The sequence below is a fragment of the Mesorhizobium sp. WSM4311 genome, assembly GCF_002295115.1.
In the GTDB taxonomy this organism is placed as follows: Bacteria; Pseudomonadota; Alphaproteobacteria; order Rhizobiales; family Rhizobiaceae; genus Mesorhizobium.
This window is the reverse complement of record NZ_NSFV01000005.1, coordinates 222292-279962: the sequence shown is the minus strand read 5'-3', so window position 1 is coordinate 279962 and position 57671 is coordinate 222292. Positions and strand designations below refer to the sequence as shown.

General features: G+C 65.0%; 48 protein-coding genes and 1 pseudogene (2 of these 49 only partly in view). 31 read left to right on the top strand and 18 right to left on the bottom strand.

Annotated elements, in window-relative coordinates; translation table 11 throughout:
* On the bottom strand, positions 1-263 hold the 5' portion of the coding sequence (locus tag CK226_RS15475; RefSeq protein ID WP_095775618.1) for a cysteine hydrolase. It extends 385 nt beyond the left edge of the window; only the first 263 of its 648 coding nucleotides appear in the window; its start codon is at positions 261-263; its stop codon lies beyond the left edge, outside the window.
* Positions 260-592: a hypothetical protein gene (locus CK226_RS15470; protein WP_095789034.1), complete on the bottom strand. Its 333-nt coding sequence runs from the start codon at positions 590-592 to the stop codon at positions 260-262. Before CK226_RS15470 ends, CK226_RS15475 begins: the two co-directional genes overlap by 4 nt.
* 112 nt (positions 593-704) lie before the next feature.
* Here CK226_RS15470 and CK226_RS15465 point away from each other — a divergent pair, with 112 nt between their 5' ends.
* The 7 genes and pseudogenes from CK226_RS15465 to CK226_RS15430 all read left to right on the top strand — a co-directional run bounded on the left by CK226_RS15465 (position 705) and on the right by CK226_RS15430 (position 8467).
* Positions 705-1163, top strand: a complete 459-nt coding sequence (locus CK226_RS15465) for a RidA family protein (protein WP_245437757.1) — start codon at positions 705-707, stop codon at positions 1161-1163.
* 232 nt (positions 1164-1395) lie between these two features.
* Positions 1396-2835, top strand: coding sequence for a pyridoxal-phosphate dependent enzyme (locus tag CK226_RS15460; RefSeq protein ID WP_095792344.1), 1440 nt, complete (start codon positions 1396-1398; stop codon positions 2833-2835).
* Positions 2832-4016, top strand: coding sequence for a PLP-dependent aspartate aminotransferase family protein (locus CK226_RS15455; protein WP_095792343.1), 1185 nt, complete (start codon positions 2832-2834; stop codon positions 4014-4016). Before CK226_RS15460 ends, CK226_RS15455 begins: the two co-directional genes overlap by 4 nt.
* A 46-nt stretch (positions 4017-4062) precedes the next feature.
* Positions 4063-5030 (top strand): annotated as a pseudogene (locus tag CK226_RS15450) (GlxA family transcriptional regulator).
* A gap of 142 nt (positions 5031-5172) precedes the next feature.
* A complete protein-coding gene (locus CK226_RS15445; protein ID WP_095792342.1) occupies positions 5173-6477 on the top strand; it encodes a Xaa-Pro peptidase family protein in 1305 nt (434 codons plus the stop codon).
* Between the two features lie 346 nt (positions 6478-6823).
* The gene (locus tag CK226_RS15435; RefSeq protein ID WP_095792340.1) at positions 6824-7504 is read left to right on the top strand and encodes an isochorismatase family protein; all 681 of its coding nucleotides are present in this window, start codon (positions 6824-6826) and stop codon (positions 7502-7504) included.
* Between the two features lie 12 nt (positions 7505-7516).
* Positions 7517-8467: an alpha/beta hydrolase gene (locus CK226_RS15430; protein WP_095792339.1), complete on the top strand. Its 951-nt coding sequence runs from the start codon at positions 7517-7519 to the stop codon at positions 8465-8467.
* A 3-nt stretch (positions 8468-8470) separates the two neighbouring features.
* Here the strand turns inward: CK226_RS15430 and dnaQ are convergent, their stop codons facing one another.
* From dnaQ to CK226_RS15405, 5 genes are all read right to left on the bottom strand, one after another.
* Positions 8471-9193, bottom strand: coding sequence for a DNA polymerase III subunit epsilon (gene dnaQ / locus CK226_RS15425; protein WP_095792338.1), 723 nt, complete (start codon positions 9191-9193; stop codon positions 8471-8473).
* 99 nt (positions 9194-9292) lie between these two features.
* Positions 9293-9880 carry a dephospho-CoA kinase gene (gene coaE, locus CK226_RS15420; protein WP_095792337.1) on the bottom strand — a complete coding sequence of 196 codons (588 nt, stop codon included), beginning with the start codon at positions 9878-9880 and terminating at the stop codon, positions 9293-9295.
* On the bottom strand, positions 9877-10719 hold the full coding sequence (locus tag CK226_RS15415; protein ID WP_095792336.1) for a shikimate dehydrogenase: 843 nt from the start codon (positions 10717-10719) through the stop codon (positions 9877-9879). Before CK226_RS15415 ends, coaE begins: the two co-directional genes overlap by 4 nt.
* Positions 10712-11311 carry a Maf-like protein gene (locus CK226_RS15410; protein ID WP_095792335.1) on the bottom strand — a complete coding sequence of 200 codons (600 nt, stop codon included), beginning with the start codon at positions 11309-11311 and terminating at the stop codon, positions 10712-10714. Before CK226_RS15410 ends, CK226_RS15415 begins: the two co-directional genes overlap by 8 nt.
* A gap of 48 nt (positions 11312-11359) precedes the next feature.
* The gene (locus tag CK226_RS15405; RefSeq protein ID WP_095775602.1) at positions 11360-12181 is read right to left on the bottom strand and encodes a pyruvate, water dikinase regulatory protein; all 822 of its coding nucleotides are present in this window, start codon (positions 12179-12181) and stop codon (positions 11360-11362) included.
* 403 nt (positions 12182-12584) lie between these two features.
* Here CK226_RS15405 and hemE point away from each other — a divergent pair, with 403 nt between their 5' ends.
* From hemE to rho, 3 genes are all read left to right on the top strand, one after another.
* Positions 12585-13616 carry a uroporphyrinogen decarboxylase gene (hemE, locus tag CK226_RS15400; protein ID WP_095792334.1) on the top strand — a complete coding sequence of 344 codons (1032 nt, stop codon included), beginning with the start codon at positions 12585-12587 and terminating at the stop codon, positions 13614-13616.
* Positions 13616-14152: a protoporphyrinogen oxidase HemJ gene (gene hemJ, locus CK226_RS15395; RefSeq protein ID WP_095775600.1), complete on the top strand. Its 537-nt coding sequence runs from the start codon at positions 13616-13618 to the stop codon at positions 14150-14152. The genes hemE and hemJ overlap by 1 nt, the downstream gene beginning before the upstream one ends.
* Before the next feature lie 164 nt (positions 14153-14316).
* Positions 14317-15582 carry a transcription termination factor Rho gene (rho, locus tag CK226_RS15390; protein WP_095775599.1) on the top strand — a complete coding sequence of 422 codons (1266 nt, stop codon included), beginning with the start codon at positions 14317-14319 and terminating at the stop codon, positions 15580-15582.
* Positions 15583-15734: 152 nt separating this feature from the next.
* Here the strand turns inward: rho and CK226_RS15385 are convergent, their stop codons facing one another.
* Positions 15735-17750: a thioredoxin domain-containing protein gene (locus CK226_RS15385; RefSeq protein ID WP_095792524.1), complete on the bottom strand. Its 2016-nt coding sequence runs from the start codon at positions 17748-17750 to the stop codon at positions 15735-15737.
* A gap of 59 nt (positions 17751-17809) precedes the next feature.
* On the opposite strand from CK226_RS15385, the gene mnmE reads away from it, so the two are divergent.
* The 6 genes from mnmE to CK226_RS15355 all read left to right on the top strand — a co-directional run bounded on the left by mnmE (position 17810) and on the right by CK226_RS15355 (position 25397).
* Complete coding sequence (gene mnmE, locus CK226_RS15380) at positions 17810-19141, top strand: tRNA uridine-5-carboxymethylaminomethyl(34) synthesis GTPase MnmE (protein ID WP_095792333.1); 1332 nt, start codon at positions 17810-17812, stop codon at positions 19139-19141.
* A 756-nt stretch (positions 19142-19897) separates the two neighbouring features.
* On the top strand, positions 19898-21805 hold the full coding sequence (gene mnmG / locus CK226_RS15375; RefSeq protein ID WP_095792332.1) for a tRNA uridine-5-carboxymethylaminomethyl(34) synthesis enzyme MnmG: 1908 nt from the start codon (positions 19898-19900) through the stop codon (positions 21803-21805).
* Positions 21802-22434, top strand: coding sequence for a 16S rRNA (guanine(527)-N(7))-methyltransferase RsmG (gene rsmG / locus CK226_RS15370; RefSeq protein WP_095792331.1), 633 nt, complete (start codon positions 21802-21804; stop codon positions 22432-22434). The genes mnmG and rsmG overlap by 4 nt, the downstream gene beginning before the upstream one ends.
* A gap of 55 nt (positions 22435-22489) precedes the next feature.
* Entirely contained in the window at positions 22490-23287 is a 798-nt protein-coding gene (locus CK226_RS15365) for a ParA family protein (RefSeq protein ID WP_019862172.1), read from the top strand.
* An 81-nt stretch (positions 23288-23368) separates the two neighbouring features.
* A complete protein-coding gene (locus CK226_RS15360) occupies positions 23369-24256 on the top strand; it encodes a ParB/RepB/Spo0J family partition protein (RefSeq protein WP_095792330.1) in 888 nt (295 codons plus the stop codon).
* A 511-nt stretch (positions 24257-24767) separates the two neighbouring features.
* Positions 24768-25397: a DUF1326 domain-containing protein gene (locus CK226_RS15355; RefSeq protein WP_179301059.1), complete on the top strand. Its 630-nt coding sequence runs from the start codon at positions 24768-24770 to the stop codon at positions 25395-25397.
* Positions 25398-25571: 174 nt separating this feature from the next.
* Here CK226_RS15355 and holA read toward each other — a convergent pair whose 3' ends face one another.
* Complete coding sequence (gene holA / locus CK226_RS15350; protein WP_095792328.1) at positions 25572-26615, bottom strand: DNA polymerase III subunit delta; 1044 nt, start codon at positions 26613-26615, stop codon at positions 25572-25574.
* 733 nt (positions 26616-27348) lie between these two features.
* Here holA and CK226_RS15345 point away from each other — a divergent pair.
* The 4 genes from CK226_RS15345 to lpdA all read left to right on the top strand — a co-directional run bounded on the left by CK226_RS15345 (position 27349) and on the right by lpdA (position 32415).
* Positions 27349-28581 (top strand): 3-methyl-2-oxobutanoate dehydrogenase (2-methylpropanoyl-transferring) subunit alpha, encoded by a 1233-nt coding sequence (locus CK226_RS15345; RefSeq protein WP_095792327.1) that lies wholly within the window; start codon positions 27349-27351, stop codon positions 28579-28581.
* Positions 28582-28584: 3 nt separating this feature from the next.
* Complete coding sequence (locus CK226_RS15340) at positions 28585-29598, top strand: alpha-ketoacid dehydrogenase subunit beta (RefSeq protein WP_095792326.1); 1014 nt, start codon at positions 28585-28587, stop codon at positions 29596-29598.
* 1 nt (position 29599) lies between these two features.
* Entirely contained in the window at positions 29600-30931 is a 1332-nt protein-coding gene (locus tag CK226_RS15335) for a dihydrolipoamide acetyltransferase family protein (protein WP_095792325.1), read from the top strand.
* 89 nt (positions 30932-31020) lie between these two features.
* On the top strand, positions 31021-32415 hold the full coding sequence (lpdA, locus tag CK226_RS15330) for a dihydrolipoyl dehydrogenase (protein WP_095792523.1): 1395 nt from the start codon (positions 31021-31023) through the stop codon (positions 32413-32415).
* A 256-nt stretch (positions 32416-32671) separates the two neighbouring features.
* On the opposite strand, the gene CK226_RS15325 is transcribed toward lpdA, so the two are convergent.
* A complete protein-coding gene (locus CK226_RS15325; RefSeq protein ID WP_095792324.1) occupies positions 32672-33775 on the bottom strand; it encodes a saccharopine dehydrogenase family protein in 1104 nt (367 codons plus the stop codon).
* A 126-nt stretch (positions 33776-33901) separates the two neighbouring features.
* Between CK226_RS15325 and CK226_RS15320 the strand changes: the two genes are divergently transcribed.
* Positions 33902-34330: an Lrp/AsnC family transcriptional regulator gene (locus CK226_RS15320; protein WP_095789010.1), complete on the top strand. Its 429-nt coding sequence runs from the start codon at positions 33902-33904 to the stop codon at positions 34328-34330.
* Positions 34331-34793: 463 nt separating this feature from the next.
* Here the strand turns inward: CK226_RS15320 and CK226_RS15315 are convergent, their stop codons facing one another.
* From CK226_RS15315 to CK226_RS15305, 3 genes are all read right to left on the bottom strand, one after another.
* Positions 34794-36164 (bottom strand): ATP-binding protein, encoded by a 1371-nt coding sequence (locus CK226_RS15315; protein WP_095792323.1) that lies wholly within the window; start codon positions 36162-36164, stop codon positions 34794-34796.
* On the bottom strand, positions 36161-36844 hold the full coding sequence (locus CK226_RS15310; RefSeq protein WP_095792322.1) for a winged helix-turn-helix domain-containing protein: 684 nt from the start codon (positions 36842-36844) through the stop codon (positions 36161-36163). The genes CK226_RS15315 and CK226_RS15310 overlap by 4 nt, the downstream gene beginning before the upstream one ends.
* A 90-nt stretch (positions 36845-36934) precedes the next feature.
* Positions 36935-37726: a hypothetical protein gene (locus tag CK226_RS15305; RefSeq protein ID WP_095792321.1), complete on the bottom strand. Its 792-nt coding sequence runs from the start codon at positions 37724-37726 to the stop codon at positions 36935-36937.
* Between the two features lie 233 nt (positions 37727-37959).
* On the opposite strand from CK226_RS15305, the gene CK226_RS15300 reads away from it, so the two are divergent.
* Positions 37960-38595 (top strand): isoprenylcysteine carboxylmethyltransferase family protein, encoded by a 636-nt coding sequence (locus CK226_RS15300; RefSeq protein WP_095792320.1) that lies wholly within the window; start codon positions 37960-37962, stop codon positions 38593-38595.
* Positions 38596-38675: 80 nt separating this feature from the next.
* Positions 38676-39719 carry a peptidase C39 family protein gene (locus tag CK226_RS15295; protein ID WP_245437756.1) on the top strand — a complete coding sequence of 348 codons (1044 nt, stop codon included), beginning with the start codon at positions 38676-38678 and terminating at the stop codon, positions 39717-39719.
* On the opposite strand, the gene CK226_RS15290 is transcribed toward CK226_RS15295, so the two are convergent.
* Complete coding sequence (locus CK226_RS15290) at positions 39716-40201, bottom strand: hypothetical protein (RefSeq protein WP_095792318.1); 486 nt, start codon at positions 40199-40201, stop codon at positions 39716-39718. The genes CK226_RS15295 and CK226_RS15290 overlap by 4 nt on opposite strands.
* A gap of 219 nt (positions 40202-40420) precedes the next feature.
* On the opposite strand from CK226_RS15290, the gene CK226_RS15285 reads away from it, so the two are divergent.
* Positions 40421-40786, top strand: coding sequence for a RidA family protein (locus CK226_RS15285; protein WP_095789051.1), 366 nt, complete (start codon positions 40421-40423; stop codon positions 40784-40786).
* Positions 40787-40940: 154 nt separating this feature from the next.
* The gene (locus CK226_RS15280) at positions 40941-42176 is read left to right on the top strand and encodes an amidohydrolase/deacetylase family metallohydrolase (protein ID WP_095792317.1); all 1236 of its coding nucleotides are present in this window, start codon (positions 40941-40943) and stop codon (positions 42174-42176) included.
* A gap of 243 nt (positions 42177-42419) precedes the next feature.
* Here the strand turns inward: CK226_RS15280 and CK226_RS15275 are convergent, their stop codons facing one another.
* Entirely contained in the window at positions 42420-44210 is a 1791-nt protein-coding gene (locus CK226_RS15275; protein ID WP_095792316.1) for an NAD(P)/FAD-dependent oxidoreductase, read from the bottom strand.
* A 104-nt stretch (positions 44211-44314) separates the two neighbouring features.
* Positions 44315-45256 carry a MurR/RpiR family transcriptional regulator gene (locus tag CK226_RS15270; protein ID WP_095775663.1) on the bottom strand — a complete coding sequence of 314 codons (942 nt, stop codon included), beginning with the start codon at positions 45254-45256 and terminating at the stop codon, positions 44315-44317.
* A 305-nt stretch (positions 45257-45561) separates the two neighbouring features.
* On the opposite strand from CK226_RS15270, the gene CK226_RS15265 reads away from it, so the two are divergent.
* The 5 genes from CK226_RS15265 to CK226_RS15245 all read left to right on the top strand — a co-directional run bounded on the left by CK226_RS15265 (position 45562) and on the right by CK226_RS15245 (position 51253).
* Positions 45562-46395, top strand: a complete 834-nt coding sequence (locus CK226_RS15265; protein ID WP_095789000.1) for an ABC transporter ATP-binding protein — start codon at positions 45562-45564, stop codon at positions 46393-46395.
* Positions 46392-47234 (top strand): ABC transporter permease, encoded by an 843-nt coding sequence (locus CK226_RS15260; protein WP_095788999.1) that lies wholly within the window; start codon positions 46392-46394, stop codon positions 47232-47234. Before CK226_RS15265 ends, CK226_RS15260 begins: the two co-directional genes overlap by 4 nt.
* 70 nt (positions 47235-47304) lie before the next feature.
* Complete coding sequence (locus CK226_RS15255) at positions 47305-48468, top strand: ABC transporter substrate-binding protein (protein ID WP_095788998.1); 1164 nt, start codon at positions 47305-47307, stop codon at positions 48466-48468.
* Between the two features lie 76 nt (positions 48469-48544).
* Positions 48545-49633 (top strand): Gfo/Idh/MocA family oxidoreductase, encoded by a 1089-nt coding sequence (locus CK226_RS15250; RefSeq protein WP_095792522.1) that lies wholly within the window; start codon positions 48545-48547, stop codon positions 49631-49633.
* Positions 49634-49816: 183 nt separating this feature from the next.
* A complete protein-coding gene (locus tag CK226_RS15245; protein WP_095792315.1) occupies positions 49817-51253 on the top strand; it encodes an amidase in 1437 nt (478 codons plus the stop codon).
* Between the two features lie 153 nt (positions 51254-51406).
* On the opposite strand, the gene CK226_RS15240 is transcribed toward CK226_RS15245, so the two are convergent.
* Both CK226_RS15240 and CK226_RS15235 read right to left on the bottom strand, forming a co-directional pair.
* Positions 51407-52651: a Xaa-Pro peptidase family protein gene (locus tag CK226_RS15240; protein WP_095792314.1), complete on the bottom strand. Its 1245-nt coding sequence runs from the start codon at positions 52649-52651 to the stop codon at positions 51407-51409.
* A 151-nt stretch (positions 52652-52802) separates the two neighbouring features.
* Positions 52803-53348 carry an invasion associated locus B family protein gene (locus tag CK226_RS15235; protein ID WP_245318348.1) on the bottom strand — a complete coding sequence of 182 codons (546 nt, stop codon included), beginning with the start codon at positions 53346-53348 and terminating at the stop codon, positions 52803-52805.
* A gap of 352 nt (positions 53349-53700) precedes the next feature.
* Between CK226_RS15235 and CK226_RS15230 the strand changes: the two genes are divergently transcribed.
* On the top strand, positions 53701-57671 hold the beginning of the coding sequence (locus CK226_RS15230; protein WP_179301058.1) for an S-layer family protein. It continues 8314 nt past the right edge of the window; 3971 of the gene's 12285 nt are visible here — the first part of the coding sequence; it begins with the start codon at positions 53701-53703; its stop codon lies off the right edge, out of view.

The following is a 57671-nucleotide window of genomic DNA, read 5'->3' as shown; positions in this document are numbered from 1 at the left end:
CGCTGCCAGGCCATGGCGGTGCGCAGTTGGGTGGCGCCCATCCATTTGCGTGGCAGAGAGAGATGGCGCGTGAACGCCACCCGCATGCCGGCCGAGCGGGCGGCTTCGAGCACGATGCCGGTGCGCTCGACGATATCGGCCGCGCCGGCGACCTGGCGGCAGATGCCGACCTGCATGTCGTAGACCACCAGCGCCATGCGGCGCGGATCGCACCATTCGACCAGCCTGGCCGGAATCTCGATGCCTTCGCTGGACCGGATCATGCCGCGGTCCGGTCCCAGGGTTGGGCGATGTCGACGCTGGGGTCGAACAGATATTCGAGCGGCAGCGGTGCCGGATCGAAAGCCAGGAAGTGCCATTCGAGCAGCCCAGCCTTCGACAGCGGGAAGTCGTCGGTGTAGCGCCTGGCTTCCTCGACGCTGTCGAGTTCGAAGACGATGATGACGCCGCCGACATCGGCGCGGGCATGGTTTTCGCGCACGATGCCTGCCTTCCACAGCCGCCAGACATTCGACACCTCGTCGCGCAGATAGGGTTTTAGGTCGTCGAGGGCGACGCCGGGCTTGAAGTTGTCATAGGCAATGATCTTCATCGGCTGTCTCCTCTTGGCATGTCAGCATCGCGCGGCCCGCTTGCTGTTTGGGGCAGGCGTCGCGTTCGGCTAGCATGTCGAAAATGGCGGCTTCAACGAACGAGATGGTTCGTTGAAACGACCGGCCGGCTGGCCTTTCGTGGCGCGCGACATCGGCGAAGAGGAGACGAGAATGGGCATCGAGCGGCTGAACCCGAAGGGCATGCACGGCAACCCGACTTATTCGCAAGGCGTGGCGCTGCCGGCCTCGGCGCGCATCGTGCTGATCGGCGGCCAGAACGGTATCGATGCCAATGGCCAGATCGTCGGCAAGGGCGACATCGCGGCGCAGACCGCCCAGGCGCTCGCCAATCTGGCGATGGTGCTCGAAGCCGGCGGCGCCCGGCCGGAGGATCTCGTCCGCCTGTCGATCTACATTGTCGGCGACGCCGATATCGGGCCGGCCTTCGGCGTCTGGATGGCATTCTGGGGCGATCGCGGGCCGCCGCCGGTGGTGACGGGCATACGCGTGCTCGGCCTCGCCAATCCGGATTTCCTGATCGAGATCGAGGGCCAGGCGGCCATCGTGTAGCAGCCCTGCTTTGGCGCCGTGGCGGATGAACAGCTGCCGCTTGGAATTTCATTCCTCGTCTGGCCGTCTGATTGGCACGTTCTATCTTCTTTCCCGCGACAAACGGCTGGAAAAGAGGCTACGCTGCCGCCTGCCGGCTCAATCAAATAAGTAGAGCATGATGTCGTCCGAAAACCGCTTCACACTTTTCGGCATCATGCTCTAGGCGGTCGCTTGATCAGGGAGCTTCGACATGAGCGAGCACGGAAAAGCCGCGCCAGGCAGCGCCCCCTCGGATGGCCAATCCTCGCGCCTGCGGCCACCTTATAAATCGGTGCTCGACCTGATCGGCCAGACGCCGGTGGTCGAGCTGACCAAGTTCGACACCGGCAAATGCCGGCTGTTCATCAAGCTCGAAAGCCAGAACCCCGGCGGCTCGATCAAGGACCGCATCGCGCTGTCGATGATCGCGGCGGCCGAGAGAGAGGGCAAGCTCAAGCGCGGCGGCACCATCGTCGAGGCGACAGCCGGCAATACCGGCCTTGGCCTTGCCCAGGTCGGCATCCCCAAGGGCTACCGCATCGTGCTGGTCGTGCCCGACAAGATGTCGCGCGAAAAGATCCAGCACCTGCGCGCGCTGGGAGCCGAGGTGCGCATGACGCGCTCCGACGTCGGCAAGGGCCACCCGGAATATTACCAGGACATGGCCGAGAAGATCGCGGCGGAAGTGCCCGGCGCCTTCTATGCCAACCAGTTCGCCAATCCGGCTAACCCGCTGGCGCATGAGACGACCACCGGCCCGGAGATCTTTTCGCAGCTCGACGGCAATGTCGACGCGGTGGTGGTCGGCGTCGGCTCGGGCGGTACGCTGACCGGGCTTGGCCGCTACTTCGCCAAGGTGTCGCCGAAGACCGAAATGGTGCTGGCCGATCCAGTCGGCTCGGTGCTGGCGCCCTTGATCAAGACCGGCAAGATGGAAGAGGCCGGCAGCTGGACGGTGGAAGGCATAGGCGAGGATTTCGTGCCGCCCAATGCCGATCTGTCGCTGGTCAAGAAGGCCTATTCGATATCAGACAAGCAAAGCATGCTGGCGGTGCGCGATCTCCTGTCGCGCGAAGGCATTCTGGCCGGCTCGTCCTCGGGCACGCTGTTGTCGGCCGCCCTGCGCTATTGCCGCGAGCAGACGACAGCGAAACGCGTCGTCACCTTCGTCTGCGACAGCGGCAACAAGTACCTGTCGAAGGTGTTCGACGATTTCTGGCTGGCCGAACAGGGCCTGGCCGAGCACGAGCAGCATGGCGACCTGCGCGACCTCGTCATGCGCACCCACCGCACCGGCGACACGGTCTATGTCGGCCCGGACGAAAGCCTGCTCAACGCCTATGGCCGCATGCGCCGCTCCGATGTCTCGCAGCTGCCGGTTCTGGAAGACGGCAAGCTGATCGGCATCGTTGACGAGAGCGATATTCTGGCCAAGGTCGACGGTCCCTATGACGGGCGCTGGGAGCGCTTCAACGGTCCGGTGCGCACGGCGATGACCTCCAATCTGCACACGCTGCAGGCCAGCCAGACGCTGGATGCGCTGCTGCCGGTGTTCGACCGCAACGAGGTCGCCATCATCTTCGACGGCGACGAGTTCGTCGGCCTGATCACCCGCATCGACCTGATCAACCATTTGAGGCGCGCACGATGACCAGCCACACACCACCACCATCGGGCAAGAATCGCCTGGCCTTCTCGACGCGCACCATCCATGGCGGCCAGAGCCACGATCCGCTGACCGGCGCGGTGATGGTGCCGATCTATGCCACCTCGACCTACGGCCAGCAGTCGCCCGGCGTGCACAAGGGGTTCGAGTACGCCCGCAGCCAGAACCCGACGCGCTTTGCCTTCGAGCGCGCGGTGGCCGATCTCGAAAGCGGCACCGCCGCCTTCGCCTTCGCCTCCGGCCTGGCGGCGATCTCGACGGTGCTGGAGCTGCTCGATGCCGGCGGCCATATCGTCGCCACCGACGACATCTATGGCGGGTCGTTCCGGCTGATGGAGCGGGTGCGCAAGCGCTCGGCGGGCCTGCAGGTCTCTTTCGTCGACTTCACCGACCTTGCCGCGGTGGAAGCGGCGATCCGGCCCGAGACGAAGCTGCTGTGGGTCGAGACGCCGACCAACCCGCTGCTGCGCATCGTCGACCTCGAAGGTGTCGCAGCACTTGCCAAGCGCAAGGGCGTCCTCACCGTCGCCGACAACACGTTCTGCAGCCCCTATATCCAGCGGCCGCTGGAACTCGGCATCGACATCGTCGTGCACTCGACGACAAAGTATCTCAACGGCCATTCCGACATGGTCGGCGGGGTGGCCGTCGTCGGCGACAACAAGGAATTGGCGACCCAGCTGAAATTCCTGCAGAACGCCATCGGCGCCATATCAGGCCCGTTCGACAGTTTCCTGGCGCTGCGCGGCCTGAAGACGCTGGCGCTCCGGATGGAGCGGCATTCCGACAACGGGCTGAAGATCGCGCAGTGGCTGGAAGCGCGAAAAGATGTGCGCCGCGTGATCTATCCCGGCCTCGCCAGCCATCCGCAGCATTCCATCGCCGTCCAGCAGATGCACGCCTTCGGCGGCATGATATCAGCCGTGCTCGACCGCGATCTCGCCGGGACAAAACGCTTCCTCGAACGCACGCAATTGTTCACGCTCGCCGAAAGCCTCGGTGGGGTGGAGAGCCTGATCGAGCATCCGGCGCTGATGACGCATGGGTCGATCCCCGCCGAGAAGCGGGCGGAGATCGGCATTTCGGATTCGCTGGTGAGGCTGTCGGCGGGGATCGAGGATGGCGATGATCTGATCGCCGATCTGGAGCAGGCGCTGGGGGGATAGCGCCAGCGGTTGACGCCAAACCCCATTCGCCCGAGATGTAGCGCCCATGGCCACGCGCGAACCCGAAAAACCCACCGAACCCCTGACCTTCGCGGTGCTGGTGTTCCCCGGCTTTCCGATGATGGCGTTCAGCTCCGTCATCGAGCCGCTGCGTGCCGCCAACATTCTGGCGAAGCGGCCGTGCTATCGCTGGATCATCGTCGGCGGCACGAAAGGCGCGGTCGAGGCGTCGAATGGGGTGGTCATCCAGCCGGGCTTCTATGCCGAGGATGCGCCGAAGGTCGACCGCATCGTCGTCTGCTCGGGCGGCGATGCCGACCATCTCGTCGCCGAGGACGCGGCCAGCTGGATCCGCCGCAGCCTGCGGGGTGGCGCCCATATCGGGGCGGTGGCGGATGCGGCCTTTTTCCTGGCGCGCGCCGGCCTGCTCGACGGCCATGCCTGCACCTTGCACTGGACCAGCCAGGCCGCCTTCACCGAGGCGTTTCCTGCAATCGAGCTGCGGCGCGATCTCTATGTCATCGACCGCAAGCGCTTCACCTCGGCCGGCGGCGTCGGCAGCCTCGACATGATGCTGGAGATCATCACCCGGGATTACGGCGCCGAGCTCGCCGCCGGCGTCGCCGAATGGTTCGTGCACAGCCAGCTGCGCTCCAGCGTGGACCGCAAGCTGATGCCGCTCAGGCTGCGCACCGGCGTGCAGAACGAGCTGGTGCTGTCGGCCATCGCCATCATGGAGGACGCGGTCGAGGAGCGGCTCGGCATGGCCGAGCTGACCGCACGGCTCGGTGTGTCCTCCGACAAGCTCGAGCGCTCCTTCCGCTCCGAGCTCGCCATCTCGCCCAATGGCTATTACCGGCGGCTCAGGCTGAAGCGCGCCGCCGACCTTTTGGCGCATTCGACGCTCGCCTGCGCGACGTGGCGCTGGCCTGCGGCTTTGCCTCGATGTCGAGCTTTGCCCGGGCTTTTCGGGAAGAGCATGGGCATCCGCCGAAGCTGGCGAGGAGGCATTAGGGCTTTCGAATGCTGGCGGGCCGCCACCGTTCCGCTTTGAGTTTTGGCGGTATCCCGCACAACAAACGCGGTTTTCCGCACAATGCCTCCGCCGCTGCTGCGCCATGGTCACGTCTCGCAACCGATCCAAGGCCGAACCCCCATGAGCATCGTCGTATTCGACCCCGACAGCACCGAGGACGTCGACTTCAAGGACCGCATGCGCCACCCGGCGGCGGCCGATCCGGCGGGCGGCATGTGGCTGTCGGACACCGAGCCGTCCTTCATCGATGCCGATGCCTTGCGCAAAGGCCGGCTGGCGAAACTGCGCGGCTGGATGCGCGACGCCGGCTATGGCGGGGTGGTGCTGTTCGACCCGTACAACCAGCGCTACGCCACCGGCTCGCGCAACATGTTCGGCTACTTCCTGCGCAACTCGACCCGTTATTTCTTTATTCCCACCGAAGGACCGATCGTGCTGTTCGAATATCCGCAGAGCTACCATGTCTCGATGGTGCTCGACACGATCGACGAGGCGCGTCCGTCCAAGCTCGTCTGGTCGTCGGTCTCCGGCCGTGACGACGAAACCGCCGGGCCCTTCGCCGACGAGATCGCCGAGCTCCTGAAGAAGCATGGCGGCGGCTCGATGAAGCTCGGCCTCGACCGCTGCAGCCATCTGCAGGCGCTGGCGCTGGAAAAGCGCGGCTGCGAGGTCAGGGATTGCCAGGGCGAAATCCTGGCGGTGCGCGCGGTGAAGACGCCCGAGGAGGTGAAATGCCTGCAGGTGTCGATGGCCGGCGCCGAGGCCGCGGTCTATGCGGTGCGCGAGGCGATCAAGCCCGGCGTCTCCGAAAACGAGCTGTTCGCCATCATGTATGGCGAGGTTATCCGCCAGGGCGGCGAGTTCATCGAGACGCGGCTGCTCACATCGGGCCAGCGCACCAATCCGTGGTTCAACGAGGCCAGCGGCCGCAAGATCCGGCCGGGCGAGCTGCTCGCGCTCGATACCGACACGATCGGCTGCTACGGCTATTACTCCGATTTCTCCCGCACCTTCCGCTGCGGACCGGGCAAGCCGACCGATTACCAGAAGTCGCTCTACCGCATGGCGCACGACCAGGTTCAGCACAATATTTCGATCGTCAAGCCCGGCATGGCGTTTCGCGAAATCGCCGAAAAGGCCTGGAAGATCCCCGACCGCTTCGTCGACCAGCGCTATACCTCGGTGATGCACGGCGTCGGCATGCATGGCGAGACACCGTTCATCGCCCATGCCATGGATTACGAGACCTATGGCCGCGACGGCCATATCGTCCCAGGCATGGTGGTGAGCGTGGAAAGCTATATCGGCGAGAAGGGCGGCCGCGAGGGCGTCAAGCTGGAGGACGAAATCCTGATCACCGAGACGGGCACCGAGCTTCTGTCGCGCTTTCCCTATGAGGACGAGTTTCTGGAGAAGCAGGTTTGATGCCTACTGTCCGCCTCCGTGATGTGACCGTCGCGGCTGGCGCAGCCTCCCATCGCTTTGTCATCCTAGGGCGGAGCAAGGAGCGCAGCGACGCGGCGCAGACCCCTGGAGCTGCTCCGCAGCCCAAGGGATCCATGCCGGGACTCCGAAGCGTTGCTACGGTTCAGGTTCTGCTCCGTCGCATCCTTCGACCGAGGTCACGGCATGGATCCTCGGGTCTCCGCGACGGAGCTTCGCTCCTGCTCCGCCCGTGGATGACGAAGGTGGGGAAGCGGCGACCAATCGCCAGCGTTAGCGCCGGCTCGCTGAACAGAACGGCGCGGACTGCCGACGCGGGCCCACTTGCATGAAAAGCCCCATCTCCATCAGCAGAGGCACGGTGGCCGCAATCTTCATCGACCTGCAGGAAGAGCACCGGCAGGACAGACGCTATCTCGTCGAGGGTTTCGCCGGCATCCTGGCCAACGTCCAGCGCCTGCAAGAAGCGGCGCGCGCCAACCACGTGCCGCTCCAGCACTGGGCCTATATCGTCGATCTCGACAAGCAGGACCGGCCGTTTCATCCGCTCGGTGCCGACGGCAAGTCGGCCTTCTCAGACAAGAGCGATCCGCTGACTGAGATCTGCCATGAGGTGGCGCCGGCCGGGGGCGAAGCGCTGCTGGTCAAGGCCGAGGCCAGCGCCTTCCGCAGCGGGCCGGCGGCCGATCGGCTCAAGGCTTCCGGCATCGAATGGCTGGTCATCGCCGGCGTCTGGACCGAGGCCTGCATCGACGCCACCGTAAAGGACGCCGTGGCAAAGGGATTTCGCGTGCTCCTGGTCAAGGATGCCTGCGGCAGCGGCAGTGCGGCCATGCACCAGACCGGCATCCTCAACCTCGCCAACCGGCTCTATGGCGGGGCGGTCACCGACACCGACGGCGCCTGCCGGCTGCTGGCCGGCGACACCGTCAACGCCTGGCAGGTCGAGGGGTCAGTGCCGCTTCGCTTCACCTTCGACAATGCGGCGGCGCTCTACGCCGATCTATGACGGCAGACCGACATGACCGGCCGCGGCAAATATGAAACACGGCTCGACCCGGCGCTGTGGGCCTACATAGACAATGTCAACGCCTGGTACCCGCCCGAAGTGATCGGCCTGCCGATCGACAAGCAGCGCGCGGTCTATGACAGGATGTGCCGGGCTTTCCACCGGGGCCGGCCCGCCGGGGTCAAGGCCAGCGACGGCCTGGTCACCGCCCCGGGCCACGGCATACCGATCCGCCGCTACCAGCCGACCGGCAAGGCGGCGCGGGCCGTGGTGCTCTATTTCCATGGCGGCGGCTTCATCCTCGGCGGGCTCGACAGCCATGACGACATCTGCGCCGAGATCTGCGCCGGCACCGGCTTCGACGTGGTGTCGGTCGACTACCGGCTGGCACCCGAGCATGTCCATCCCGCCGCCTTCGACGATGCGATGGCCGCCTTCGCATGGGCGGCGGAGACGTCAGGCCTGCCGGTCGTTCTGTGCGGCGAGAGCGCCGGCGGCAATCTGGCCGCCGCCGTGGCGCAGGCGACGCGCCGGCATATCAGGGCCGCGATCGGCCAGGTGCTGATCTATCCCGGCCTCGGCGGCGACGAGGCCGCCGGCTCCTATGTCGAACATGCCGAGGCGCCGCTGCTGTCCGTCGGCGATATCGCCTTCTACCGCGACGTCCGTTCGGCCAAGCGGCAATCGCCGGACGACCCGACCTTTTCGCCACTGCACGACCGCGACTTTTCCGGCCTGCCGCCGACGGTGATCATCACGGCCGAGTGCGACCCGCTATCGTCCGACGGCGAGGTCTACCGCGACCGCATCGTTGCGGCCGGCGGCAAGGCCTGGTGGCATGAAGAGAAGCGCCTGGTGCACAGTTTCCTGCGCGCCCGCACCACGGTGCCGGCCGCGGCGGAGGCGTTTGCGCGCATCATCGCGGCGATTGCATCACTGGGGCGGGACGAGTGGCCGTATTGAGTCCTACGATGCCGCGACGCTCTTTTCGGAGGAACTGGCTTTCAGCCAGAGCGCCTTTTCGCCGAGCGTGGCGACCATGGCGGCATGCGCCGCACGCTCCGCTTCGGTCAGGCGCGGCAGCAGCGGCCTCGGGCGCTTGGCGACGATGATCTCGATGTGGCGGACATTCTCGCCCTGTGCCGGCGCGGTGGCGCTGTCGAGGATAAGCGCCGCCTGCTTGCCGCCGATCAGCTCGATATAGACCTCGGCCAGCAATTCGGAATCGAGCAGCGCGCCGTGCTTGGTGCGCTTCGTGTTGTCGATGCCGTAGCGCCGGCAGAGCGCATCGAGCGAATTGGGCCCCATCGGGTGCTTGCGGCGCGCCAGCGCCAGCGTGTCGACAACACGGCCGGGATCGACGACGGGATGGCCGAGCCGGCCGAATTCGACATTGAGGAAGCCGATGTCGAACGTGGCGTTGTGGGCGACCAGCCTGGCGCCGTCGGTGAAGGTCAGCCATTCCTCGGCGATTTCGGCAAAGGTCGGCTTTCCCGCGAGATCGGCCGCGCTGATGCCATGCACCGCCTGCGCCTCCTCATGGATCGCCCGGCCCTGCGGGTTGATATAGTGGTGAAACGTCCTGCCGGTCGGGAAACGGTTGACCAGTTCGACGCCGCCCAGCTCGATCACGCGGTCGTCGCGTGAATCAAGGCCGGTGGTTTCCGTATCGAAGATGATCTCGCGCATCGAATCAGTTTGCTCCTGGGAAAGTAGAATCACGAGACCGGAACAAAATGGCAATGCCTGTTTTGCCTTCTCCCCTTGCGGGAGAAGGGAAGGAAGCCGTCAGCGACCCCCGGAGAGTTCGGCGATGATGCCGGCGACGGCGGCACGCGCGGCGTCCAGCCCCTGGCCGGTGTCGATGACGAAATCGGCCAGCCTGCGCTTCTCCTCATCCGGCACCTGCTTGGCCAGGATCGCCGCCAGTTTTTCTTCCGTCATGCCCGGCCGGGCCAGCACACGCTGGCGCTGGACCTCGGCGGGCGCCGTGACGACGACGACCTTGTCGACGCGGCCGCGGCCGCCGGTTTCGAAGAGCAGCGGAATGTCGAGCACGGCGATCGATTCGCCGGCGTTACGATGCGTGGCCAGGAAGGCGTCGGCGTCGGCGCGCACCAGCGGATGGATGATGGATTCCAGCCGCTTCAGCGCGGCGGCATCGCCAAGCACGCGCGCGCCAAGTTTTACGCGGTCGACCACGCCATCGACAACCGTTCCGGGAAACGCGGCCTCGATCAGAGGTGCCGCCGCGCCGGAATAGAGGCGATGCACCGCCTCGTCGGAATCATGGACCGGCACGCCCGCCTCGGCGAACATTTTTGCCGTGGTCGACTTGCCCATGCCGATCGAGCCGGTGAGACCGAGCACGATCATGGTTTCGGCACCAGATCGGCAACGATGAGCGCGCGCAGCTCAGCCGTGACCTGCGGCCTGACGCCGAACCAATGTTCGAAGCCGGGCACGGCCTGGTTGAGCAGCATGCCGAGGCCGTCGACCGTCTTCAGCCCCCTGGCACGCGCGGCGGCGAGCAATGGCGTTTCCAGCGGCACATAGACGAGGTCGGTGACGATGGCGTGGGCCGGCAGCAGGGCCGGGTCGGCGGCGAGACCTTCATTGCCGACCATGCCGAGCGCGGTGGTGTTGACCAGCAGGCCGGCGTCGGCCAGCAATTCGTTGGTCGCCGCCGTGCCATGCGCCGAAACGCCGGCGCCGAAACGGTCGCGCAATTCCTGCGCCCGGGCCAGCGTGCGGTTGACGATGCGGATGTCGGAAAAACCGCGTTGCTTCAGCGCCTGGATGACGGCGCGCGACGCGCCGCCGGCGCCGAGCACGACCGCGGGGCCCGTATTCGCCCAGCCGGGCGCGTAGTCATCGAGGTTGGCGGCAAAGCCGTGACCGTCGGTGTTGCCGCCCCACAGCACGCCGTCCTCAAACCACAGCGTGTTGACGGCGCCGATTTCTTCGGCCGCCTGGTCGCGGCGGTGGACGAGAGCGAAGGCGGCTTCCTTGTGCGGAATGGTGACATTGCCGCCGCGAAACCCGTTTGCCTGCAATGTCGCGATGAATTCGGCAAAATCCTGCGGCGCCACGTCGATCGCCTCGTAGCTGCCGTCGATGCCGTGCTGGGCCAGCCAGTGGCCGTGGATCATCGGTGAGCGCGAATGCTTGATCGGGTGGCCGGTGACAAAAGCCTTCTTCGTTGCCTCAACCATCGATGGCTCCGAGCGTGCGCAATTCCGCCAGCAGCGGCAAAAGCGGCAGGCCGACAATGGTGAAATAATCGCCTTCGATCTTTTCGAAGAGCTGGATGCCTTCGCCTTCGATCTGGTAGGCACCGACGCTGGCCAGCGCCTTGGCGCCGACACGGGCGAGATGGCGGCCGATGAAGCCTGGGTCGAGCTTGCGCATGGTCATGCCGGCGATGCCGACATGGCGCCACAGCACCTTGCCGTCACGCACCAACACGGCGGCGCTGTTGAGCTGATGGGTCCTGCCCGACAGCGCCAGGAGATGGCGCCGCGCGCCTTCCATGTCGGCCGGCTTGTGGAACACTTCGTCGCCCAAAGACAAAGTCTGGTCGCAGCCGAGCACCAGCGCGCCGGGCCTTCGTTCGCTGACCTCGGTGGCCTTGGCCTCGGCCAGAACCAGGGCGACATCCTCCGGCGAAACGCCGCTGTCCTGCAACGGCGCCTCGAGCGCGCGCTCGTCGACATCGGCCGGCACCGCCTCGATGTCGAGGCCAGCATGGATGAGCATCGCCTTGCGGAATGGACTGCCGGAAGCGAGGATGATTTTTTCGGTCATGGTTGTTCACCAGGGTCGGCGTTCCGTCACGCACGTATCTTGTCTGCCCTAGCGCGACTTCCCCCGCAGGGCAACGATCGCCGCGGCCGTTTCCTCGATCGAGCGGCGGCTGACGTCGATCATCGGCCAGCCATGGCGCGTGCAGATCTGGCGGGCGTAGGCGAGTTCCTCGTTGATGGCGGCGCGGTCGACATAGTCGGTCGGCACGTAGGAGCTGCTGTTGCCTAGGATGCGGTTCTGGCGGACATGCGAAATGCGCTCGGCGGTGGCGATCAGCCCGACGATCAGCGGCGTCTTGGCGGCAACCAGGCTTTCCGGCACCGGCACGCCGAGCACGATCGGGATGTTGGCGGTCTTGATGCCGCGGTTGGCGAGATAGATGCTGGTCGGCGTCTTCGACGTCCGCGAAATGCCGATCAGCACGACATCGGCATCGTCCATATTGGCCGGCAGCTGGCCGTCATCATGGTCCATGGTGAAGTTGAGGGCATCGATGCGGCGGAAATATTCGGCGTCGAGAACGTGCTGGGCGCCGACGCGGCGGCCGGCCGGCGTGCCGAGATAGGACTGGAAGACGGTGAGCACCGGCTCCAGCACCGACACACAGGGCAGGCCCATGGTGGCGCAGCGTTCGTCGATGCCGCGTGCCAGTTTCTGGTCGACGACCGTATAGAGAATGATGCCCGGCTCCTCCTCTATGTCCTCGAACACCTTGGCCACCTGCTTTTCGGTGCGGATGAGGGGATAGATGTGTTCAATCGCCCGCGCGTCCTTGTATTGCGCCGAAGCCGCCCGCCCGGCGGCGAGCAGCGTTTCGCCGGTCGCGTCGGAAATCAGGTGCAGGTGAAAGAAGCTCTGGGGTTTGTTCACAGGGATCACCTGGGGCTGTGGGCGGATGTGGATAAGCCGGGACAGAAAGAGCGGCCGGTCGGGAGCGACTGTATCAGATGGCAGTTTGTCCACAATTCGATGCTCTGTCAGCTTCGCCGGCCGGCTGGGGACAAATCTGGGGACGGTCCCTTTTGCCTTTCGGCCATCCACAGGGCGGGGCTCTTCCTTGGCTTGCTAACGCTTTGACTCCGATGACGGATTCCGGACTATCCCCAGAACCCTGAGGCTGGGAGAGGCGAGCGCGCGACAATATGCTTGCTGGCTTTTTGGCTGACGAAGCGGGACAGGTGACAACCACCACAACCAACAGACTCTTAGAATCAGAAGAATCTTAGATATAAGAATCTTTGATTATAGGAAGGCCGGGAGAGGCGAGCGCTCGATGCCCAAAAGCCGGATCATGCTGGACGTCCTGAAGGGCGAGGCGCACTTTCCGCCTCCGCTCTGGATGATGCGTCAGGCCGGACGTTATCTGCCGGAGTATCGCGAAACGCGCAGGCGTGCCGGTTCCTTCCTCGACCTGTGCTACGATCCCGACCTTGCGGTGGAAGTGACCTTGCAGCCGATCGAGCGCTTCGGCTTCGATGCCTCGATCCTGTTCTCCGACATCCTTGTCGTTCCGCACGCGCTCGGCCGCGACGTGCGCTTCGAGGAAGGGCGGGGACCGCTGCTGACGCCGATCTCGGTGGCCGAGATCATGGCTCTGGAAGGCGATGTGTTTCACGTGAATCTCGAACCGGTCTACGAGACGGTTCGCCGGCTGCGGGCAAAACTGCCTGATGAAACCACGCTGATCGGCTTCTGCGGCGCACCGTGGACGGTGGCGACCTATATGATCGCCGGCCATGGCACGCCAGACCAGGCGCCGGCGCGGCTGTTCGCCTATCGCGAGCCGGCTGCGTTTCAACATCTCCTGAAGGTGCTTGCCGACCATTCGGCGGCCTATCTGATCCGGCAGATCGAAGCCGGGGCGGATGTGGTGCAGATTTTCGATTCCTGGTCCGGCGTGCTCGACGATGCGACGTTCGACCAGTTTTGCGTTTGGCCGGTGGCGGAGATCGTCCGCCAGGTTCGCGCCATTCATCCCGATGTGCCGATCATCGGTTTTCCCAAGGGCGCCGGCGCCCGCTACCGGACCTATCGCCAGAAGACCGGCGTGACGGGGCTGGGGATCGATTGGACGGTGCCGCTGGCGGCGGCGAAGGACCTGCAGCGATCGGGTGCGGTCCAGGGCAATCTCGATCCCCTGCGGCTGGTGGCCGGCGGCAAGGCGCTGTCGGACGGCGTCGAGGCGATCCTGAAAGCGCTGGGAGACGGGCCGCTGATCTTCAATCTCGGCCACGGCATCACGCCGGAGACGCCGATCGCGCATGTCGAGGCGATGGTGAAGCAGGTGAGGAGCGCGACACGCTGATGAATGAGACAAACAACACCAACAGCACCGGACAGGCGATGATGCGCATGATCGTCAGCATCGTTGTGCTGATCGTGCTGACGGCGCTCCTGTTTTTCGTCGCACCCGAAAGTTTCTATCCCTGGGCAAAGGCGATCCATATCCTTGCCGTCATTTCCTGGATGGCCGGCATGCTCTATCTGCCGCGGCTGTTCGTCTATCACGTCGATGCCGAGAAAGGGTCGGTGCAGTCGGAGACCTTCAAGGTGATGGAGCGGCGCCTGCTGCGCGGCATCATCAATCCGGCGATGATCGTCACCTGGGTGTTCGGCCTTTGGCTCGCCTGGAAAATCTTCGGCTTCCAGGGCGGCTGGCTGCACGCCAAGATCGGCCTGGTGCTGCTTTTGTCCGCCGTTCACGGCTATCTGGCCGGCGCGGTGCGGAAATTCGCCGAAGATCGCAACGAAAAACCGGCGAGGCACTGGCGGATCGTCAACGAGATCCCCACATTGCTGATGATCGCCATCGTGATCCTGGTTGTCGTCAAGCCATTCTGAGGCCGATCAGGCCCCTTAAAACGCTGCTTGCTCTTTGATCCGACCGACGATAAAAGACGGGTCTTCCTTCCCGTCATGCGCCGCCCCTCATTATTTTCGGCCGCGCCCGGCATTTGTCGCATCCCGCCGATATTTTTCTCCCAAAGCGCACCCAGAGTCCGTCTATGCAAGAAATGAAACTTACCGAATTCAAGAACAAGAAGCCGCCAGAGCTGATCGCTTATGCCGAATCGCTCGAGGTCGAGAACGCCAGCGTCATGCGCAAGCAGGAGCTGATGTTCGCGATCCTGAAGAAGCTGGCCGCACAGGATATCGAGATCATCGGCGACGGTGTGGTCGAAGTCCTGCAGGATGGCTTCGGCTTCCTGCGCTCCGCCAATGCCAACTACCTGCCAGGTCCCGACGACATCTACATCTCGCCGTCGCAGATCCGGCGCTTTTCGCTGAAGACCGGCGATACGGTCGAAGGGCCGATCCGCAGCCCGAAGGAAGGCGAGCGCTATTTCGCGCTGCTCAAGGTCAATACCATCAATTTCGACGACCCTGAAAAGATCCGTCACAAGATCCATTTCGACAATCTGACGCCGCTCTATCCGACCAAGCGGCTGAAGATGGAGATCGACAATTCGACCAGCAAGGACATCTCGGCGCGCGTGATCGACCTGGTCGCGCCGATCGGCAAGGGACAGCGCGCGTTGATCAACGCGCAGCCGCGGACCGGCAAGACGGTTCTCATGCAAAACATTGCCCACTCGATCACCGCCAACCACCCGGAATGCTATCTGATCGTGCTTTTGATCGACGAGCGGCCGGAAGAAGTGACAGACATGCAGCGCTCGGTGAAGGGCGAGGTGATCTCCTCGACCTTCGACGAACCGGCGGTGCGCCACGTCCAGGTTGCCGAGATGGTCATCGAGAAGGCCAAGCGGCTGGTCGAGCATGGCCGTGACGTCGTCATCCTGCTCGATTCCATCACCCGCCTCGGCCGCGCCTACAACACCGTCGTGCCGTCATCCGGCAAGGTGCTGACCGGCGGTGTCGACGCCAATGCGCTGCAGCGGCCGAAGCGGTTCTTCGGCGCCGCCCGCAACATCGAGGAAGGTGGCTCGCTGACCATCATCGCGACCGCGCTGATCGACACCGGCAGCCGCATGGACGAAGTCATCTTCGAGGAGTTCAAGGGCACCGGCAACTGCGAAATCCAGCTCGACCGCAAGGTCGCCGACAAGCGCATCTATCCGGCGATGGACATCTTGAAGTCTGGTACCCGCAAGGAAGACCTGCTGGTGCCGCGCGCGGACTTGCAGAAGATCTTCGTGCTGCGCCGCATCCTGGCGCCGATGGGAACGACCGATGCGATCGAGTTCCTCATCGACAAGCTGAAGCAGACCAAGACCAATGCCGATTTCTTCGATTCGATGAATACGTAAGGGCTTACCCTCCCCCTTGTGGGGAGGGTTCGATCCGCGCAGCGGAGCGGGCCGGGGGTCAGCACTGAGGCTGGCGTTTCACCCCCGTCTCCCGATCTACGCTTCGCTACGATCGCGAGCCGACCCTCCCCACAAGGGGGGAGGGTGAGGAGCTATCGCCGCAACAGCCGCTCCAGCTCTCCAGCATCCGTCACCACCGGCAAACACACCTGCCCGGTACACAGCCAGGCCCCGGCTTTGTCGGCCGGCGGCAGAATCCCGCCGGGCAGCAAGGGTCGATTCGTTTCCGAACCAATCGCGGCAATGATGTCGACGCGGCGCGGGTCGGGGCACCGATTCGCAACCGGAACGAGCTTTGGATCCTCTAGACTGTCGACGATGACCAGTTTCAAAGGCTCGATGGCAAGCGCGCAGGCATTGACGATGCCGGCCTGGCCATAGGCCTGGTGTGCGGCGCGGCCGGCCGCATGTTCGGCGATTTTCCAGGCTTTTTCGCCGAGATCGAGATCGCCGGTAACGGAGGCGAGCCGCACGAGTGCCGCGATGATCTGGCTGGTGGCTGAGGAAATGGCCTCGTCGACATCGCCCCTGATACGGATCGGCACGTCGGTGCTGTCCGAGGCGGTCAGATAGTAGCCTGTGCCGGCGGCGTCGGTGTGCCAATGGTCGAGCTGTTCGATGAACTGCTTCGCCTGGTCGATGTAGCTCCAATCGCCGGACGCCTCGAACAGCGAGATCGCCGCATTGGCCATGGCGGCGTAATCGCTCGACAAAGCGGGAAACAGTTTTCTGGCACCAAGCATGGAATGCGGTAAGCGGCCGTCGCGGCTGGCGCCGGAGATGTGGGCAAACGCCTTGGCCGCTGCCTCGATGCAGTCGGGCCGGCCCAGCGAGCGACCGGCCTCGGCGAGTGCCGCGATCATCAGGCCGTTCCAGTCGGTGAGGGTCTTGGCATCGAGGCCTGGCCTGACGCGCTCCTCCCGCACCGCGAGAAGCCTGGCTTTGAGCGGCATGAGTTTTTCGCGGTCGGCCACGCTTTGGGCTTGCTGGCCACGGGTTTGATGGACGACCGGCTTGCCTTCCCAGCCATGCGGGGCAGATAGCGTGAAGTATTTGAAAAACAAGGCTGAATCGCTACCAAGGACGGCTTCGATCTCTTGCCGGTTCCAGGTGTAGAACAGCCCTTCCTCGCCTTCGCTGTCGGCGTCGAGGCTGGCTGCGAAGGCGCCGCCGGTGACGCGCATTTCGCGCAGCAGCCAGTCGACCGTCTCTTCGATTCGTATCCGGAACAAATGATTGCCGCTTGCCGAAAAGGCCCAGTTGCAGAAGCGGATCAGCTCGGCATTGTCGTAGAGCATCTTCTCGAAATGCGGCACCAGCCATTCCGCATCGGTTGAGTAGCGGCTGAGCCCACCGCCAATATGATCGTAGATGCCGCCGCCCAGCATCCGTTCCAGGCTGACCAGCACGTCGTCACGATGCGCGGCGTTGCCATCGCGCAGCCAAGACAGCCACAGCGTCAGCATGAATGGCGCGTTGGGGAATTTCGGCGCGCCACGCAGGCCGCCAAGGTCGCGGTCGATCATGCCGTCGATGCGGCCGGCGAGGTCGGTGAGCGTGCCGCGGTCGAGGCTCTGCCTGGCATGCGTGCCGGAGAGCCGCGCCTCGACATGGGAGGTCAGGCCGTCGGCGCTCTGGTGCAGGCTGTCGCGCTTCTCGCGCCAGGCCTTGTCGACCGCTTCCATGACCTGGATGAAGCCCGGGCGGCCATAGCGCGCCTCGCGCGGAAAATATGTGCCGCCCCAGAATGGCTTGCCGTCCGGCGTCAGGAACATGGTCAGCGGCCAGCCGCCTTGCTCGCCCATCGAGGAGAGCGCGGCCATATAGATCTGGTCGATGTCGGGTCGCTCCTCGCGGTCGACCTTGATATTGACGAACAGACGGTTCATGACGGCGGCGACGCCGTCATTCTCGAAGCTTTCATGCGCCATGACATGGCACCAGTGGCAGGCGGCATAGCCGACGGAGAGCAGGATCGGGCGATCGAGCGTCCTTGCTTCTTCGAGCGATGCCGGCGACCAGGCCCGCCAATGCACGGGATTGCCGCTGTGCTGCTGGAGATAGGGGCTGGCCTCTTCGGCAAGCAGGTTTTGCGCGGGCAATGTCACGATGGGCAACTCGGGTTGTTTGAAGGCGCGAGGCTAGGGCGGTTCAACAGAGCGGGCAAATGATTTCAGGCGATTCGATCGTTGCGCTGTCGAGCGGCCGGCTTCCGGCCGGCGTCGCCGTGCTGCGCATTTCCGGCCCACGGACTCGATTCGTGGTCGAAACGATCGCCGGTGGCATGGTTAAGGACCGGGCGGCGGTCCTGCGCAGGTTCAAGGCGCCGGATGGCGCCGTGCTGGACAGCGGGTTGGTCATCTTCTTTCCCGGTCCGGCCAGCTTTACCGGGGAGGATGTCGCCGAATTCCATGTCCATGGCGGGCGCGCCGTGGTGGCCAGGATGCTGGAGACGATCGCCGGCTTTGAGGGCGTCAGGCACGCCGAACCCGGAGAATTCACTCGCCGCGCCTTTCTCAACGGCAAGGTCGACCTCGTCGAAACCGAAGCACTGGCGGATCTGGTCAATGCCGAAACCGAGGCGCAGCGGCGCTTTGCGGTCCAGAATGCCGAGGGTGTCCAGAGTGAGCTCTACCTGAGTTGGCGGCGCCGGCTGATCCACGCGCGAGCGATGATCGAGGCGGAGATCGACTTTGCCGATGAGGAGGATGTGCCGGGATCCGTTTCGGAGACGGTCTGGTCTGATGTCCGGGCGATGATCGGCGAGATCGATCGCCACATCGCCGGATTTCATGCGGCCGAAATCATCCGCGATGGCTTCGAGGTGGTGATTCTCGGCGCGCCGAATGCTGGCAAGTCGAGTCTCTTCAACGCGTTGGCGCGGCGCGATGCAGCTATTGTAACGGATGAGCCCGGCACGACCCGTGACCTGCTCGAGGTGACATTGGATCTCCGTGGCCTGCGCGTCAGGCTGACGGATACGGCCGGCTTGCGCGACGCGCCTGGCAAGGTCGAGGCGATCGGCATCGAGAGGGCGCGGGCCAAGGCCGACCGCGCCGATCTCTTGCTGCTTCTGGAGGACGCCTTATCTCCCAGCGTCATCGGCCAGGTTCCGAGCACGGCCCCTCTGTTGCAAGTCGGCACCAAGCTCGACCTCTTGGGGGAGCAGGCGGCCGGGGACGCTGCCGGCAGATACGACTTTGTCATTTCGGTCGTGAATGGCACTGGCGTGGAGGCGCTGCTCGCCGAAGTCGGCCGCCGTGCGGCGGTCTCGGCGGGTGATGTCGGCGACATTCTGCCGTCGCGGTTGCGCCATGTCGAACTGCTTGGTGAAGCGAACCGCCATCTGCTTCGCGCCACAGCAGAAGGCGGCGCAGGCCAGGAACTGCGCGCCGAAGAGCTGCGGCTGGCGGCGGACAGTCTGGGCCGAATTGTCGGCGCGATCGATGTCGAAGATATGCTGGATGTGATCTTTTCGCAGTTCTGCATCGGCAAATGATTCACGTGAAACAATTGCTTGGGCTGATGTGAGCTGGATCTCGGCGATTGCGCATACTGGTCGACATCATCCGCTTCGTCATCCTATGGCGGAGCAAGGAGCCAAGCGACACAGCGCAGACCCCTTGAGCTGCTCCGCGGCCCAAGGGATCGATGCCGGGGTTCCGACGCGTCACTAGCGGTGCAAGATTCTGCTCCCCACTGCACCCTACATTTAAGGTCGCGAACTGGATCCTCGGGTCTCCGCGACGGAGCTGCGCTCCTGCTTCGCCCGTGGATGACGAAAGGGGGACGCTTCGCACTCCCGACCATGACTCACGTGAAACAATTGCTTGGTTGAACACGCGGGACTTTCTGCGGTGGGTGATGCGTTTGCGGAAGCTCTTGTCGCTTCGTCGTCCTATGGCGGAGCAAGGAGCGAAGCGACGCGGCGCAGACCCCTGGAGCTGCTCCGCAGCGCAAGGGATCCATGCCGGGACTCTGACGCGCCGCAACGGCGCAGAATTCTGCGCCGCTGCACCCTTCGACCTCGGTCACGGAATGGATCCTCGGGTGTCCGCGACGGAGCTTCGCTCCTGCTTCGCCCGTGGATGACGAAAGGGGGACACTTCGGCAATCCCTTGCCGTGACTCACGTGAAACATCGCCGGACGTGCCGTTCACTCTGTTTCACGTGAAACTTGCCGCGAAGTTTTCTTGACAGCTTGGTGCTGCGGGGACATGTGTCCCTCAATCTCTTTTTGAGTCCAGGATTTGAAATGACCGATCACTATGATGTGGTTGTGGTGGGCGGCGGCCATGCGGGGTGCGAGGCGGCCAGCGCTGCCGCGCGCGCCGGCGCCAAGACAGCGCTGGTGACGCTGCGCTTCGATACGATCGGCGTGATGTCGTGCAATCCCGCAATCGGCGGGCTTGGCAAGGGCCATCTGGTCCGCGAAATCGACGCCATGGACGGGCTGATGGGCCGGGTGGCGGATGTGGCCGGAATCCAGTTCCGTCTGCTCAACCGCCGCAAGGGGCCGGCGGTGCGCGGGCCGCGCACGCAGGCCGACAGGAAGCTCTATCGCCTTGCCATGCAGGAAGCGATTCGGCAGCAGAACGATCTCGACGTGGTCGAGGGCGAGGTGCTGGATTTCGAAATCAACGAAGGGCGGATCGCCGCTGTCCTGCTGGCCGACGGCCGCAGGCTTGCGTGCGGCGCCGTGGTCCTGACGACGGGCACCTTCCTGCGCGGCCTCATTCATATTGGCGAGAAGAAGATCGTCGCCGGCCGCATGAACGAGCAGGCGAGCCTTGGTCTGTCGGCGACGATGGACCGTGCCGGTTTCAAGCTCGGCCGGCTGAAGACCGGTACGCCGCCGCGGCTGGACGGAAAATCCATCGACTGGGCGTCTCTGGAAAGCCAGGCGGCGGACAAGGATCCCGTGCCGTTCTCGCTGATGACCGACCGTATCACCACAGCGCAGATCGAGTGCGGCATCACCCGCACGACGCCGGCCACGCATGAGCTGATCCGCGCCAATCTCGGCCGCTCCGCCATGTATTCCGGGTCGATCGAAGGCGTCGGGCCGCGTTATTGCCCGTCGATCGAGGACAAGATCGTCAAGTTCGGTGACCGCGACGGCCACCAGATCTTTCTGGAGCCGGAAGGGCTCGACGACGATACAGTCTATCCCAATGGGATCTCGACCTCGCTGCCGCAGGATGTGCAGCTCGACATCCTCAAGACAATTCCCGGGCTCGAGCACGCGACCATGCTGCAGCCGGGCTATGCCATCGAGTATGATCACGTCGATCCGCGCGAGCTGCATCAGACGCTGGAGACGAAACGTGTCGCCGGCCTCTTTCTCGCCGGGCAGATCAACGGCACGACCGGGTATGAGGAGGCCGCCGGGCAGGGCCTGCTCGCTGGCCTCAACGCGGCGCGGCGGGCGTCCGGCGGCGAGCAGATCGTGCTCAGCCGCACTGAAGCCTATATCGGCGTGATGGTCGACGATCTGACCAGCCGCGGCATCAGCGAACCCTACCGCATGTTTACCTCGCGGGCAGAATTCCGGCTGTCATTGCGCGCCGACAATGCCGATGAACGGCTGACGCCTGTCGCCGAGAGACTGGGGATCGCCTCGGCGCATCGCATGCAGCGCTATGGCGATGTCATGCAGCGGCTCGACGCGGCGCGCGAACTGGCCCGATCGGTGGCGATGACCCCCAACGAGGCGGCGCGGCATGGGTTGGAGATCAACCGGGACGGCGTGCGGCGGTCCGGTTATGAGCTGCTGGCCTATCCAGAGGTCGATGTCGCGTGGCTGGCCGGGATCGAGCCGAGATTTGCGGCGATCGACGCCAAGACCGCCGAGCGTCTCGAAACGGAAGCGAAATATTCGGTCTATCTCGGCCGGCAGAAGAGCGATGTCGCGCAGATCCGCCACGAAGAGAGCCGTCTGATCCCCGAGACGGTCGATTTCGCGGAGGTACCGGGCCTGTCCAACGAGTTGAAACAGAAGATGCAGGCGCGGCGGCCGCGGTCCATCGCCGACGCGCAGCGCATGGAGGGCATGACGCCGGCGGCGCTGGCGATCATCGTCGCCCATGTCCGCCACCATGAAAGTGTGCAGAGGCTCCAGAGCGAACAAAGGCCCCAGAGCGAACAAAGGGTTGTTGCGTGAGCTCTTTCTCCTGGAAGAGCCTGCAGGACGCGGCCGGCCCGGTTTCACGTGAAACATTCGATCGGCTTGTGGCTTTCGAAGCCATGTTCCAGAAATGGAACCGCAGCATCAATCTGGTCGCGCAGTCGACCGCGGGCGATGTCTGGCAGCGCCACATCCTCGACAGCGCGCAGCTGGCTCGCATAGAACCCAATGCCACGCATTGGGTCGATATCGGTTCGGGCGGCGGATTTCCCGGCCTGGTCATGGCCTTCCTGCTCGCCGAGCGCGACGGGGCCAGCATCGATCTGGTGGAGAGCAACCGCAAGAAGGCGTCGTTCCTGCAGACCGTCATCGGCCAGTTCAACCTGCCGGCGCGGGTCGTTGCGCGGCGGATCGAGGACAGCCATGCGCTTGTTTCGCAACCACAAATCGTCACGGCACGGGCTCTGGCCTCGCTTTCGGTCCTGCTCGACCTGTCGGCGCCGTGGCTGACATCAGGCGCGCGGGGCCTGTTCCATAAAGGCCGGGATTATCGCGCCGAAGTGCAAGAAAGCGTTAACCGATGGGCCTTCGATCTGGTAGAACATGCCAGTGTGACGGACCCCCATGGCGTCATCCTGGAATTGTCTAACCTGCGACCTGTCTGATCTTCGACTTGTCGGGCTATTTGGCGACCCAAAAATGAATTTCTGGCATAAACCCATGAAGAACGGCCCCCGAATCATCACCGTAGCCAACCAGAAGGGCGGGGTCGGCAAGACCACCACCGCCATCAACCTGGCCACCGCTCTGGCCGCGATCGGCGAAAAGGTGCTGATCGTCGACCTCGACCCGCAAGGAAATGCCAGCACCGGCCTCGGCATCGACCGCAAGGACCGCACAGTCTCGTCCTACGACGTGCTGACCGGCGAGCTGGAGCTGGAAGCCGCGGCCATTCCAACCGCCGTGCCCGGCCTGTCGATCGTGCCGTCGACGCTCGACCTGCTCGGCATCGAGATGGAGATCGCCTCGGCGCCCGACCGGGTGCTGCGGCTGCGCAACGCGTTGCGTGCCGCTTCGGCGCGGTCGGCCGGTTTCGGCTATGTGCTGATCGACTGCCCGCCTTCGCTCAATCTGCTCACGCTCAATTCGATGGCGGCGGCTGATTCGGTGCTGGTGCCGCTGCAATGCGAGTTCTTCGCGCTCGAAGGCTTGAGCCAATTGCTGGAAACCGTCGAGCAGGTGCGCCGGTCGATCAATCCGGACCTCACCATCCAGGGCATCGTGCTGACCATGTATGACGGCCGCAACAATCTCGCCAACCAGGTGGTGCAGGATGTCCGCCAGCATATGGGCGACAAGGTCTACGAAACCATCATCCCCCGAAATGTGCGGGTGTCGGAGGCGCCATCCTATGGCAAGCCGGCGATCCTTTACGATTTGAAGTGCTCGGGCAGCCAGGCCTATCTGCAGCTGGCCTCGGAAGTGATCCGCCGCGAGCGCAAATTGCGCGCCGCTTGATTAGATCGGATGCAGAATTAACGGCCGATTCGATACCGAAACGATCTCAAGACGATTATCCCAAATAGACCTGGAATAGACATGAGCGAAGACCTTTCGAGGAAAAGACTGGGCCGGGGACTGGCGGCACTGATCGGCGAGATCGATCGCCCGGCGGCTCCGGAAAAGCCCGGGATGAGCGCCGACGGCAAGGTGCCGATCGAGTTTCTCAGCCCCAACCCGAAGAATCCGCGCCGGCACTTTGGCGACGCCGAACTGACCGACCTCGCCCAGTCGATCCGCGAACATGGCGTGGTGCAGCCGGTGGTGGCGCGGCCGTCGTCGACGCAGGCGGGCCGCTACGAGATCATCGCCGGCGAGCGGCGCTGGCGGGCGGCGCAGCGGGCCGGGCTGACCGAGATCCCGGTCATCATCCGCGAGGTCAACGACCGCACCGCGCTCGAGCTGGCGATCATCGAGAACGTCCAGCGCACCGATCTCAACGCCGTCGAGGAAGCGCTGGGCTACCAGCAGCTGATCGACGAGCACGGCTACACCCAGGCCGATCTCGGCAATGTCATCGGCAAGAGCCGCAGCCATGTCGCCAACACGCTCCGGCTGCTGAAGCTGCCGGATGTCATCCGCGACATGCTGGTCGACGGCGCGCTGTCGGCCGGCCATGCCCGCACGCTGGTGACGGCGGAAGATCCGGCCAGCCTTGCCAAGCGCATCGTCGAGGAAGGGCTTTCCGTGCGCCAGGCCGAAGCGCTGGCGCAGATGCCGGCCGGCCCCACGCCGGCCAAGCCGAAGCAGCCGCAAGCCGCGCCGGAAAAGGATACCGACACGCTGGCCCTGGAAAAGCTGATGACCGACACGCTCGGCATGATCGTGGCCATCGATCACAAGGGCAAGGGCGGCGAGCTGCGGGTGTCCTACCGCTCGCTGGAGCAACTGGACGAGCTGTGCCGGAGATTGAAGCAGGAGCGGTAGTTAGCCGGCGAATGACATCAAGCGGAAAAAAGGGGGCTGGCTGTTGGGTCAGCCCTTTCGTTTTGCCAGGGCTGGCGACACGAGCTGATGGGGGGCGATGCTGGCGGCGGCGGTAGGCGATTGGCCGATCTCCCCCTTGTGGGGGAGATGGCTGGCAAGCCAGAGGGGGGCGCTGGCCCGCCGACATCTCAATGGATAGTGATGCAGCTTCAGGTAAGTCTCTCGGCCAGTCGAAGCTGGCCGAGGCAGCGCTCTACGGCGCCCCCCTCTGCCCTACCGGGCATCTCCCCCCTCGAGGGGGGAGATTGCAGCGTTGCCGATTTCGCCAATCGCCAGCCCTCGTGCCCGCGGCTTGACAGTGCCAGGCAACGGCGCAATTAATATTAGATATGGCTTAAATTAATTGCCCTAGCGTGCCGGCCGCGGCGAGGGCCATTCGCCATTCCTGCAATAGCCGTGAAATGGCATCGCCTCGCCAGAATGATATGCCGACGCGCCTGACGCATGGGAGGTGCAAGTGGCAGTCCGTTGGCAATTGTCCGGAAGTTACTTCGAAAATTGCAGCTGCGATGTCGTGTGTCCTTGCCTGCTGTCCACCAAGGCGCAGCTGACATCGAGGCCGACGAAAGGCGTTTGCGACGTCGGCCTGGTCTTTCACATCGATACGGGCAATTACGGCGACGTTCGACTGGACGGGCTCAGTGTCGCGATGGTCGCTCACACGCCGGGTCCGATGGCAGACGGCAATTGGACGGCCGCCGCCTATATCGACGAACGGGCCGATGACAGGCAGACAGAGGCGCTGGGTGCCATCTTCACTGGCGCCGCGGGCGGCCCGATGGCGGTGTTGGCACCCATGATCGGCACGAACCTCGGCGCCAAGAAGGTGCCGATAGACTACCGGATAGACGGCAACAAGCGGTCGGCGGCGATTGCCGGCGTCATGCAGATGGCGGTCGAACCGCTGCCGACGATGCGCGAGGACGGGCAGATGTGGGCGGCCACCGGCCATCCCGTCAATCCCGACTGGCTCGGCATGGCGATGGGATCGGAAGGCAGCACGTTCGGCGACCATGGCATGAGCTGGGACAATTCCGGCCAAAACGGACATTACGCCCCGATCAATTGGTCCGGTCAGTAGCCGCAGGCGCCGCCGACCTTCCAACCGGCGGGCGCCATGATAGTGAATTGACCGATGGAGGCAGCGCCCGGCGCCGAAAAGGCGAGGGTCGACTCTTTGTTTTGACGCACTTGCCAAGGGAAGGTGCTACGCGCTTTTCCCGGGAAAACCGCTCACACTCTTCCTGGAATTGCTCTAACGCTGCCCCAGCCTGGCGCTTTCCACGGCAATGCCGAGCAGCGCCTGGCGCGCCAGTGCCTCGGACAGATCGGGCCGTTTGCGGGTCTGCAGCACCGCGGTCTGCAGCCGGGTCAGTGCGCGGCTCAGCGCCTCGCTGCTCCAGCGCTCCAGCGCCTTCTCCACCAGCTTGCGCCGCGAAAAGAAAACCGGCGGGCGGGCGCCGGCGACGACCGAGGCGGCATTGCGTCCGCCAGAGTCCATCTGGCCGCGCATGATTTGAATCTGCTGCAACTGGCGCATCGCCGAGGACAGCACCAGGAAGGGCGGGCCGCCTGACTGGCAGTGGCGGGTGAAGGCGGTGTCGAAGTCGCCGATCTTGCCTTCGAGCAGCGCGTCGACGGCGTCGTCGAACGAGGCGCCTGACACGTCGCCTGACATCGCCCTGATGTCCTCCAGGCCGATCTCCTTCTGGCCATGGGCGAAGAGGATGAGCTTTTCGATCTCGCCGCGCGAAGCCAGCCTGTCGCCGCCGAGATTGCGGCGCAGTGCCTGTCTGGCCTCCAGCGTCATCGACATGCCGGCCTTGCGCAATTCGTCGTCGATGACCGTGTCGATGTCGCGCGCCTCGTCGGCGTAGCAAGGCAGCGCCATGGCGTTGTCGGCACCTTCGACCACGGCGCGCAGGCCGACGCCCTTTTTGAGATCGCCGGCCTCGATGAGGATGATGGCGTCGCGCGCGGGCTCCGCCGTCAGCGCCTTGACGTCGTCGGCCAGCGCCTTCTGGCCGGTGGCATTGCGCACCCAGAGCAGCCGGCGGTCGGAGAACATCGGCACGGTGCGGGCCTCGTCGAGCAGCCGGCCCTGGTCGCGGTCGACCTCCGAGCCCTCGAGCCGGACCACGGAAAAGGGATCGTCGAGCGGCAGGCCGGTTTTTTCGGCAAAGGCCTTTGCACGCTCGGAGACGAGGCCGCGATCGGGACCGTAAAGCAGGACGATGGAGATGCGCGCGTCAGGCCGCGCGAGCCAGGAATCGACCTCGAAAGCTTTCTTCTGTGCCATGGGGGGTGGTTAGCATGGCACGAGGGCGAGGTGAACGACTTCGATAGACGGGAGGGGAGAAACGCGGATTTGGAAGCAAAGATCGACGCCCACTCCGTCTCGGCTTCGCCGAGCCACCTCTCCCCCGATCGACGGGGGAGAGGAAAGGCGCGAGTTCGGCAAGCTTGGCGCCCACCAAACCGCTTGGCGCGGCGGCGGACACGTAGGGAGAGAACTGTCACCCATGTATCCGGTTCAAACTGTTGCCCACCTGTCGGCAGGACAAGGCGCGGTTTCGTCGAGCTCGACGCCCTTCCTCTCCCTCCGGAGGGGGGAGAGGTGGCGCTGCGAAGCAGCGACGGAGTGGGGGAAGGCGGTCCTCGAATGCACCGCCGCTGACAATTCATCACAGGGCCTCGATAAGGGCGGAGGGCATTGTCCGGCTTGAAGTAACGACGGGTGAGTCAGGTCGACCCCCACTCCGTCGAGCTTCGCTCGACACCTCTCCCCCGATCGACGGGGGAGAGGAAAGGCGCGGCGCCAATCGCCTTATCTGACGACAAGCCCGGCCCAAGCTTGCGCCAAATTGCGCGCCGCCGTGAAACATCGACAAGAAATTTCGCGGACATATCTTCATCTTGGCGCAGGGAGGCTGGATCGGCCGGCGCGGCCGGTCCGACGACCTTCGGCGAATTCGCACTGGACGCGCGGATGTGCAAATATCGGCGCCAGGCAACATTGGAGGACGAAGGTCATGGCCGATGCTGGGATGTTGCGTTTCCACGTTCCGGAGCCGGAAGTGCGGCCGGGCGGCACGCCTGATTTCTCCAACGTGACCATCGCAGCCGCCGGCTCGGTGCCGCGCCCCGACATCGATGTCGATCCGCGCACCATCCGCGACATGGCCTTCTCCATCATCCGCGTGCTGAACCGCGATGGCAAAGCCGTCGGCCCGTGGGCCGGGCTGCTCTCCAATGAGGAGCTGCTGGAAGGCCTGCGCCACATGATGACGCTCAGGACCTTCGATGCGCGCATGCAGATGGCGCAGCGCCAGGGCAAGACCTCCTTCTACATGCAGCATCTGGGCGAAGAGGCGGTGAGCTGCGCCTTCCGCAAGGCACTCGCGCCGGGCGACATGAACTTTCCGACCTATCGGCAGGCCGGCCTGCTCATCGCCGACGGCTATCCGATGGTCACGATGATGAACCAGATCTATTCCAACGAGGCCGACCCGCTGAAGGGCCGGCAGCTGCCGATCATGTATTCGTCGAAGGAGCACGGCTTCTTCTCGATCTCCGGCAATCTGGCGACGCAGTACATACAGGCGGTCGGCTGGGCGATGGCTTCAGCCATCTCGAACGATTCGAAGATCGCGGCGGCCTGGATCGGCGACGGTTCGACGGCGGAATCCGATTTCCACTCGGCGCTGGTGTTCGCCTCCACCTACAAGGCGCCGGTCGTGCTCAATGTCGTCAACAACCAGTGGGCGATCTCGACCTTCCAAGGCATAGCGCGCGGCGGCTCCGGCACCTTCGCGGCGCGCGGTCTCGGCTTCGGCATCCCGTCGCTGCGGGTCGACGGCAACGACTATCTCGCCGTCCATGCGGTGGCCAAATGGGCGGCCGAGCGCGCGCGCAAGAACCTTGGACCGACGCTGGTCGAATATGTCACCTACCGCGCCGGCGCCCATTCGAGCTCGGACGATCCTTCGGCCTACCGGCCGAAGACCGAATCCGACGCCTGGCCGCTCGGCGATCCGATCGTGCGGCTGAAGAACCATCTGATCGGGCTCGGCGTCTGGTCGGACGAGCGGCACGCGCAGGCCGAGGCGGAAATCCTCGACACGGTGATCGCGGCGCAGAAGGAGGCGGAAAGCCACGGCACGCTGCATGCCGGCGGCAAGCCGTCGACGCGCGACATGTTCGAGGGCCTCTATGCCGAGATGCCGCCGCATCTGCGGCGCCAGCGCCAGCAGGCGGGAGTCTGAGCCATGCCAAGACGGACCATGATCGAGGCCATTCGCGACGCCATGGACGTGTCGATGGAGCGCGACGAACGCGTCGTCGTGTTCGGCGAGGATGTCGGCTTCTTCGGCGGCGTCTTCCGCTGCACGCAAGGCCTGCAGGCCAAATACGGCAAGAGCCGCTGCTTCGACGCGCCGATCAACGAATCCGGCATTGTCGGCTCGGCCATCGGCATGGCCGCCTACGGGCTGAAGCCGTGCGTGGAAATTCAGTTTGCCGACTACATGTATCCGGCCTACGACCAGCTGACCCAGGAAGCGGCACGGCTGCGCTACCGTTCGAACGGCGATTTCACCTGCCCGATCGTGGTCCGCATGCCGACCGGCGGCGGCATTTTCGGCGGCCAGACGCACAGCCAGTCCCCGGAAGCCCTGTTCACGCATGTGTCCGGGCTGAAGACGGTGGTGCCCTCCAATCCGCATGATGCCAAGGGGCTGCTGATCGCGGCGATCGAGGATCCCGATCCGGTGATCTTCCTCGAGCCGAAGCGGCTCTACAACGGCCCCTTCGATGGCCATCACGACCGGCCGGTGACGCCCTGGTCGAAGCATGAGCTCGGCGAGGTCGCCGACGGGCACTACACCGTTCCGCTCGGCAAGGCGGTGATCCGCAGGGCGGGCTCGGCGCTCACGGTGCTCGCCTACGGCACCATGGTCTATGTGGCGCAGGCCGCGGCCGAAGAGACCGGCATCGATGCCGAGATCATCGACCTGAGGACGCTCTTGCCGCTCGACCTCGACGCCATCGTCGCTTCGGTGAAGAAGACCGGGCGCTGCGTCATCGTGCATGAGGCGACGCTGACCTCCGGCTTCGGCGCCGAACTGTCGGCACTGGTTCAAGAGACCTGCTTCTACCATCTGGAGGCGCCGGTGGCGCGGGTCGCCGGCTGGGACACGCCCTATCCGCACGCGCAGGAATGGGACTATTTCCCTGGTCCCGCCAGGGTCGGCCGCGCGCTCATCGAAACCATGGAGGCCTGACATGGGCGAGCACATCATCAAGCTGCCCGATGTCGGCGAAGGCGTCGCCGAGGCCGAACTCGTCGAATGGCACGTCAAGGTCGGCGACATGGTGCGCGAGGACACCGTGCTGGCCGCCGTCATGACCGACAAGGCGACGGTCGAGATCCCGTCGCCCGTCGATGGCGAGATCCTGTGGCTGGGCGCCGAGATCGGCGACACCGTGGCGATCGGCTCCCCTATTGTGCGGCTGAAGGTGGCGGGCGAGGGCAATGCAAAGCCGCAGGGCGATGCCAAGGCCGAGGCGGTGGCCGCCGAGCCGCCGGCGAAGCTTCCAACGCCGAAGCCGGAGACCGCCGCGCCGATCGCGAAGGCCTCGCCAAAGGCCGACGCCCCGGAGGCGAGACCTGCTCCGGCCGTTGCGAAAAACACCGGGCAGAGGTCCGTCTCCGGCGCGCCGCGCCCGGAGGGTGAAAAGCCTTTGGCATCGCCGGCGGTGCGGCTGCGCGCGAAGGAGGCGGGCATCGATCTGAGGCAGGTCGCGGGAAGCGGCCCGGCCGGCTGCATCGGCCATGACGACATCGAGGCGTTCCTGGCGCGCGGGCCGCAGGTCGCCAAGGCATCGGGCCTGGCGCGCAACGATTCGGTCGAGGATATCAAGGTGGTGGGCTTGCGGCGCAAGATCGCCGAGAAGATGACGCTGTCCAAGTCGCGCATCCCGCACATCACCTATGTCGAAGAGATCGACGTCACGGCGCTCGAGGACTTGCGCGCCGCGCTCAACAAGGAAAAGCGCGCGGCCAAGGGCGCTGGAGAGAGGCCGAAGCTGACGCTGCTGCCGTTCCTGATGCGGGCGATGGTCAAGGCGATCGCGGACCAGCCCCAGCTGAATTCGCTGTTCGACGACGAGGCCGGCATCATCCACCAGCATGGCGGCGTCCATATCGGCATCGCCGCACAGACGCCGTCCGGGCTGGTGGTGCCTGTCGTCAAGCATGCCGAGGCGCGCGACATCTGGGATTGCGGCGCCGAGGTCAACAGGCTGGCCGAGGCGGCCAAGTCCGGCACGGCGACGCGCGACGAGCTGTCCGGCTCGACCATCACCATCACTTCGCTCGGCGCCATGGGCGGCATCGCGACGACGCCGGTCATCAACCATCCGGAAGTGGCCATCATCGGCGTCAACAAGATGATGGTGCGGCCGATGTGGGACGGCACGCAGTTCATCCCGCGCAAGATGATGAACCTGTCGTCCAGCTTCGACCACCGGGTCATCGACGGCTGGGATGCCGCGGTGTTCGTGCAGCGCATCAAGACGCTGCTGGAAACGCCGGCGCTGATCTTTGTGGATTGAGGGGCGGGACAATTGAGATGCCGCGGGACAGAAGGATCTCGACAGACTGTTATTTCCGATCCAGCGCGACAACCACTTAGGATGCGATGATGAAAGAAATCTCCTGCAAGCTGCTGGTCATCGGCGCCGGTCCGGGCGGTTATGTCTGCGCCATCCGTGCCGGCCAGCTCGGCGTCGATACGGTCATCGTCGAGGTTGGCAAGCCCGGCGGCACCTGCCTCAATGTCGGCTGCATTCCGTCCAAGGCGCTGATCCATGCGGCGGAGGAGTTCGACAAGGTCTCGCACATGGCCGGCGGCAAGAGCCCGCTCGGCATTTCGCTATCGGCGCCCGTGCTCGATCTTGGCAAAACCGTTGCCTGGAAGGACGGCATCGTCAGCCGGCTCAACAGCGGCGTCGCCGGCCTGCTGAAGAAGGCCGGGGTGAAGACCGTGCATGGCTGGGCGACGTTCCGCGACGGCAAGACCGTCGAGGTCGAGACCGAGACGGGAAGCCAGGTGATCCGGGCTGAGACGATCGTCATCGCCACCGGCTCGGCGCCGGTCGAGCTGCCGTTCCTTCCCTTTGGCGGGTCCGTAATATCGTCGACGGACGCGCTGGCGTTGAGTGCGGTGCCCAAGAAGCTAGCGGTGGTCGGCGGCGGCTATATCGGGCTGGAGCTTGGCATGGCCTTCGCAAAGCTGGGTGCCGACGTGACCGTGGTCGAGGCCTTGCCGCGCGTGCTGGCTCAATATGACGCCGAGCTGACCCGGCCTGTCGTGAAGCGGCTCGCGGCGCTTGGCATCGAAGTCATGGCCGGGGCCAAGGCCAAGGGGCTGTCGACCAAGGGCGATGCGCTGCTGGTCGAAACGGCGGACGGCAAGAATGCAAAAGTTTCCGCCGACAAGATCCTGGTGACGGTCGGCCGCAAGCCGGTGACCGAAGGCTGGGGCCTCGACCAGATCGACCTCGATAGGTCAGGCAAATTCATCCGGATCGACGATCAGTGCCGCACCTCGATGCGCGGCATCTTCGCCATCGGCGACGTCACCGGCGAGCCGATGCTGGCGCACCGGGCGATGGCGCAGGGCGAAATGGTCGCCGAGATCGTCGCCGGCCACAAGCGCAGCTGGGACAAGCGCGCGATCCCCGCGGTGTGCTTCACCGTTCCGGAGCTGGTCACTGTCGGGCTGTCGCCCGAGGAAGCCAAGGCCCAGGGCGAGATCAAGGTCGGGCTGTTCCCGTTCGCCGCCAACGGACGGGCGATGACGAAGCTCGGCGAGGATGGTTTCGTCCGCGTCGTAGCCCGCGCCGACAACCATCTGGTGCTCGGCATCCAGGCGGTCGGGCAGGGCGTGTCGGAACTGGCGGCGGCGTTCGGCCTGGCGCTGGAGATGGGGTCGCGGCTGGAGGACATCGCCGGCACCATCCATGCGCATCCGACGCAAGGCGAGGGGTTCCAGGAAGCGGCGCTCAAGGCGCTCGGGCACGCGCTGCATATCTGAGGGGCGGTTCTTCCTTGTTCCTCTCCCTCCGGAGGGGGGAGAGGTGGCGCTGCGAAGCAGCGACGGAGTGGGGGAAGCCGCTCGTCAATCGCGCCGCCGCTGGTAAGTCACCGCGCGGCTTCAGTCAGAACTAATCATCGGCCGGACTTGAAATCACAACGACCAAGCCGGGTCGACCCCCACTCCGTCGAGCTTCGCTCGACACCTCTCCCCTGATCGACGGGAGAGAGGAAAGGCGCGAACCTATCCAGGCTCCTCACCCCGCCAGCCGGCTCACCATCTCATGCTGGGCATAGGCCCGGCCGAAGCGGTTGGCCAGAAAAGCATCCAGCGCGATGTCTTCCTGCTTGACGAAGCCGGTCGCCGGCAGGCTGCCGTCGGCCAGCATGTCGAGCACGGCACAGATGCCGGACGCGGTGGTGATCTGGATGGCGCTGCGCAGCTGGGTGCCGACGCGCTGCGAATAGATCTTGTTGGCGTAGGTTTCCTGCAGCAGGCGGCCGTTGCGGCGACCGGAGACGGTGACGAAGACGATGACGACGTCCTGCAGCGTCGCCGGCAGCGCGCTTTCAAAAATGTCCTTCAGCACGTCGCGGCGGTGGCGCAGGCCGAGATCGTTGAGCAGCGCCTTCATGATGGCGGCGTGGCCGGGATAGCGGATGGTGCGGTAGTTCAGCGTGCGCACCTTGCCCTTCAGCGTCTCGGCCAAGGTGCCGAGCCCGCCCGACGTGTTGAACGCCTCGTAGGTGACGCCGTCGAGCGAGAATTCCTCGCGCTCTTCGAGCGGCGGCACTTCGATCAGCTCGCCCTCGACGATCGCCTCGCAGGGCTCGCAATATTCGTTGATGACGCCGTCGGTGCTCCAGGTCAGGTTGTAGTTCAGCGCATTGGACGGGTATTGCGGCAGCGCGCCGACGCGCATGCGCACGCTTTCCAGCGTGTCGAAGCGGCTGGCCAGATCATTGGCGACGATCGAGATGAAGCCCGGCGCCAGGCCGCATTGCGGGATGAAGGCGCTCTTGCCCGAACGCGCCAGTTCCTTGACGCGGCGGGTCGAGACGACATCCTCGGTGAGGTCAAGATAATGCACGCCCGCACTTGCCGCCGCCTCGGCGATGCGCGTGGTGAGATGGAAGGGGGCGGCGCTCAGCACCGCGAACTTGCCGGCGAGCGCGGCTTCCAGCGCGCCGGCCGCGGCGATATCGAGTTCGAGCGTCTCGACGCCGGCGGGGACTTCGGCCGCGGCGAGCTGCGCCGCCGAGCGGTCGACGAGGGTGACGTGGTAGTCGCCGGTCGCGGCGAGCATTCCGGCGATGGTCGAGCCGATCTTGCCGGCGCCGACGATAACGATGTTGTTCATGGTCCAATACCCCTGCCAGTTTTGATTACTTGCTGGGAATCATCGCAGCTTGCCTGTCGAAAGGAAGTGTGAAATCTGGCAGAGTGTACCCTATCTTTAGTCGATCCGCCGAAGGAGATCGTCGAAATGCTCAGTGAAGCCGAACAGGCGCTGCTTTCCCTGCTGCGTTCCAACGCACGCGCCTCGACCGCCGAACTGGCGCGGCGGCTCGGCGTGTCGCGCACGACGGTGCAGAGCCGGATCGAGCGGCTGGAACAGCGCGGCATCATATCAGGCTACGGCGTCAAGCTTTCACCGGACTATGAGCAGGGATTGGTGCGGGCGCATGTTCTGCTCACCGTGACGCCCAAGCTCGCCGACAAGGTGGTGCGCGCGCTGCAGGCGCTGGCGCCGGTCAGGACGCTGCATTCGGTGAGCGGCAATTTCGACATGATCGTCATCGTCGACGCGCCGTCGATCCGCGACCTCGACGCGCTGCTCGACCAGATCGGCGCCATGGACGGTGTCGAGCGGACCTCGTCGTCGATTATTTTGTCGACGAGGATTGATCGGTGAGTGGGCCTCTCAAGGCTTGGGTTCCTCGCCCCCGCCAGAGGCGCTACGGCACACATTTCCAAGCGGCTGGTCTTTGGCGATAGCGTGCAGGGCAGCTTGGCGCATGCATTGTCTTATGCTGCGCTGGTCGACCCCCACTCCGTCTCGGCTTCGCCGAGCCACTGCCGGGGCGAGCCTCGGGTCTCGCCCGTCCTTCGGACCCCCCGATCGACGGGGTAGAGGAAAGGCGCCAAGCTTTTTGCCGTCAACGCTTGTCCAGCAAAGCTCCCTTCCTTTCCCTCCGGAGGGGGGAAAGGTGGCGCTGCGAAGCAGCGACGGATTGGGGGAACCACGTGGCAATCAAGCCTCGGGCCGATCAGTCATGCCAGTCACAGAAGATGTGTGCGTGGCGTAGGCCATCTCTCCCCCCTTTACGAGGGCGAGGAACCCGAGCTGGTGTTGGCCGGCACCGGTCATTTGTCGGCTAATCCGTCGCCAGCGGAAAGCTCACCACCACGCTGAGGCCAGGCGCGCAATCCTCAAGCGCAATCGATGCGCCGTGCAGATCGGCGATGGCCCTGACGAGGCTCAGCCCAAGGCCGCTGCCCGGCGTCGAGCGGCTGTGATCCAGCCGGTAGAGCCGCTGGAAGACCTTTTCGCGTTCGTCCGGGGGAATGCCGGGTCCATTGTCGGCGACTGCGGCCAGGACATGGTCGCCGTCGCGCGCCACCGACAGCTTGATCGTCGTGCCGGGCGGGCAATGGCGCAGCGCGTTCTCGACCAGATTGGCGAACATCTGCGTCAGCAGTTCCGGATCGCCATGGATGCGGCCGGCGGCCCGATGCAGCTCGACCGACGACAACGACTTGCCGTCATCCTCGGCCACCTCGGTGTAGATCTCGGCGATGGTTTGCAGGATCTCGCCGAGGTTGACATCGGTGAACCGCGCCTTGCGCGCGCCGGCCTCGATCTGCGCAATGCGCAGCAGCGCGTCGAACGTCTCGTTGATCTGCAGGCTCTCGGCATGCGCCTCGGCCAGTTCACTGCCGACTTTCTGGCCCGACAGGTTCTTTTCCGACGCACTGTCGAGGATCATCTGCAGCCGGTTGAGCGGCGTCTTCAGGTCGTGCGCGATGTTGGCGCTGACCTGCCTCATGCCGTCGACCAGCGCCGACAGGCGGTCGAGCGCCGCATTGACCTGGTCCGAGACGACGTCGATGTCGTCGCCATTGCCGGTCAGCGGAATGCGGGTATCCAGCCGGCCATGCGAGACATCGACCATGGTGGCGGCGATGCCGTCGAGGCGGCGCTGGACACGCGAGGCAAGCAGGGCGCCGCCGGCGACCGCCAGCCCGGTGACGATCAGGGTCGCCCAGCCGAAGCTCATCAGCATGATCGTCTCCAGTTCCTCCGTCTCGGACAGGCTGATGGCGACCGTCAGGGTGTTGTTGCCGACCGCACCCGAATAGGCGCGGTACTGAGCACCCTGGGGCAGGCCGGGCATTTCGGCGCCGAACATCGAAAAGCCGTCGGGAAGCCCCGCGGCGGTGAAGTTGCCGGCCAGCCGGTTGCCGGCAGCGTCGGTCAGCGAAAACAGCTGCTCCTTCTTCGGGCTGCGCGTCGAGTGGCTCTCGACGGTCTCGACCAGTTCCTTGGGATCATTGTCGGCATGGCTCGCGGCGATGACGGCGTAGGTTTCCTTAATGGTGTCGTCGAGTTGCTCGGCCAGATCGGCGCTCATCATCTGGTAGACGATGGCGCCCGACAGGATGAAGGCCAACATGAACAGGAAGGCGAACGTGAGGGCGAGCCGGAACGGCGTGCTGCGCAGCAGGCGAGACCAGCTTCCGGTCATGGCGCAAGCGGCGCGTGCAGGCTGTAGCCGGTGTTGCGGATGGTGTGGATGAGCTGGGCCTCGAACGGCTTGTCGACCTTGGCCCGCAGCCGGCTGATATGGGTCTCGACAACACTGGTCTTGGGATCGAAATGAAAGTCCCAGACACGCTCCAGAAGCATGGTGCGGGTGATCACGCGGCCCTCGCCGCGCATCAGCACCTCCAGCAGGCTGAATTCGCGCGGCTGCAGGTCGATCGGCTGGCCCTGGCGCGTGACGCGCCGCATGATGAGGTCCATCTCGAGGTCGCCGACCCGCAGCATCGTCTTCTGCTCCTGCGCCGCCGGCCTGCGTCCGAGCGCATTGATGCGGGCAAGCAGCTCGGAAAAGGCGAAGGGCTTGACCAGATAGTCGTCGCCGCCGGCCTCCAGGCCCTCGACGCGGTCGTCGATGCCGCCGATGGAGGTGAGGAAGATCGCCGGCGTGCGCACGCCGGCCGCACGCACCGCTTTGATCATCGACAGGCCGTCCAGGCCTGGGATCATGCGGTCGGCGACGATCACGTCATAGTTGCCGCTGGTGGCGGCGAAAAGCGCGTCATGGCCGTTGCGCAGGAGGTCGCAGACATGCCCGGCCTCGGTCAGTCCCCTGACGATATAGTCCGCCGTCTTGTGGTCGTCCTCGACAAGAAGAAGTCGCATCGCTGTTCCGGTTGATCGCCGATATCGGGCACAGGCTATCACCGGCAAGACCCCGTTCCTAGGATGGCACGGACCGCCAAACGCCGAAGCCTAATCCTGTTCCAGCAGGATCTCGTCGGCATCGTCGGCGGTTTTCTTCAGCGTCATGTACAGAACCAGTGCTGCGATGCAGCCCAGAAAGATCAGGCTGGTGAAGGTGGTGCCGAAGCCGAGGCCGCCCTGTTCGGCCGGCTGCGACAGAAGATCGCCGAAGGAGGCGCCGAGCGGGCGCGTCAGTATATAGGCCAGCCAGAAGGCGAGGATGGCGTCGAGGTGGATGAGATGATAGGCAAGCGCGATCAGCGCGATGAGGCCGCCGAACACGAGGCCCGACGTGAGATAGCCCATGTCGAAACTTTCGGCGACGAGATCGCCGGCGGCGGTGCCGAGCGAGAAGGTGAGCAGGATCGCCAGCCAGTAGAAGATCTCGCGCCTCGTGGTGGAGATGGTGTGGATCGACAGCGTCCGCTCGCTGGCTTGCCAGACCGCGAAGGTCGCCGCGAGCGCAACCGAGAAGGCGATCGTCGTCGTCTGCAGGCGCACGCCGAAACTGTCGACGAGGTTGTCCGTGATCAGCGTGCCGACGACGCTGATCAGGACCACCGCCAGCCAGTAGGCCCAAGGTATGTAGCGCCTCTGCGCGAACTGCAGGACAAGGGCGACGATCAGCATGCCGGTCATGATCAGCGAGGTGACGGCCAGCCCGAGCCCGAGATTGACGGCGAGATAATCGGCGGCCGTTTCGCCCATGGTGACCGCCATCAGCTTGATCAGCCAGAAGTCGAGCGTGACCTCCGGAACCCTGTTCTGGCTCGGTCCGGTGGTTTTGTTGGGAGAGAGCATGGCCAAGTCCCGAGGTTGCGACCGGATGGAAGCGATCCGGCATCTCCACGATAGGCAAGCGACTTCACTGCAGCCTGTCCCGGGGCATACAAATTCGTAAGGATGGCCGTGATTGGCGCAAAAGGCCTTTACGAAAGCCGCGTGCTGCGCTGATAGAAGCAACGGCCTTGTATCCGCCATCAATGGCGCGCCCCAGTGGCTGAACCCGTAATCCGTGGCCCAGGAAGACACGAATGACCTATGCGTCCCTCAAGCCTGTTTCACAGGCCTTCGTGCAGCGAAAGCGGCTGGTCTTCGTGCGCGTGGCGGCGGTGCTGGCGGTGCTGCTGCTGTTTCTCACCAAGCCGGCGCTCGCCGAGGGCTCGAACGGTCACGAAACGCTCGAATTCCTGGGCTTCTGCCTGGTGCTCGCCTGTGTTGCCGGCAGGCTGTGGAGCATCCTCTATGTCGGCGGCAAGAAGAACGAGGAGCTGGTTTCGACGGGGCCGTTCTCGATGAGCCAGAACCCGCTCTATTTCTTTTCGACGGTGGGCGCAGTCGGCATCGGTCTGGCCTACGGTTCGCTGGTGGCGGCAGCCGCGCTTGGCGTGGCCAGCTTCCTCATCTTCCGCGTCACGGCGCGCAAGGAAGCCGAATATCTCCTGGGCAAGTTCGGCCAGGCCTATGCCGCCTATATCAAGACGACGCCGCGCTTCTGGCCGAACCCGCTGCTCTACCACGACGACGACCAGTTGCAGTTCTCGACGCGCGCACTCAAGCGCACCTTCCATGACGGGCTCTATTTCCTCGCCATCTTCCCGGCCATCGAGCTGATCGAGTATTTGCGGCAGACGGGCCTGCTGTTCCCGGCCTTCGTCACGCTGTACTGATCGGCCATTGTCCGGCTAATTTACGGGTCATGCAGCACTTCGAGGAGCCTGTGGTATCGGCTGAAGGCGAAGGGGCCAGTATGACGGTCTTCACGGCCGGACACGCGGCCGTCTGGGCAGACCTGATCGCGGCGGTGCCGGCCGAGGCCGGCGATCGCCTGGCGGCGCTGCGGGAGATCGCCGGGGTCACCGGCGTGGCGCACTACAGCGAGGGCCGCCCGGAGGCGATCGTGGTCGGCCAGCGCCGGCCGGCGGCAGCAATGGTGCGCATCGCCCTGTTCTGGTCTGCTCCGAACTTCATCGCGAGTGACGGCCCGCGCCTGCTGGAGGCGCTGGAGAAGGAGGCGCTCGCACAAGACGTGCTCTGCCTGCGTGCCGACGAGGATATGGTGCAGCGCATCGGCGGCCAGTGGCAGCGCCGCGACGGGTTCCTGCAACGCTGGATCGGCAACGAACCGACCCGCCGGCAGGGGCAGGTTCCGCCATCCTGGCCGCAGACGGCGGGTTTTACGTGCGGGCCGTCGGCGCTGGCCATGGCGATGGGCGGGATCGCTCCGGCCTTGTTGCCGGACCGGGCGCTGGAGGTCGAACTGTGGCGCGAGGCCACCACCATCATCGGTCCGAGCGGTCCGGGCGGCTGCGACCCCTACGGCCTGGCGCTGGCGGCGCGCCGGCGCGGCCTGCGGGTCGAAATATTCATGAGCAGCGCCGAACCGGTCTTCCTCGACCGGGCCAGTTCGGAGGAAAGGCGCGGGCTGATGCGCTTCGTGCAGGCCGGTTTCAAGCGCGAGGCCGAAGCCGCGTCATTGCCGGTCGAGACGCGCGCCTTTGCCCTCGAAGAAATCGGCCAGGCGCTCGATCGCGGCTTGTCGGCGCTGGTGCTGATCGACCAGGCACCGATGATGGGCCACACCTGCCCGCATTGGGTGCTCGTCCATGGCCATGGCGACGGCGTCTATTTCCTCAACGATCCCTGGATCGAGCCAGACCGGCTCGAACAGAAGATGGATGTCGTCGACCTTCCGGTTCGGGCGGCGGAGCTCGACCGGATGGCCTGGTACGGCAACCCGGCCTATCGCGCCGCCGTTCTTGTTGGGCCGGGTCCAGCCACCCGGAAGCGCTAGGTCCCCAGCGGATACGGCATGTAGCCGACGAAGCCGGCGATCTTCCAGCTGCCTTCGACCTTGCGGCAGAAATACAGCGTCTGCCATTTCAGCCGGTCGACGCTGCCATCCGCCTTGGCGACGGAACCGTCGAACTTCTTGTGCAGCACGGCGCGGTCGCCGCCGACGTCGATGTCGCGCAGATTGGTGACGCGAAACAGCGCTTCGCGCAGCGGCTCGGCGAATTTGGTCGCCGCCGTCTCCCCGGCCTGGCGCAGCCACTCGTCGCGATAGATCTCCAGCCGCGGGAACTGCAGCCGCCAGGCATCGGCATTGGCGAGGAAATGCGCATGCATGCCGAAGAAGCTTTCGGCGATGAAATCGTGCTCGACCATGGACCAGTCCTGGCCGATGAAGGCGTCGATGTCGCGCCGCACCAGCATCTCCCACAACGCATGGCGGTCGGCATCGCCTGAAGGAAACGGGTTCTTGTCGAAGGTCATTCTCGGTTTCTCCGGTCTGGCGCAGGCATGTGCTCGTGGCGGCGCGCAGGCCGCCCGCCGGTCCGCACGATGCAAGCGCTTCTGTAATAAAGCAACACGGATTTCGAAGAATGTTGCTTTCCAACAAGGGCCCTATCGGGACCGCCCCGATCGCGGTAAATCTGCGTGGACGTGGGCGCCACCCTGGTGCCCTGCCGCGTCATCAGAGGAGGCGATCCCTTGCCCAAGCAGACTTTTGGAACATCCCATGTGCCGCTGTCGCCCGCCGTGCGGGCCGGCGACTTCGTCTATGTCTCGGGCCAGGTTCCGGTCGGCAGCGACGGCATCGCGGTCAAAGGCGGCATCACCGAACAGACCGAGCAGGTGCTCGCCAATGTGAAGGCGGCGCTGGCCCTGGCCGGTTGCACGCTGGACGACGTGGTGAAGACCACCGTCTGGTTGGAAGACGCGCGCGATTTCGGCGCCTTCAACGCGGTCTACGCCAGGCACTTCCCGAAGAATCCGCCGGCCCGCACCACGGTCGAATCGCGGCTGATGATCGACATCAAGATCGAGGTCGAGGCGGTCGCCTACAGGCCCGTCTAAGAGACCGTTTGGAAATTCTGCTCCGGCGGCCATCCAGCGGCGGACCCAAATGTCCGCTCCGCTCCGGTTCGCGAAACCATCATCATTTGACTCGCCAGAGCGAATTTCGAAACGGTCTCTGAGAAGGCAAAGCAACGAACCGGAGGTTCCCCTCATGCAATTCGACCTCCTGCTGAAGGGCGGACGGCTCATCGATCCGGCGTCCGGCATCGATGCGCCGCGCGATGTCGCCATCGCCAATGGGCGGGTCGCGGCGGTCGACGCCGATATCCCGGCGGATCGCGCCAATGAGGTGATCGACGCGGCCGGCTGCATCGTCGCGCCCGGCCTGGTCGACCTGCACAGCCACGTCTATTGGGGCGGCACCTCGCTCGGCGTCGACGCCGACCGGCTCGCCGCCAAAAGCGGCACCACCACCTTCATCGATGCCGGCAGCGCGGGCGCCGGCAACTTCCTCGGTTTCCGCCGCCATGTCATGGAGCGGTCCAGGGCGCGCATCCTGGCCTATGTCAACATTTCATTCGCCGGCATCTTCGGCTTCTCGCAGTCGGTGTCGGTCGGCGAGTGCAGCGATCTGCGGCTCTGCGAACCGCGCGAGGTGGTCGCGGCCGCCCGCGAGCACGCCGATGTCGTCGTCGGCGTGAAAGTCCGCTCCGGCAAGCATGCCGGCGGCACCAGCGGCATCGCGCCGGTCGATCTGGCGCTCGAGGCGGCCGACAAGGCCGGACTGCCGCTGATGGCGCATATTGACGAGCCGCCGCCCGGCCGCTCGGAAGTGCTGCCGCGCCTGCGCCGCGGCGATATCCTCACCCATTGCTTCCGGCCGTTCCCCAACGCGCCGGTCTTCGCGTCCGGCGCGGTGCGGCCCGACATGCGGCTGGCGCGCGAGCGCGGCGTCATCTTCGATCTCGGCCATGGCATGGGTTCGTTCGATTTCGACGTGGCGCGCGCCATGCTGGCCGAGGGGCTGGCGCCGGACGTCATCTCGAGCGACGTGCATCTCTACTGCGTCGACGGGCCGGCCTTCGACATTCTGGTCTGCATGTCGAAGCTGATGGCGCTCGGCATGCCGCTGGTCGAGGTGCTGCGCGCCGCGACGCAAGCGCCGGCGCGGGCGATCGCCAGGCCGGACCTCGGCACGCTGGCCGTCGGCACCGTCGGCGATGTCGCAATCCTTCGCCAGCTGTCCGGCCGGTTCACCTTCGTCGACGCGGTCGGCGCCTCGCTGGTCGCCGACCAGCGGCTGGTCTCGCAAGGCATCGTCATCGGCGGCACCTGGTGGCCGAACGAGGCGGTGAACGATGTCAGCGAGACCGAGCGTTTCGAGGCGCATGTCGCGCATACGCATGTCGAGGTTGCCGCCCGGCATTTCGGGCACCGGCACGATTAGCCGATCTCCCGTCGTGGGATGGCCGGTAGGGTTGTGCCTGTCCTGTGGCGGCTGCGCGTTGGCGATGGCTTCCCCCACTCCGTCGCTGCTTCGCAGCGCCACCTCTCCCCCTCCGGAGGGAGAGGAAGGGAGCCAGCCCGGTTAAGCTCGCGCCTTTCCTCTCCCCCGCCGACCGGGGGAGAGGTGTCGAGCGAAGCTCGACGGAGTGGGGGTCGACCTCTCTCACCGAAGCATGCTTTCGCCTCACCGCCCGGCGTTGCTCGGCTTGCCGTAAACCGGCGTCGCAATGCCTTCCATGCGCGCCTTGATCTGCAGCGCCACGTATTTCGAGTAAAAACGCGACAGCGCCAGATTGCCGCCGTGGAACCACAGCGCTTCCTGCGCCGTCGGCTTCCACATGTTGCGCAATTCGCCTTGCCAGGGGCCAGGGTCGCCCTTGACGCCGGAACCGAGGCCCCAGCAGGGCCCGACCTTGTCGGCGACTTCGCGCGAGACGAGCGCGGCGACATTCTCGTTCATCGACTGGTAGCCGGTGCAGGCGACGATGGCGTCGGCCTCGAGCTCGCTGCCATCCTCGAACAGGATGCCTGTCGGCGTCAGCGCCTTGATGGCGACGCCGCTGCGGATGCCGATCTTGCCGTCGATGATCAGGTCCGAGGCCCCGACATCGATGTAGTAGCCGGACCCGGTGCGATAGGCCTTCATCAGGAGGCCGGTCTCGTCGTCGCCGAAATCGATGGCGAAGCCGGAGGCGCTGAGGCGCTCGTAGAAGGTGGCGTCGCGGGCCTTGATCACCTCGTAGAGCGCGCGCTGGCCCTTGGGCACCAGCGCGAAGGGCGTCGAGGCGACGATCATGTCGGCCTTTTCGGTGGTGATGCCGCGCGCCAGAGCGCCCTCCGAGAAGATCTCGAAGCCGACCTCCATCAGCGTGTCCGACTTGACCACGGTGGTCGGCGAGCGCTGGATCATGGTGACGTCGGCGCCGCTTTCCCAGAGATCGACGCAGACGTCATGGCCGGAGCTGGCGGCGCCGATGACGGCGACCTTTTTGCCGCGGAATTTGTCGCCGCTGGCATACTGGCTGGAATGGAGCAGCTCGCCCTTGAACGCCGCGGCGCCGGGGAGGTCGATCTTTCGCGGCGGGCCGTAGGCGCCGGTGGCGAAGACGACATGCTTCGGTTTCAGCGTGATCTGCCGGCCGACACGGTCGACCACCACGGTCCACTCCTTCCGTGCCTCGTCATAGGAGGCGCTGAGGCATTTGGTGGCGACCCAGTAGTTGAGCTCCATGACGCGCGTGTACATTTCCAGCCAGTCGCCCATCTTGTCCTTGGGCGTGAAGACCGGCCAGTTTTCCGGGAACGGAATGTAGGGCAGATGGTCGTACCAGACCGGATCGTGCAGCACGAGCGTGCGGTAGCGGTTGCGCCAGGAATCGCCGGGCCGGGCGTTCTTCTCGATGACGATGGTCGGCACACCGAGCTGCCGCAGCCGTGCGGCCAGCATGATGCCGCCCTGCCCGCCGCCGATGACCAGGCAATAGGGCTGCTCGGTGGCGCCGAGTTCGCGCGTCTCGCGCGCCCGCGCCTCCGACCAGGTCTCGCGTTCGGGGTCGGCCTTGTGGCGCACGCCGAGCGGCCGCGCCAAGCCCTTGCGCTCCTCGAACCCCTTGAGGTCGGTCATCGCCGTGAACAGGGTGCGGCAGCGGCCGTCGCGCAGGCGCACAATGCCTTGGCCGGAAGCCACCGCGGTCTCGAAGGTGAACCAGGCTTCGATGGTGCCTTCGTCCGAGGTCGCCTCGCCGGCGAGCTGCCATGCGGTGGGCTTGGTCGTCGCCAGCGTCGCCTCGAGCATGTCGGTGATGGCCTCGCGGCCTTCCATGGTCGTGATGTTCCAGGTGAAGGTCAGAAGATCGCGCCAGTAGCAGTCGTCGACGAACAAATGGCTTGCCGCGGTCGCATCGCCGGCTGCGAGCGCCTGCGCCAGGGATTCCAGCCATGCGGCTGCCTGTTTCGTCGGTGCCATTTCCAGCATGTGTTCCTCTTCCTGCGTGTGCCTTACCTGAATGGGACGTCGAAGCCGGCGCTGCCCCTCATCCGCCTGCCGGCACCTTCTCCCCGTGAACGGGGAGAAGGGAGCTAGTCTCCGAGCGGCTCCATCTCCTTGCCGGTGCGGTGGATCTGAGCGTTGTATTTGATGCGGCGCACCGTCTCGCGCGCCGAGCCGTCGAGCTTGTAGGCGCAGGCCACGGCCAAGAGGTCGATCGCCGCCAGGAAGGCGAAGCGCGAAGCGGTCGGCTTCAGCGTGTCGGGATATTCGGGCACCGCCACCGTAAGCCGGACATCGCAGGCGCGGGCCAGATCGGTGTCGGGCGCGGTCACGGCGATGGCGTTGGCGCGGTAATGCTTGGCGAGCTCGACGGCCTCGATCACCTCGCGCGTGCGCCCGGTCGCCGAAATGGCGATCACCAGGTCGCCCGGCTTCAGCGTCGAGGCGGTCATGCGCATCAGATAGGGATCGCACTGGGCGCTGACGGTGATGCCGTAGCGAAACAGCCGGTACTGCGTCTCCTGCGCCAGCGCCGAGGAACTGCCGCCGAGGCCGAAAACGGTGACCTGGCGGGCCTTGGCGATGAGCTCCGCCGCCTTCTGCAGCTCGCCCGGATCGAGCTGGCGTTCAGCCTCCTGCAGCGCCCGGCGCGCTTCGCCGAAGACGGCGTTCCAGAACGGCATGCCATTGTCGTTGCTGATGGCCGGCGGCTTGGCCAGATAGAGCGCGCCGACGACGAGGCTTTGCGCCAGCTTCAGCTTGAAATCGCGCACACCCTCGCAGCCGATGGCGCGGCAGAAGCGGGTCACGGTCGGTTCGCTGACGCCGGCGCGTTCGGCAATCGCCGCATTGGAGGCGTCGACGGCGTATTTGACATCGTCGAGCACGACATCGGCGACGCGGCGCTCCGCCGGGCTCAACTCCGCGTAGGAATCCTTGACCAGCGAGATGATGTCGGGGATGCGCCTGATGTCGCGTCCCTCCGGCTCGTGGCTTGCAACAGGCTCTTGCTGGCTGTCAGCTTCGGTCATGAAGTCGGTCTTCCCTGGCGTTTCGACCTGACTCTTACCATGTTTGCACGCCGTCGTTCCATGCGCCCGGCCGCGCTGCAACCGTTGCGTGCCTGGCGATAAGCTCGCGTTTCCTTTTCAGAGTATGTAGGAAAGCAACACGAATTTCAAGGCCGAGAAAACTGGGCAAAAACAATATATTAGGCGAATAGCGGAAATTTCATGATACGGTTACCACCGCGAGCGCTTGACAGCAAAGTAGGATAGTTACAGACTGATTTTTGGCAGATGACCTACTGGATCATCACGCAATCTCCGAGGGGCGGATGAACGCGGGCGAGACAACAACGCCGAAGCTTGGCGTGCAGGCAGCGACCAAGATCTATCATACGGCGTCAGGCGACCTCTTGGCGCTGGACCGCTGCAGCCTCGATGTCAGAGCCAATGAAATCGTCTCGATCGTCGGCCCGTCCGGCTGCGGCAAGACCACGCTCTTGTGGTCGATGTCGGGCCTGCACCGCCTGACCAGCGGCGAGATCCGGCTCGACGGCGTAAAGATCACCGGCCCGCATCCCGATATCGGCATCGTCTTCCAGGAAGCCAACCTTTTGCCCTGGCGCAATCTCGACGCCAACATCCGCTTTCCCTTCGAGATCAAGGGCGAGAAGCCGGACCGCGCCTGGATCGCGCATCTGCTGAACCGCGTCGGCCTCGACGGCTTCGGCGGCAAGTTCCCGCGTGAGCTTTCGGGCGGCATGCAGCAGCGCGCGGCGATCGTGCGGGCGCTGGCGCTGAAGCCCTCGGTGCTGTTGATGGACGAGCCGTTCGGCGCGCTCGACAGTTTCACCCGCGAGGAGATGAACCGGCTGGTCGAGGAGATCTGGCTCGACACCAAGACCACCATCGTCTTCATCACCCACAGCATCGAGGAAGCGATCTTTCTGTCGGACCGCGTGGTGGTGCTGAGCGCCCGGCCGGGCAAGGTCGCCAAGGAGTATCGCGTGCCGTTCGCGCGGCCGCGCTCGCTGGAGATCATGGCGACCAAGGAAGTCTTCGACCTCACCAACCGGATCAAGATGGACATTGTCGGCGAGCGCGCCAGGCCGAAGGCGCCGGAACAGGAGCGCGCCAGCGCCGAGATCGTGAGGATCCGGCCGTGAGTGACGCCATCCCGGAATTCTCCAAATCCAAATCAGGCGATGGCCAGGAGGTCAGCCTGACCAATCTGTCGGCGTTCGCCAGCGGCCCCGGCGTCAAGTCGGGCAAGGAGGTGGCGGCCATCATCGCCGTCGCCGTGGTCATCATCGGCGGCATCGAACTGGCGCTGCGGCTGTTCCATGTGCCGCTCTACATCATGCCGCCGCCGAGCTCGATCGCCTATGCGCTGTTCGACGAGTTCCCGCTGATCGCGCCGCATCTCGGCTACACGCTGGTCGAGCTGGTCTCCGGCTTTGCCATCGGCGCCGTCGTCGGGCTGGTGCTGGCCGCCGTCATCACCCAGTTCCCCTTCGCCGAAAAGATCGTCGCGCCCTACATATTGCTGCTGGTCACCACGCCGATGCTGGCGCTGGTGCCGCTGCTCATCCTGCGCTTCGGCTTCGGCTACACGCCGCGCATCATCGCGGTGGCGCTGGCCGCCGGGCCGATGGTGATGATCAATGCCGCCACCGGCTTTCGCCGCGTCGACAGCGCCAAGATCGCGCTCGCCCGCTCCTACGGCGCCAGCACCTTGCAGATCTTCTGGAAGATCCGCGCGCCGATGGCGCTGCCGATGATCCTGGTCGGGCTGATGATCGGCGCCATTTTCGGCCTGCTCACCGCCGTCGGCGCCGAGATGGTCGGCGGCGGCTTCGGCCTCGGCAACCGGCTGACCACCTATTCGTCGATGATCCAGATGCCGCAATTCTTCGCCGTGGTGCTGATCCTGTCGACACTCGGCATCCTGATCTACGTGCTGTTCTTCCTCATCGGCAAGAAATGGGCGAGCTGGGAGGCTTGAAGACAAGGATTTGAAGCAAGACGCCCGGGAGGCGGGCGGCAGACCGACGTCAAACAAAAAGGGGAATGCCATGACCAAAGACCATTCGACGAACCACCCGGGCATCAGCCGCCGCTATTTCCTGCAGGTCACCGGCGCCGGCTTGGTGACGGCAACCGCGCTCGGCGCCACCGGTTTCAAGGCAAGGGCCGAGGCCTATGGCAAGTTCACCTGGATCTCGCCGCGCGGCACGCTCGAAGTGCTCGACGACTATCCCTATTGGGCAGCCAAGAAGGCCGGCTATTTCGACGGGCTCGACACCGACATGCAGCCGGGGCCCTCGGACGGCACGGCGACGGTCAAGTTCGTCGATGTCGGCCAGGCCGATATGGGCTTCCCCTCGCCCGGCGTGTTCTCCTTCGCCATCCAGAACGGCATGAAGCTGAAATCGGTGTTCCATATGGGCGCGCGCGACACGTTCAGCATCGCCTTCCGCAAGGGCGAGGGATCGAACGATCTGAAGAAGCTCGAAGGCAAGACCATCCTGCTCGGCTCGGCCGCCTGGCAGTCGATCACCGATCCGCTGCTCGCCGCGCAAGGCGTCGACATCAAGAAAGTAAAGTATGTCGAGGCCGGCTGGCCGACCTGGGGCACCGCGCTTGCCGGCGGCCAGGGAGATGCTGCCCTGTCGTGGGAGGGGCTGCGCGCCGAATGGATCGCCAAGGGCCTCGACTTCGAATACTGGCTCGGCGTGAAAAACTCCAAGCTGCCGGCCAACACTTTTGTCGTGCGCAGCGCCGACCTTGAGGACCCCGACAAGAAGGCCTTCCTGGAAAAATACCTGCGCGGCTGGGCGATGGGACTCGAATTCGGCTACCAGAATCCGCGCGCGGCGGTCGAAGCGGTGTTCGAGCAGTTCCCGACGCTGGCCAAGAATCTCGGGCCGGAGCTCGGCACCACCTCGATCCTGCAGCAGATCAACGTCTTCCGCGGCGACATGGACAAGCGCGGCGGCTGGGGCTCGCACGACATGGCGAGCTGGCAGGGCTTCTTCGACGAGATCCACAAGATCGGCCAGATCACCAATCCGGTGAAGGCCGAGGATGTCTGCACCAACGACTTGATCCCGGCGGCCAACGATTTCGACAAGGCCAAGGTCAAGGCCGATGCCGACGGCGTCAAATTGTCGGAAGGCTTTGCCGCGCTCGATGTCGAGAAGATCAAGGCGCATCTGTTCGATTCGGCCGTCAAGTAGGGACTGCCGGCGACAGAACCGGGCGGCGACAGGGTTGCCGCCCACAATCCATTGAAGAAAAGCGTGGGAGGTGGCGGTGGCCGACAAGGTAAAAGTGCTGGTGGTGGGTCTCGGCAATATGGGTGCGTCGCACGCCAGCGCCTATCACCGCTCCGAGGGTTTTCAGATCGTCGGCATCATGAGCCGCTCGATCAAGAGCAACAGCAAGATACCGGCCGAATTAGCCGGCTATCCGCTCTACGAGGATTTCGACCAGGCGCTGAAGGAGACGAAGCCGGACGCCGTTTCGATCAACAGCTGGCCGAACACCCATGCCGAATATGCGCTGAAGGCGATCGCGGCCAATTGCCATGTGTTCATGGAAAAGCCACTCGCCACCAACATCGAGGATGCCGAGAAGGTCGTGGCGGCGGCGCGCGCCAAGAACCGCAAGCTGGTGCTCGGCTACATCCTGCGCGTCCACCCGTCCTGGATCAAATTCATCGAGGTCGGCAAGACGCTGGGCAAGCCGCTGGTGATGCGCCTCAACCTCAACCAGCAGAGCAGCGGCAGCGCCTGGCACTGGCACAAGAACCTGATCGATTCGCTGATCCCGATCGTCGATTGCGGCGTGCACTATGTCGACGTCATGTGCCAGCTGACCGGCGCCAAGCCGGTGCGCGTGCACGGCATCGGCGCCAAATTGTGGGCGGAGGCCGACAAGCAGAATTACGGCCATCTGCACGTCACCTTCGATGACGGCTCGGTCGGCTGGTATGAGGCCGGCTGGGGCCCGATGATGAGCGAGACGGCCTATTTCGTGAAGGACGTGGTGGGTCCGAAGGGCGCCGTGTCGATCGTCGCCGGCCAGGCTGCCAGCACCGCCTCGGACGCCGAAGTGTCGAACTCGGCCGACATCGACCGCCACACCAAGACCGATGCGCTGAAGATCCATTACGCCCAAGTCGACGGCGACAAGAACTTTTCCAAGCGCGATGAGATCGTCAGCATGGAGGACGAGCCCGGCCACCAGGAGCTGTGCGACCGCGAGCAGGCCTTCTTCCTGCGCGCCATCCGCGAGGACCTCGATCTGACCGAGCAGATGGACGCGGCGGTCAACAGCCTGCGCATCGTGCTCGCCGCCGAACAGAGCATTGCGCTGGGACGGACGGTCGAGCTGGCCTGACGCAATCCGGCTGCTGGCGCTGGAGGCGGCACCGGCAGCGCAGGATTTTCATCTTTCTCCCGGTCACTATACGGGGAGAAGGCGCCGGCAGGCGGGGCGGAGCTTACATTTGCAGTTGGCCGGTAACGACAGCTCGCGCATTCCTAAGCGAGGTGCCGAGGCATGCAAATTTGGGAGAGAGAAATGGTCACCGACAGTCTTTTGAAAACCTACGCGGACTCCGATGCGCTCGATCTGGCCGGGCTGGTGCGCGGCGGCCAGGTTTCGCCGGCCGAACTGGTCGAGGCGGCGATCACGCTGGTCGAGCGGCTCAATCCGGCGCTGAACGCGGTCGTCCATCGCCTCTACGACATGGCGCGGACGCAGGCGCAGACGGTCGACAGGTCCGCGCCCTTCGCCGGCGTGCCGTTCCTGCTCAAGGAGCTGGCCTCGTCCTGGACCGGCGCGCCGAACACCAATTCCTGTTTCTATCTGAAGGACGTCGTCGCCGACTCCGACACCGAAGTGGTTCGCCGCATGAAGGCGGCGGGACTGGTGCTGGTCGGCAAGTCGAACGCGCCGGAGAACGGCTGGTCGATCACGACCGAGCCGAAGCTCTACGGCGTGACGAAGAATCCGTGGAAGGAAGGCATCACGCCCGGCGGCTCGAGCGGCGGCGCGGCCGCGGCCGTCGCGTCGCGCATGGTGCCGATCGCCGAAGCCAGCGACGGCGCCGGTTCGATCCGCATTCCAGCCTCTTGCTGCGGCATTGTCGGCCTGAAACCGTCGCGCGGCCGCGTCAGCCTCGCGCCGTTCGGCGACTACTGGTATGGCGGCGCCTATTTTCTCTGCTGTTCGCGCTCGGTGCGCGATACCGCGGCCTATCTCGATGCCGTCGCCGGCGCGCTGCCGGGCGACCCCTATACGCCGCCGGTTCCCGATGCCTCGTGGCTCAGCCTGTCGGCGCAGGCGCCGAAGACGCTGCGCATCGGCTTCACCGTCACGCCGCCCAACGGCACAGCCATCGATCCGGAGGTCAAGGCGGCGGTGCTGGCGACGGTGATAACGCTCGAACGGCTGGGGCACCATGTCGAGGAGCACGACATGCCGCTCGATGCCAACGGCGTCTGGGCGACCTACACCAACATGACCTGCGTGCAGACGGCGGCGACCTTCGACTATCTTGAAACGGTGATCGGCCGGCCGGTGACGCCTGACGACGTCGAGGCCGTGACCTGGGCGATCATCACGCGCGGCCGCGCCACCAACGGTGTCAGGCACATCTCCGATGTCGAGCAGCTGAGGCAGATCGGCCGCGACATTGTCGGTGATCTCGATGCCTACGACCTCTTCATCACGCCGACGCTGACGCAGCTGCCGCGTCCCTTCGGCTATTACGACATGTCGGAGACGGACATCGACCGTTACAACGCCAAATGGACGGACGCGGTGTTTGCCTTCCCCTTCAACATTTCAGGCCAGCCGGCGATCTCGCTGCCGCTGGGCTGGTCGAAAGGCGGCGCGCCGATCGGCGTGCAGCTGGTCGGCCGCTATGGCGACGAGGCGACCGTGCTGGCGGCTTCGGCGCAGCTGGAGCAGGAGATGCCGTGGAGGGATCCGCGGCCGCAGGTGAGCGCTTAGTTAGCCGGCAAGGGTTGTGCAGCGGCGCTGCACTATTCGATCAAGGTCGCGGCATATGGATCCTCGGGTCTCCGCGACGCCGCCACGCGACTGCTCCGTCCGTGGATGACAAACGTGGAGGGGCTCGGCCAATCTCCGGAGTGAAGCCTCCCGCTAGCCAAGCCTCTCCAGCCGCCTCGGCAGCCGGTTCATCGGCATCGGCCCATCTGCCGTGATCAGGAACTGGTCCTCGAGATTGAAGCTGGCGAGGCCGTCCATGTAGAGCGGGATTTCGAAGGCCAGCACCATGCCGGCCTCGATGACGACATCATTGTCGGCCGCGATGAACGGCCATTGCTCGGAAAACACCGACTGGCCGACGCTGTGGCCGAAATGGCCGCGGCGGAAGCTGCGCAGGCCTTGCCGCGCCAGGCTCTCGGTGGTGACGCGATGCACATGAGCGAGCGTGTTTGCGGGGATCAGCGCCGCCAGCCCGTCCTCGAAGGCGCGCTCGGCGATGGCATGCAGCTCGGCCTGGTCGGCGGAAGGCGGCCCGAAGGTGAAATTGCGCGACATGTCGGAAGCGTAGCCGCCGACCGTGCAGACCATGTCGCATTTCAAGGGATCGCCGGCCACGGCCCTGGCGTCGGCGCCCTTGGCGCGGGCGCCCAGCGTCACATATTCCGCCGTGACGACCGGATGCGACAGCCCGGCTGCCGCTTCGGCGACGCCCTTGCGGTAGAGCGCGATGAGATCGGCCTGGCGCATGCCGGCCATCGCGTCCACCTGCAAGCGCTCCAGCCCGGCTTCCGAGAGAAAGATGCCTTGCTGGAGGAGATCGATCTCGCGCTGGGATTTGACGGCCCGCAGCCTGTCAAGGACCGGCGAGCCATCGACCATCGGGCAATGCGGCAACAGCGCCTGGATGGCCGCGAAATCGGCGGCCGGGACGAAGTCAAGGTCGATGCCGAGCGTTGCGCGCTCCAGTCCGAATTCCTCGAGCAAGGCCTGCAGCTGGCGCACCGAGCCGGCGAGATCGAAAGTGGCGGGGCGGGAGAAATCCGGGGCGCGGCCAAGCGAGGCAAGGCCGGCCTCGATGCGTTCGGCCAAAGCGAGCCCGTGCGTTCCAATCTCGACCGGCGCGGATTCGATCCAGATCGGGTGCGACCGCACGATTGCTTCCGGCGCGGCGAGCCGCAGCTGCGCGGCGTTGAAGTCGGCGACGACAACACCGATCGGCAGGTCTTGTCCGGCCGGGATGATCACGAAGCCGCCACCGGCACGGCGGAACAGTCCCGCCGGGCCGATCCACGCACCGGTCGCATAGTGGAAGGCCTCGGGCGCGCAGAGCACCAGCGCCCCGATGCCGGCGCCTTCCATCAACTGCGCGGCGCGCTGGCGGTCGACAAAGCCTGTCATGGGTTTCTCCGGATGTCCGAAGCGACAACGGAGCATTGCGGGTGCGGACAATCAAGCCGGTTGCTCGTATTGACGCGCTGCATCGCTTGAGCGCGGAGCGGAGACGCCCACGAAGGGGCGGGATGTCGGCCAATGGTTGCCGGCGAACCCGCTACTTGATCGATTCCAGCTTGGCGATGGCCGTGGTGAAGCCGGCGAGCGAGACCGGGATGGTGACCGGCTTGCGGGTGACCGATTCCATGGAGATGTTCAGATTGGTTCCCGACTTCATCGTCTTGAGCAGTTCCGGCGACAGCGGCGTGGCGGCATAGGCGCCGTTCTGGTCGCTGGTCTGGATGGCGATGACGATTTTTTGCCCCTGGTCGACCTGATAGCTGACGCCGGACGGCAGGAACAGGCCGTGCGGCAAAGCGAGCAGCATGGCGGAGCTGCCATTGGCGTTGTCGCGGCGCACGGTGACGGTCAGCACGCGCTGCCCGGTCTTGGCCTCGGTGAGGGTCTGCGACACCTGGCACTGAAGCTCGTTGGTCGCCGAGCCGCTGGAGCAGTTCACCGCCCATGCATTGGCGTCGGCCGGCTTGGGTCCGGCCTCCTTGGGCTGAGACTGTTTGGCTTGGGACCCTTTGGCCGCGTCCTCGGCAAGCGCCGGGCCAACAGAAGTCGACAGCAGCCAAAGGGCAGCCGATGTCGCGATCATTCGCGCTAGATTAGCTCTAGCTAAATTACTTGGCATGTTCTTGACGCCCCACAATTTTCCTTGCCCCGGCAGGTATTCTCTCGGAAAAGGCTTGATACAACAATGGCGACAGCTCCGAAAGCCGAGTCCCGGGTCAAGCAAGCCGGCAAATCTACTGTGGCAATATGGTCACAGGACAGAACTTTGCGGTCCGACAACAACACGCACAACCTTCCGGACTCGCTATACAATAGAATTCGCGTAAGAATTAACACGCGGGACGTGCAGTCCCTGAAGGGACTCGCCAGGGATGGAAACTACCGAGACGTCTCGGCAGGTTGGTGGGATGGTGGCGCATGGGGAGGCTTTCCGCGTGGGCGCTGGCTATCGCCGTTCGCGCATTGTGAGCCATCTTTGGAAGACGACGGCGCTGACGACGCTGGCGCTTGGCCTTTCGGGCGTGGTTGCCCATGCCGATCCCGACGGACTCTGGCAGCCGCAGATCCGCGCCATCGTCGGTGCCGACAACAATGGCGGCAACGCCGCGCTCGAAGGCTTCATTCCGATCAAGCAGACGGCCGAGTCGGTGCTGTTCCTCGATGTCCGGGCCAAGCACGATTTCAAGGATGCTTCCGGCCAGGACATCGGCCTCGGCATTCGCCGCATCGTCAATCCCGACCTGATGCTCGGCGGCTACGCCTATATAAACCTCGAGAACTACGACAGCACGCAGTTCACCGCGGCCACGCTGGGCGTCGAGGCGATCACGCCGAACTTCGACGCGCATGTGAACGTCTTCGTACCGATCAAGGGCGACTCGACCGATCATTCGACCAGCTCGACCCTGTCGATGGTCTCGAACCAGCTGATCGAACGGATATCGGTGCTCGACCACCGTGATTACGCGGCCTGGGGCATCGAAGGCGAGATCGGCGCCCAGGTTCCGGTCAACCTGCCCGACAAGCACTCGCTGCGGCTCGACATTGGCGGCTACCATTTCGAGGACCCGCACGGCGACGACGGCAGCGTCACCGGCGCCAAGGCCGGGTTCGAATACACGATCGGCGATGTCTTCGGCAGCGGCACCGAACTGGTCTTCGCCGGCGAGGTCCGCAACGACAATCGCGACGACACCCAGTTCGCCGGCAGCGTGCGGCTGAACATCCCGTTCAACCCCGGCCACGGTTCGGACAAGACCGCGGCCATCGGTGCCGAACCGGTCTATCCGGTCAGTGAAGGCCTGCGCAAGCGCGTCAACGAGCGCGTGCGCGGCGATATCGGCGTCAGGATCCAGTCGCAGGAGATCAACGGCGGCTCGACGACGCGCGTCGCCATCAACGCCGCGACCAATGCGGCGTTCGGCAAGTTCTATTTCGCCGATGGCGGGCTGGCGGGCGCCGGCACGCTGACCGACCCGACGACGCTGGACGACGCGGTCACCAAGGCCGGCAGCGGCGGTTTTGTGGTTGCGCTGGGCGGCAATGGCAATCTGACGACAGCCGGCGTGACACTTGCCAATGGCCAGACCGTGATCGGCGGCGGCGAAAGCGTCACCGCGAAACTGTCCGGCGGCGGCACCGCCACCTTCAATCTGGGCGGCAGCGACGGCACGATCCAGGGCACCAATGTCGCCAACAACGTCATCACGCTCGGCACCGGCAACACGCTGAACGGCATCACCATCACCGGCGGCGCCAACGGCATCTTCGGCAACAACGCCACCGGCACGACGCTGACCAACGTGACTGTGACGGGTGCCGGCGGCAACGGCGCCGCGTTCACCGGCAATTCGACCAACGTCAAGGCGTCCGGTTTCACCGCGACCGGCAACGGCCTCGACGGCCTGCATATCGAAGACAACGGCACTTACAATTTCACCGGCACGACGCTGCTGCAGGGCAACCACGACGACGGTCTGGATATATCAGGCCAAGGCACCTACACCTTCGCCACCGTCAATGCGCTTGATAACACCGATCGCGGCATAACCGTGCAGGGCACGTCGATTGCCGGCAGCTTCACCACCACCGGCGGCACCGTGTCGGGCAATGGCGGCATGGCCGTCTTCATCGACCCGATCACTGCCCATTTGGTGCTGGATTCGATCAGCCAGACCGGCGGCACGTCGGGTGTCGTGCTCGACCATGTCTCGGGCAGCTTCACCGTCAACGGTTCGACGACGATTTCCAACACGACGGGACCGGCGATCGCCATTTCCGATTCGCCGGCGGCGATCCGCTTCGGCGATGTCGCCATCTCGGCACCCGGCGGCGACGGCATTTCGTTTGCCGGCGTCAATGCGGCGGTGGTCGCCGGCAACATCGTCATCTCCGGCCTCGGCGTCGGCACCGGCCTCGACTTCTCCGGCAGCCACACGAACTTCACCGCGCAGTCGCTCAACATCACCGGCACCGGCTCCGCCGGCTCTATCGGCATCGATCTCTCCTCGCCGACCTCGGGCGGGGCAACGATCGTCATCACCGATGGCGGCGCCATCGCCGGGGTCGACACTGGCGTGCGCTTCGGCATAGCCGGCTCGCTGGCCCATTCGGCCAATGCCGAATTCAGCTTCGGCGGCGGCTCGATCGCCGGCAGCACCGCTTCGCTCGACGCGCGCGGGCTGAACCAGACGCTCGGCCACTACGCGTTCGGCTCGACCACCTTCAGCGGTCCGCAGCTGTTCGACGTGCAGAATGTGATCTTCGTCGGCGCCACGGCGACCGGCTCGGGCACCGGCTCTTCCCTGCTCGACCTCGCCTCGATCGCCACCGCCGATGCCAACACCGACGGCACGGCGATCTTCGTGCTGGTCAATCGCGGCACGGCCATCGACGACACCGACGGTTTCTCGCTGAGCGCCGGGCAGACGCTGGCCTCGTTCGGCAACGGGCGGACCTTCTCGCTCGGCGGCATCCCGGTCAATGTGACCGGCGATAACATTTCGCATACCGGCACCATCTCGGACGCAGGCGGCGCGGCGACGCTGACCAGTTCGGCCGGCGCGGACACCGTCACGCTGGCCAGCGGCACCTCGCTGCTCGACTTCAACGTCTCGAACGCCAATCCAGGCGGCGGCACCGGCATCCACGGCAACAACGTCACCGGCGTGACGATAAGCGGCGTCAGTGTCAGCGGAGCCGGCCTGGACGGGCTGCTGTTTGAAGGCGCCAGCAACGTCGCGGCCAACAATGTGACCTCGACGGGCAATGGCAGCGACGGCCTACATATCGAAGGCAACGGCAGCTATGCCTTCACCGACACGACGACGCTGTCGGACAACGGCGGCAACGGTCTGTTCATCTCGGGCGACGGGACATACGCATTCCAGACGCTGAACGCGTCCGACAATTCCGGCTTCGGCGCCGACTTCCTCTCCACCACTGGCACATTCAGCACCAGCGACGGCACAATCTCCGGCAATGGCGCGGCCGGCGTCGTCTTGCTCGGCGCCAATATCGACGTGACGCTGACCAGTTTGACGCAGGACGGCGGCCTTTTCGGCGCGTCGTTTGCAGGCGTGTCGGGAAATTTCGCCGTTTCCGGCGCAACGACGGTCAGCAACACCTTGCTCGGCGGCCTCGGGATATTCGACAGCACCGCCGATTTCACGTTCGGAACCGTCGATATCTCGGACATCACCGCCCCGGGCGGCGTCGGTATCGACGTCCAGAATTCCGGCGGCGCGGTCACGTTCGGCGGGCCGGTCACCCTGACTCATATCGACAGCGAGGGCATCCTCGCCACCGACAATGCCGGCACGCTCACCTTCAGCGGACCGGTCAGCATGACCGATCCCGGCGACGGCATCTGGCTGGAAGACAACACCGGCGCTGTTTCGTTCAGCGGCGCGGTCACCATCGACCAGCCGTTCGGAAGCGGCATCGACGTCGTTGGCAGCAACGGCATCATCAGCTTCGGCGACATCCATATCACTGGCCTGTGTAACTGCTCCACCGGCCTCGACCTGTCGGGCAGCACCTCGACCTTCACCGCCGCTACGCTCGACGTCAGTGGCAGTTCCGGCGGCTCCTCGATCGGCATCGACCTGTCGGGCACCAATGGCGGCTCGGTGACGATCGGCGGCGGCATCATCGCCGGTGTCGACACCGGCGTGCAGATGGGCACCAATGGCGCGGCCGGCACCACCGCCAACACGGCGTTCTCGTTCGGCGCGGCCGGCGGCGCGGTCATCACCGGCACGACGGCGTCGCTCGACATGCGCGGCCTGTTGCCAGGCAGCGGCACCTATGCCTTCAACACCACGGTGCTGAACGGTCCGCAGCTGTTCGACATCGCCAATGTCGTCTTCGTCGGCGCCGCCAGCACCGGCGTTGGCGACGGCTC

Coding starts and splice junctions, on each gene's coding strand:
- CK226_RS15470 (WP_095789034.1), bottom strand. CDS start 592: ATGAAGATCATTGCCTATGACAACTTCAAGCCCGGCGTCGCCCTCGAC.
- CK226_RS15460 (WP_095792344.1), top strand. CDS start 1,396: ATGAGCGAGCACGGAAAAGCCGCGCCAGGCAGCGCCCCCTCGGATGGC.
- CK226_RS15455 (WP_095792343.1), top strand. CDS start 2,832: ATGACCAGCCACACACCACCACCATCGGGCAAGAATCGCCTGGCCTTC.
- CK226_RS15445 (WP_095792342.1), top strand. CDS start 5,173: ATGAGCATCGTCGTATTCGACCCCGACAGCACCGAGGACGTCGACTTC.
- CK226_RS15435 (WP_095792340.1), top strand. CDS start 6,824: ATGAAAAGCCCCATCTCCATCAGCAGAGGCACGGTGGCCGCAATCTTC.
- CK226_RS15430 (WP_095792339.1), top strand. CDS start 7,517: ATGACCGGCCGCGGCAAATATGAAACACGGCTCGACCCGGCGCTGTGG.
- dnaQ (WP_095792338.1), bottom strand. CDS start 9,193: ATGCGCGAGATCATCTTCGATACGGAAACCACCGGCCTTGATTCACGC.
- coaE (WP_095792337.1), bottom strand. CDS start 9,880: ATGATCGTGCTCGGTCTCACCGGCTCGATCGGCATGGGCAAGTCGACC.
- CK226_RS15415 (WP_095792336.1), bottom strand. CDS start 10,719: ATGGTTGAGGCAACGAAGAAGGCTTTTGTCACCGGCCACCCGATCAAG.
- CK226_RS15410 (WP_095792335.1), bottom strand. CDS start 11,311: ATGACCGAAAAAATCATCCTCGCTTCCGGCAGTCCATTCCGCAAGGCG.
- hemE (WP_095792334.1), top strand. CDS start 12,585: ATGCCCAAAAGCCGGATCATGCTGGACGTCCTGAAGGGCGAGGCGCAC.
- hemJ (WP_095775600.1), top strand. CDS start 13,616: ATGAATGAGACAAACAACACCAACAGCACCGGACAGGCGATGATGCGC.
- rho (WP_095775599.1), top strand. CDS start 14,317: ATGCAAGAAATGAAACTTACCGAATTCAAGAACAAGAAGCCGCCAGAG.
- mnmE (WP_095792333.1), top strand. CDS start 17,810: ATGATTTCAGGCGATTCGATCGTTGCGCTGTCGAGCGGCCGGCTTCCG.
- mnmG (WP_095792332.1), top strand. CDS start 19,898: ATGACCGATCACTATGATGTGGTTGTGGTGGGCGGCGGCCATGCGGGG.
- CK226_RS15365 (WP_019862172.1), top strand. CDS start 22,490: ATGAAGAACGGCCCCCGAATCATCACCGTAGCCAACCAGAAGGGCGGG.
- CK226_RS15360 (WP_095792330.1), top strand. CDS start 23,369: ATGAGCGAAGACCTTTCGAGGAAAAGACTGGGCCGGGGACTGGCGGCA.
- holA (WP_095792328.1), bottom strand. CDS start 26,615: ATGGCACAGAAGAAAGCTTTCGAGGTCGATTCCTGGCTCGCGCGGCCT.
- CK226_RS15345 (WP_095792327.1), top strand. CDS start 27,349: ATGGCCGATGCTGGGATGTTGCGTTTCCACGTTCCGGAGCCGGAAGTG.
- CK226_RS15340 (WP_095792326.1), top strand. CDS start 28,585: ATGCCAAGACGGACCATGATCGAGGCCATTCGCGACGCCATGGACGTG.
- CK226_RS15335 (WP_095792325.1), top strand. CDS start 29,600: ATGGGCGAGCACATCATCAAGCTGCCCGATGTCGGCGAAGGCGTCGCC.
- lpdA (WP_095792523.1), top strand. CDS start 31,021: ATGAAAGAAATCTCCTGCAAGCTGCTGGTCATCGGCGCCGGTCCGGGC.
- CK226_RS15325 (WP_095792324.1), bottom strand. CDS start 33,775: ATGAACAACATCGTTATCGTCGGCGCCGGCAAGATCGGCTCGACCATC.
- CK226_RS15320 (WP_095789010.1), top strand. CDS start 33,902: ATGCTCAGTGAAGCCGAACAGGCGCTGCTTTCCCTGCTGCGTTCCAAC.
- CK226_RS15315 (WP_095792323.1), bottom strand. CDS start 36,164: ATGACCGGAAGCTGGTCTCGCCTGCTGCGCAGCACGCCGTTCCGGCTC.
- CK226_RS15310 (WP_095792322.1), bottom strand. CDS start 36,844: ATGCGACTTCTTCTTGTCGAGGACGACCACAAGACGGCGGACTATATC.
- CK226_RS15305 (WP_095792321.1), bottom strand. CDS start 37,726: ATGCTCTCTCCCAACAAAACCACCGGACCGAGCCAGAACAGGGTTCCG.
- CK226_RS15300 (WP_095792320.1), top strand. CDS start 37,960: ATGACCTATGCGTCCCTCAAGCCTGTTTCACAGGCCTTCGTGCAGCGA.
- CK226_RS15295 (WP_245437756.1), top strand. CDS start 38,676: ATGACGGTCTTCACGGCCGGACACGCGGCCGTCTGGGCAGACCTGATC.
- CK226_RS15290 (WP_095792318.1), bottom strand. CDS start 40,201: ATGACCTTCGACAAGAACCCGTTTCCTTCAGGCGATGCCGACCGCCAT.
- CK226_RS15280 (WP_095792317.1), top strand. CDS start 40,941: ATGCAATTCGACCTCCTGCTGAAGGGCGGACGGCTCATCGATCCGGCG.
- CK226_RS15275 (WP_095792316.1), bottom strand. CDS start 44,210: ATGCTGGAAATGGCACCGACGAAACAGGCAGCCGCATGGCTGGAATCC.
- CK226_RS15270 (WP_095775663.1), bottom strand. CDS start 45,256: ATGACCGAAGCTGACAGCCAGCAAGAGCCTGTTGCAAGCCACGAGCCG.
- CK226_RS15265 (WP_095789000.1), top strand. CDS start 45,562: ATGAACGCGGGCGAGACAACAACGCCGAAGCTTGGCGTGCAGGCAGCG.
- CK226_RS15255 (WP_095788998.1), top strand. CDS start 47,305: ATGACCAAAGACCATTCGACGAACCACCCGGGCATCAGCCGCCGCTAT.
- CK226_RS15245 (WP_095792315.1), top strand. CDS start 49,817: ATGGTCACCGACAGTCTTTTGAAAACCTACGCGGACTCCGATGCGCTC.
- CK226_RS15240 (WP_095792314.1), bottom strand. CDS start 52,651: ATGACAGGCTTTGTCGACCGCCAGCGCGCCGCGCAGTTGATGGAAGGC.
- CK226_RS15235 (WP_245318348.1), bottom strand. CDS start 53,348: ATGATCGCGACATCGGCTGCCCTTTGGCTGCTGTCGACTTCTGTTGGC.